Annotated in this window: 52 protein-coding genes; 33 read left to right on the top strand and 19 right to left on the bottom strand. The window is 70.9% G+C overall.

Features of this window, described 5'->3' with window-relative positions; all coding sequences use genetic code 11:
• Positions 1-1342 (bottom strand): ISL3 family transposase (locus QT381_RS13495; protein WP_502877534.1); only part of this gene is annotated, 1342 nt, incomplete at its 3' end.
• A 278-nt stretch (positions 1343-1620) separates the two neighbouring features.
• On the opposite strand from QT381_RS13495, the gene QT381_RS13490 reads away from it, so the two are divergent.
• A complete protein-coding gene (locus tag QT381_RS13490; protein ID WP_289249554.1) occupies positions 1621-2250 on the top strand; it encodes a hypothetical protein in 630 nt (209 codons plus the stop codon).
• Between the two features lie 1368 nt (positions 2251-3618).
• Entirely contained in the window at positions 3619-3816 is a 198-nt protein-coding gene (locus QT381_RS13485; protein ID WP_289249553.1) for a hypothetical protein, read from the top strand.
• Between the two features lie 2 nt (positions 3817-3818).
• Here the strand turns inward: QT381_RS13485 and QT381_RS13480 are convergent, their stop codons facing one another.
• Positions 3819-4739, bottom strand: a complete 921-nt coding sequence (locus QT381_RS13480) for a PAC2 family protein (RefSeq protein ID WP_289249552.1) — start codon at positions 4737-4739, stop codon at positions 3819-3821.
• Positions 4740-5188: 449 nt separating this feature from the next.
• Between QT381_RS13480 and QT381_RS13475 the strand changes: the two genes are divergently transcribed.
• The 10 genes from QT381_RS13475 to lnt all read left to right on the top strand — a co-directional run bounded on the left by QT381_RS13475 (position 5189) and on the right by lnt (position 15638).
• On the top strand, positions 5189-5641 hold the full coding sequence (locus tag QT381_RS13475; protein ID WP_289249551.1) for a hypothetical protein: 453 nt from the start codon (positions 5189-5191) through the stop codon (positions 5639-5641).
• A gap of 38 nt (positions 5642-5679) precedes the next feature.
• Entirely contained in the window at positions 5680-6366 is a 687-nt protein-coding gene (locus QT381_RS13470) for an HAD family hydrolase (RefSeq protein ID WP_289249550.1), read from the top strand.
• 8 nt (positions 6367-6374) lie between these two features.
• Positions 6375-7382, top strand: coding sequence for a tRNA (adenine-N1)-methyltransferase (locus tag QT381_RS13465; protein WP_289249559.1), 1008 nt, complete (start codon positions 6375-6377; stop codon positions 7380-7382).
• 56 nt (positions 7383-7438) lie between these two features.
• Positions 7439-8362, top strand: a complete 924-nt coding sequence (locus QT381_RS13460) for an FKBP-type peptidyl-prolyl cis-trans isomerase (protein ID WP_289249549.1) — start codon at positions 7439-7441, stop codon at positions 8360-8362.
• Positions 8363-8385: 23 nt separating this feature from the next.
• Positions 8386-9390 (top strand): helix-turn-helix transcriptional regulator, encoded by a 1005-nt coding sequence (locus QT381_RS13455; RefSeq protein ID WP_289249548.1) that lies wholly within the window; start codon positions 8386-8388, stop codon positions 9388-9390.
• Positions 9377-10381 carry a helix-turn-helix transcriptional regulator gene (locus QT381_RS13450; protein WP_289249547.1) on the top strand — a complete coding sequence of 335 codons (1005 nt, stop codon included), beginning with the start codon at positions 9377-9379 and terminating at the stop codon, positions 10379-10381. The genes QT381_RS13455 and QT381_RS13450 overlap by 14 nt, the downstream gene beginning before the upstream one ends.
• Before the next feature lie 38 nt (positions 10382-10419).
• The gene (tatA, locus tag QT381_RS13445) at positions 10420-10620 is read left to right on the top strand and encodes a twin-arginine translocase TatA/TatE family subunit (RefSeq protein ID WP_289249546.1); all 201 of its coding nucleotides are present in this window, start codon (positions 10420-10422) and stop codon (positions 10618-10620) included.
• A gap of 4 nt (positions 10621-10624) precedes the next feature.
• Complete coding sequence (gene tatC / locus QT381_RS13440; protein WP_289249545.1) at positions 10625-11440, top strand: twin-arginine translocase subunit TatC; 816 nt, start codon at positions 10625-10627, stop codon at positions 11438-11440.
• 53 nt (positions 11441-11493) lie between these two features.
• Positions 11494-13920: a DEAD/DEAH box helicase gene (locus QT381_RS13435; RefSeq protein WP_289249544.1), complete on the top strand. Its 2427-nt coding sequence runs from the start codon at positions 11494-11496 to the stop codon at positions 13918-13920.
• A 170-nt stretch (positions 13921-14090) separates the two neighbouring features.
• The gene (gene lnt / locus QT381_RS13430) at positions 14091-15638 is read left to right on the top strand and encodes an apolipoprotein N-acyltransferase (RefSeq protein WP_289249543.1); all 1548 of its coding nucleotides are present in this window, start codon (positions 14091-14093) and stop codon (positions 15636-15638) included.
• Between the two features lie 124 nt (positions 15639-15762).
• Here lnt and QT381_RS13425 read toward each other — a convergent pair whose 3' ends face one another.
• The 4 genes from QT381_RS13425 to QT381_RS13410 form a co-directional block, all read right to left on the bottom strand.
• Positions 15763-16128: an RNA polymerase-binding protein RbpA gene (locus QT381_RS13425; RefSeq protein ID WP_289249542.1), complete on the bottom strand. Its 366-nt coding sequence runs from the start codon at positions 16126-16128 to the stop codon at positions 15763-15765.
• 205 nt (positions 16129-16333) lie between these two features.
• A complete protein-coding gene (locus QT381_RS13420) occupies positions 16334-17059 on the bottom strand; it encodes a glycerophosphodiester phosphodiesterase family protein (protein WP_289249558.1) in 726 nt (241 codons plus the stop codon).
• 25 nt (positions 17060-17084) lie between these two features.
• On the bottom strand, positions 17085-18014 hold the full coding sequence (locus tag QT381_RS13415) for an SPFH domain-containing protein (protein WP_289249541.1): 930 nt from the start codon (positions 18012-18014) through the stop codon (positions 17085-17087).
• Positions 18011-18484, bottom strand: a complete 474-nt coding sequence (locus QT381_RS13410) for an NfeD family protein (RefSeq protein WP_289249540.1) — start codon at positions 18482-18484, stop codon at positions 18011-18013. The genes QT381_RS13415 and QT381_RS13410 overlap by 4 nt, the downstream gene beginning before the upstream one ends.
• A gap of 81 nt (positions 18485-18565) precedes the next feature.
• Between QT381_RS13410 and QT381_RS13405 the strand changes: the two genes are divergently transcribed.
• The 3 genes from QT381_RS13405 to QT381_RS13395 are packed head-to-tail and all read left to right on the top strand — an operon-like array spanning position 18566 to position 20272.
• Positions 18566-19330: an SDR family oxidoreductase gene (locus QT381_RS13405; protein WP_289249539.1), complete on the top strand. Its 765-nt coding sequence runs from the start codon at positions 18566-18568 to the stop codon at positions 19328-19330.
• Entirely contained in the window at positions 19311-19799 is a 489-nt protein-coding gene (locus QT381_RS13400; protein ID WP_289249538.1) for an NUDIX hydrolase, read from the top strand. Before QT381_RS13405 ends, QT381_RS13400 begins: the two co-directional genes overlap by 20 nt.
• On the top strand, positions 19796-20272 hold the full coding sequence (locus tag QT381_RS13395; RefSeq protein ID WP_289249537.1) for a heme-degrading domain-containing protein: 477 nt from the start codon (positions 19796-19798) through the stop codon (positions 20270-20272). The genes QT381_RS13400 and QT381_RS13395 overlap by 4 nt, the downstream gene beginning before the upstream one ends.
• A 33-nt stretch (positions 20273-20305) precedes the next feature.
• On the opposite strand, the gene QT381_RS13390 is transcribed toward QT381_RS13395, so the two are convergent.
• Positions 20306-20737: a GNAT family acetyltransferase gene (locus QT381_RS13390; protein ID WP_289249536.1), complete on the bottom strand. Its 432-nt coding sequence runs from the start codon at positions 20735-20737 to the stop codon at positions 20306-20308.
• A 183-nt stretch (positions 20738-20920) separates the two neighbouring features.
• On the opposite strand from QT381_RS13390, the gene QT381_RS13385 reads away from it, so the two are divergent.
• From QT381_RS13385 to QT381_RS13365, 5 genes are all read left to right on the top strand, one after another.
• Entirely contained in the window at positions 20921-21370 is a 450-nt protein-coding gene (locus tag QT381_RS13385) for a helix-turn-helix transcriptional regulator (protein WP_289249557.1), read from the top strand.
• Between the two features lie 5 nt (positions 21371-21375).
• Positions 21376-21786, top strand: coding sequence for a VOC family protein (locus tag QT381_RS13380; RefSeq protein ID WP_289249535.1), 411 nt, complete (start codon positions 21376-21378; stop codon positions 21784-21786).
• Positions 21787-21824: 38 nt separating this feature from the next.
• Positions 21825-24167: an ATP-binding cassette domain-containing protein gene (locus QT381_RS13375; RefSeq protein ID WP_289249556.1), complete on the top strand. Its 2343-nt coding sequence runs from the start codon at positions 21825-21827 to the stop codon at positions 24165-24167.
• A gap of 217 nt (positions 24168-24384) precedes the next feature.
• Positions 24385-24711, top strand: a complete 327-nt coding sequence (locus tag QT381_RS13370; protein WP_289249534.1) for an ArsR/SmtB family transcription factor — start codon at positions 24385-24387, stop codon at positions 24709-24711.
• Positions 24705-25373: a cation efflux transmembrane domain-containing protein gene (locus tag QT381_RS13365; protein WP_289249533.1), complete on the top strand. Its 669-nt coding sequence runs from the start codon at positions 24705-24707 to the stop codon at positions 25371-25373. The genes QT381_RS13370 and QT381_RS13365 overlap by 7 nt, the downstream gene beginning before the upstream one ends.
• 90 nt (positions 25374-25463) lie before the next feature.
• Here the strand turns inward: QT381_RS13365 and QT381_RS13360 are convergent, their stop codons facing one another.
• Positions 25464-26423 (bottom strand): quinone oxidoreductase family protein, encoded by a 960-nt coding sequence (locus tag QT381_RS13360; protein WP_289249532.1) that lies wholly within the window; start codon positions 26421-26423, stop codon positions 25464-25466.
• 77 nt (positions 26424-26500) lie between these two features.
• On the opposite strand from QT381_RS13360, the gene QT381_RS13355 reads away from it, so the two are divergent.
• The 6 genes from QT381_RS13355 to QT381_RS13330 all read left to right on the top strand — a co-directional run bounded on the left by QT381_RS13355 (position 26501) and on the right by QT381_RS13330 (position 32186).
• Positions 26501-27136 (top strand): TetR family transcriptional regulator, encoded by a 636-nt coding sequence (locus QT381_RS13355; RefSeq protein WP_289249531.1) that lies wholly within the window; start codon positions 26501-26503, stop codon positions 27134-27136.
• A gap of 100 nt (positions 27137-27236) precedes the next feature.
• Positions 27237-28067, top strand: a complete 831-nt coding sequence (locus QT381_RS13350) for an alpha/beta fold hydrolase (RefSeq protein WP_289249530.1) — start codon at positions 27237-27239, stop codon at positions 28065-28067.
• Between the two features lie 73 nt (positions 28068-28140).
• Positions 28141-29160: an NAD(P)-dependent oxidoreductase gene (locus tag QT381_RS13345; RefSeq protein ID WP_289249529.1), complete on the top strand. Its 1020-nt coding sequence runs from the start codon at positions 28141-28143 to the stop codon at positions 29158-29160.
• Positions 29153-30193: a D-alanine--D-alanine ligase family protein gene (locus QT381_RS13340; protein WP_289249528.1), complete on the top strand. Its 1041-nt coding sequence runs from the start codon at positions 29153-29155 to the stop codon at positions 30191-30193. Before QT381_RS13345 ends, QT381_RS13340 begins: the two co-directional genes overlap by 8 nt.
• Positions 30190-30846, top strand: coding sequence for a D-Ala-D-Ala dipeptidase VanX (gene vanX / locus QT381_RS13335; RefSeq protein ID WP_289249527.1), 657 nt, complete (start codon positions 30190-30192; stop codon positions 30844-30846). Before QT381_RS13340 ends, vanX begins: the two co-directional genes overlap by 4 nt.
• Positions 30843-32186 (top strand): UDP-N-acetylmuramoyl-tripeptide--D-alanyl-D-alanine ligase, encoded by a 1344-nt coding sequence (locus QT381_RS13330; protein ID WP_289249526.1) that lies wholly within the window; start codon positions 30843-30845, stop codon positions 32184-32186. Before vanX ends, QT381_RS13330 begins: the two co-directional genes overlap by 4 nt.
• Positions 32187-32247: 61 nt before the next feature.
• Here QT381_RS13330 and helR read toward each other — a convergent pair whose 3' ends face one another.
• Together helR and argG are read right to left on the bottom strand one after the other, a co-directional pair.
• Positions 32248-34389 (bottom strand): RNA polymerase recycling motor ATPase HelR, encoded by a 2142-nt coding sequence (gene helR, locus QT381_RS13325; protein ID WP_289249525.1) that lies wholly within the window; start codon positions 34387-34389, stop codon positions 32248-32250.
• Positions 34390-34604: 215 nt separating this feature from the next.
• Complete coding sequence (gene argG, locus QT381_RS13320) at positions 34605-36047, bottom strand: argininosuccinate synthase (protein ID WP_289249524.1); 1443 nt, start codon at positions 36045-36047, stop codon at positions 34605-34607.
• 62 nt (positions 36048-36109) lie between these two features.
• Here argG and treS point away from each other — a divergent pair, with 62 nt between their 5' ends.
• On the top strand, positions 36110-38368 hold the full coding sequence (treS, locus tag QT381_RS13315; RefSeq protein WP_289249523.1) for a maltose alpha-D-glucosyltransferase: 2259 nt from the start codon (positions 36110-36112) through the stop codon (positions 38366-38368).
• A 548-nt stretch (positions 38369-38916) separates the two neighbouring features.
• Here the strand turns inward: treS and trpD are convergent.
• Positions 38917-39972, bottom strand: coding sequence for an anthranilate phosphoribosyltransferase (gene trpD / locus QT381_RS13310; protein WP_289249522.1), 1056 nt, complete (start codon positions 39970-39972; stop codon positions 38917-38919).
• A gap of 75 nt (positions 39973-40047) precedes the next feature.
• Between trpD and ctaE the strand changes: the two genes are divergently transcribed.
• From ctaE to QT381_RS13285, 5 genes are all read left to right on the top strand, one after another.
• Positions 40048-40683, top strand: coding sequence for an aa3-type cytochrome oxidase subunit III (ctaE, locus tag QT381_RS13305; protein ID WP_289249521.1), 636 nt, complete (start codon positions 40048-40050; stop codon positions 40681-40683).
• Positions 40680-41516 (top strand): cytochrome bc1 complex diheme cytochrome c subunit, encoded by an 837-nt coding sequence (qcrC, locus tag QT381_RS13300; protein WP_289249520.1) that lies wholly within the window; start codon positions 40680-40682, stop codon positions 41514-41516. Before ctaE ends, qcrC begins: the two co-directional genes overlap by 4 nt.
• A gap of 68 nt (positions 41517-41584) precedes the next feature.
• Positions 41585-42658, top strand: a complete 1074-nt coding sequence (qcrA, locus tag QT381_RS13295) for a cytochrome bc1 complex Rieske iron-sulfur subunit (protein WP_289249519.1) — start codon at positions 41585-41587, stop codon at positions 42656-42658.
• Positions 42655-44289, top strand: coding sequence for a cytochrome bc1 complex cytochrome b subunit (gene qcrB, locus QT381_RS13290; protein WP_289249518.1), 1635 nt, complete (start codon positions 42655-42657; stop codon positions 44287-44289). The genes qcrA and qcrB overlap by 4 nt, the downstream gene beginning before the upstream one ends.
• Positions 44290-44388: 99 nt before the next feature.
• A complete protein-coding gene (locus QT381_RS13285) occupies positions 44389-45114 on the top strand; it encodes a methyltransferase domain-containing protein (RefSeq protein WP_289249517.1) in 726 nt (241 codons plus the stop codon).
• 41 nt (positions 45115-45155) lie between these two features.
• Here QT381_RS13285 and ctaF read toward each other — a convergent pair whose 3' ends face one another.
• From ctaF to QT381_RS13260, 5 genes are all read right to left on the bottom strand, one after another.
• Positions 45156-45620 carry an aa3-type cytochrome oxidase subunit IV gene (ctaF, locus tag QT381_RS13280; RefSeq protein WP_289249516.1) on the bottom strand — a complete coding sequence of 155 codons (465 nt, stop codon included), beginning with the start codon at positions 45618-45620 and terminating at the stop codon, positions 45156-45158.
• 1 nt (position 45621) lies between these two features.
• Positions 45622-47340 carry an aa3-type cytochrome oxidase subunit I gene (ctaD, locus tag QT381_RS13275; protein WP_289249515.1) on the bottom strand — a complete coding sequence of 573 codons (1719 nt, stop codon included), beginning with the start codon at positions 47338-47340 and terminating at the stop codon, positions 45622-45624.
• A gap of 6 nt (positions 47341-47346) precedes the next feature.
• Positions 47347-48240 carry an aa3-type cytochrome oxidase subunit II gene (gene ctaC / locus QT381_RS13270; protein WP_289249514.1) on the bottom strand — a complete coding sequence of 298 codons (894 nt, stop codon included), beginning with the start codon at positions 48238-48240 and terminating at the stop codon, positions 47347-47349.
• Positions 48241-48388: 148 nt separating this feature from the next.
• On the bottom strand, positions 48389-48745 hold the full coding sequence (locus QT381_RS13265; RefSeq protein ID WP_289249513.1) for a HesB/IscA family protein: 357 nt from the start codon (positions 48743-48745) through the stop codon (positions 48389-48391).
• A gap of 35 nt (positions 48746-48780) precedes the next feature.
• The gene (locus QT381_RS13260; RefSeq protein ID WP_289249512.1) at positions 48781-50184 is read right to left on the bottom strand and encodes a dipeptidase; all 1404 of its coding nucleotides are present in this window, start codon (positions 50182-50184) and stop codon (positions 48781-48783) included.
• Between the two features lie 38 nt (positions 50185-50222).
• Here QT381_RS13260 and QT381_RS13255 point away from each other — a divergent pair, with 38 nt between their 5' ends.
• The gene (locus QT381_RS13255; RefSeq protein ID WP_289249511.1) at positions 50223-50789 is read left to right on the top strand and encodes a DUF3043 domain-containing protein; all 567 of its coding nucleotides are present in this window, start codon (positions 50223-50225) and stop codon (positions 50787-50789) included.
• A gap of 216 nt (positions 50790-51005) precedes the next feature.
• On the opposite strand, the gene QT381_RS13250 is transcribed toward QT381_RS13255, so the two are convergent.
• From QT381_RS13250 to hisD, 3 genes are all read right to left on the bottom strand, one after another.
• The gene (locus tag QT381_RS13250; RefSeq protein ID WP_289249510.1) at positions 51006-52025 is read right to left on the bottom strand and encodes a quinone-dependent dihydroorotate dehydrogenase; all 1020 of its coding nucleotides are present in this window, start codon (positions 52023-52025) and stop codon (positions 51006-51008) included.
• 138 nt (positions 52026-52163) lie between these two features.
• Entirely contained in the window at positions 52164-52631 is a 468-nt protein-coding gene (nrdR, locus tag QT381_RS13245) for a transcriptional regulator NrdR (protein WP_289249509.1), read from the bottom strand.
• 242 nt (positions 52632-52873) lie between these two features.
• Entirely contained in the window at positions 52874-54181 is a 1308-nt protein-coding gene (gene hisD / locus QT381_RS13240) for a histidinol dehydrogenase (protein WP_289249508.1), read from the bottom strand.
• Positions 54182-54465 lie beyond the last annotated feature (284 nt).

Below are 54465 nucleotides of genomic sequence, written 5' to 3'. Positions count from 1 at the left end.
CGTAACGATCAACGCCCTCGGGCACGACCTCACGGCAGCCACGCCGCCGGGCCCCGCAGCCACCGAGATCCTCGACGCCCTCCGCCGGACGAGAATCACGCACTAAATCGGCACGGTTCAGGTTGGATGACCGGTCGGTGCTCCAGTAGGCGAGGAATGCTTCGCGCCACTGGGTGAGGGTGCGTCCGAGCCGTGCGATCTCCGGGATCGGGCACGACGGGAACGATGCGAGTACCTGTTCGGCGATCTTCCGCCCGTCGGTCAGGTCGGGTTGCCGGTAGGCGTCGCGGAGTTGCTGTGCGCACTGCCATGCGACGTCGACTTCGACGTGCTCTTCTCTGACCGTGAACGCTGCGTCGAGGCGCTGCTTCTGCCGGTCGGTGAGTCGTTCCCTGCCGGCGCGGAGGATGTTGCGGATTCCGTAGAGCGGGTCGCCTCGCCGGCCGCGGTGGCCGAGGGTGTCTTGTTGGACGCGGCGGCGGACCTCGTCCACGGCGGCGGTGCCGAGCTTGACGAGGTGGAAAGCGTCGAGCACAGCGACCGCGTCGTCGAGCTCGTCATCGAGGGCCTTCTTGTAGCCGGCGAACGGGTCCAGCGTCGCGATCTGCGCCTGGTCACGGAACTGCTCGCCACGCTCACGGAGCCGCTCCGCGTAGGCCTTCGCGGAGCGGCCGGGAACGAGGTCGAGCAGCCTGGCGCGCACGCGTCCGCTGGCGTCACGGGTCAGGTCGACCATCCCGGTGAGTTCTTTCGGGCCGCGTCCGCCGTCCTCGATCGGCTTCGTGGAGACGTGATGGCAGAGGTGCTCATCGACGCCGAGGGTTCTCACGCCCTGGAAGCGGGACTCGTCCGCTGCACGCTTCTGCAGGACCGGCTTGACGTGTCGCCAGACCGTCTTCCACGACACCCCGAGCTGCCGGGCGATGCCTTGTACCGAGGCGTTCTCTCGCCGCATCTGACCGACCGCCCACGAGATAGCTCGGGCCGTGAGTTGCGCCCGCGGGGCGGCGACGGCAGTGTTCTGCTCAGTGAATGACTTCACCGAACAGGCCTCGTCCACGCAGCGGGACCGGCGCTTGCGCCACCGCACCCGCACCGGCCCCGCGCCAGCCGGCGCGTCGATCAAGACGAGCGTCTTGCGACCCCTGGACTCGGCGACCTGCCCGCACCGCGGGCACCCCGCCGGTCCCGGCGGTGACTCGACATCGATGACGAGCATCCCATCGTCGCGGCGCTCGACAGCGACGACATGGAGCCCGCCGAGGCCGACGAGCACATCACAACGGTCACAGTAGACAGCAGAACACGGGCACGCCGCGGCGCACCCCGTAGCATCAGGCACGGGTCGAGGACTCCGAAGAACAGTTGGCTTGGTCGCTACCGATCCTCGGGGCCTCGACCCACCCCACACCGTCACGCCACGACCCAGCACATCACCGCAACCCCCACCCAAAGTCAGAAGAGCCCTATAAGCCCAAATTGGGGCGAACGCACGCGAATCTGACCCAGGGCCGCGGGCCCGGCCGATCGGGTTTCAATTTTCACATCGACATCACCGACTAAAGAGGAAAGCCGTTGGAGATTGATCGTTACTGGGTAGACCCCGACTCCGGTTACGGAGTGGCATCCGGGTCGTTAATGGTCCAGGGATCGATACAGTCGTTTACCATCAACTACTTCGACGAGCTTGCTGCGATGCCGCACCATGACCTGCAATTGCTCGGGGGCATAGCATTTGATGCGGGTGACGTCTGGAGCGTCGCTCGACTTGACCGTGAGCTTATCGACCGCGAGTTGGCCGACGATGAAGCGCCGAATTACTTGCTCCCGGCAGTGTGGGTAGACAATGCGGAGGAACTCACTCTTTGGGACTTTTACCGATCGTTGGATCCCGTGTCAACAGAACCGCGAATGGTGCCGCTTGAACTCGATGATATTACGCGCAAGGATCAGTTCACCTTCGAATCCGCGAAGTGGGACCGACTGGCCCCGGAGGGAACGTTTGAGATCAAAACGACCTTCTCCTCCGCCTCCGGCTTAGTGTATGAGTTTGTAGCGACCGCGCATTCGCATTTGGCAATTGAGAAGCTCCGGCGCCCGGGGGTTCCAATCTTCTTGGGTTCGAGCCCATACCTGATTGATCACGAATCACGACTCGTACACAAATTGTCCCACATGAGTCGGATTCGATCGCTGCCGCACGTGCTCCAACGCGTGCTTGGCACAGTCCGTAACGTCGGAGAAGTCTGATGAGCGTGCTACATCTATTTGTTATCTTCCACAGAATCCCAATAAAAGCCTGAATAAGGACAAATCTAAGCCTAAACCGAAGTAAAAATGCCTTTGGTGTCGCCGGAAAGCCAGCCTCCAAACTCATCGCACGGCGCGCAGGGGCGCGCTGGGTCGGTCGGGGCGCATCGAAGAAGGAATTGACGAATGGTCAGACTCTTTACATTGGCAAGAACGGGAATACCTTCCGCACGGCTGGTACGCGAATGCGTGCAAATGGTCAACTTTATACACGCTCAGTATTGGGGCAAAAGGGAAAGTCGAGCGGATACCATCTTTTTCACTGGGAAGCTAGAACCACAACGTTATGGGTATGTGGCCTGTTGGAGCTGACACGGTCTGTGACGAGTGGCCAAGATTTGGCCGCGTGGGACGCTACACGGACGCGGACTTGGGTGAGAGTGGTTTCATTCTCCTCTTTCAGCAGAGCGCGGAGGCGCAGGCATGGAGCATCACCACTCTTGCTGATGGCGAGCCGGATGCGTACGATTTTTTGCCATAGATGCGGACAACTGGGTCGTCAGCTATATCCAGGGGCTTCAACCTGTGTGGGCACCGTCGGAGCTCGATGATGTTATCGAGCGCGCAACAGTGGGATTTCGTTGGTCTGAAATTAATGCGCAGTACAAGACGGCGAACCGTCGCGGTCGGGACGCGATTAGAGGCCTGCTCGGCGGCCCGCCGGATCAAGAGACTATTGAGGCAGCTGCGATGTGGATTGAGAGCGCGCTTTCGTGAATAGTGATAGCGAAGCGCTACTTTTGCAAATTGCCGAGCATGTTAGAGAGCGCTGGGCGGATAGGGTTGCTACTTCGATCGTGCACCAGGGCCCCCTATTGTGGCTGAATCTCGCGCCGCGGAGACGAGTGGGCGCGGCAATCGTTGAGGGAGGGCACTACGGGCACCGACTCAACCCCACGAAAACACACCGATCATTATTCGTTTGACAATTGAGGCGAAGCGGTGCCAGTGAGCGAACAGAATCGCGCACGTGGACTCTTCGCATTAGGACCCGACGGTGAGGTCTACCGCAAAGTAGGGAGTGTCAGCCTTTTTACAGCGGGACAGCGCTTGAAGAAGGCAAAACGCTTTGGAAGGATTCGCGACTGGGGAGACCCAGAGGTTGAATGGATCACGATTCCGAGTTTTTCGGGATCGCACGCCTAAAGCTTCTTCGAGCTTGGCTTGCCGCAGAGTCCGAAGAATTCAGTGACTCATCAGAGTTCTCTGAATGGAAATCGCCTTCCAGTGGCCAGATCATTGTGCTCTTGGAGAATGTTCTCTGAGCCGGAGGCCAGAGCTGGACGCGGGAGTGCGACGCTGCGGACCGTGATCCGCGATGGCAGCACGGGCACGTACGGGTATGACGTGCTGGGTCGGGCGACGACGATTCCGGGCCTCGATGCCGCGTCGAGCGGCACACGGTCGATCGCGTACTTCGACAACGACCTGCCACGCACGGTGGTCGACACCTTCCTTCGCGGTTGTCACCCGGTAATGCCACGTCCGCCGCGAGAAGCGGCATAGCGCTACTCGCCCGAGGGCCGCCAGGGCTCGTCGCCGGCCGTGCCGCCGTCCTTGCCGTCGGTGTTGCGGCGCAGGTACTGCTCGAACTCCTGCGCGATCGCCTCACCGGAGGCCTCGGGGGAGTCGACGGTATCGCGCGCCTTCTCGAGCTGCTCGATGTAGTTCGCCATGTCCTCGTCGTCCTGAGCGAGGGCGTCGATGCCGCTCTCCCACGCGGTCGCCTCGTCCAGGAGCTCGCCGCGCGGGATGACGATGTCGACGAGCTCCTCGAGCTTGTCGATGAGCGCGAGGGTCGCCTTCGGGCTCGGCGCGTTGTGCACGTAGTGCGGCACGCTCGCCCACACCGACACCGTCGGGATGCCGAGCTTGTCCGCGGCATCCGACAGCACGCCGAGGATGCCGGTCGGCCCCTCGTAGCTCGACCGCTCGACGCCGAGCCGCTCGCGCACCTCCGCGGTCTCGCTCGTGACGAACGTCGTGATCGGCCGCGAGTGCGGCACGTCGGCGAGCAGGGCGCCGAGAAACACGATGCCGTCGATGCCCGCCGTCTCGACGGCATCCATGACCTCGAGCGCGAACGTCTTCCAGCCGCGCGAGGGCTCGCTGCCGAGCAGCAGGTAGATGGGCGCGGCCTCACCGGGCGCCTCGGGCGCGACGCCGAAGGCGCTGCGAGCGGATGCCGGTCCCCACAGCGTCACGGACGGCCAGACGATCTCGCGCCGCCCCGACTCGTCGATCTGCACCATCGGCCGCGTGAACTGGTAGTCGAAGTAGTCCTCGGGGTCGATCGCGAGCAGCGGCTCGAGCTCGAGCTGCGCCTTGAGCGCCGAGGCGGCCGCCGAAGCCGCCTCGCCCGCGTCGTTCCAACCCTCGAAAGCGACGACGAGCAGCCGCCCGGTGACGAACGCCGACTGTGATCCCACGATCTCCCTCACTCGCGCGGGCCGCGCCCGCGCGTCGTGCCTCCACCCTACGTCTGCGGTACATGTACTCGTGGCGCGCGGGGCCCCGGTAACCCGGCGCTCCGCTGGGCGGCGGACTTGGCGGCGCTACCCGAGGCGATCGCGGCGAGCCGCCCTGCGAGCCGCCGCCGACCGGCTGGTTCGACGTGCGCGACCAAGAACGTCGCTGACCGAGCGCGCGCTAGAAGGTCAGGCGTCCCGCTGGTCGGGCGTCCGGCGCCGTCAAGAAGTTGGGTTGTGCCTGCACAGCGCGGGCAGGCTTCGATCACGACCTCAGTTAGCGGCTGAGGCCGTCGTGGCCGCGTTCCTGCACCGAGCGTGTGCCCGGCATCGGTGCCACAGGCGCGCCGCCGACGGCCTCGCGCGGGTGATGGTGACGCGGCGTTCTCGCCGTCCGCGGGCACTCGCGCGTGGATTTCCTCCGCGGTGTCGCTGCCCTCGAAAGTCTGAGCGAAGCCTTCGCATCGCTCCGTCCCGTCGTCGGCGAGCTCAGCCTGATGGCGCACCGCGGCGTTCGCGGTCGTCGGCTCGGTGCCGGAGGCCGCTGCGCGATCCCTCTCATCGACGTCGACGAGCGCACCGGTGCTGAGGTCGACTGCTCCGGCTTCCCGCGCGCGTTCCGCTTCTGCATCCGCATCCGCGTCGAGTTCGTCGCGTTCCGCGATCGTCGGCCCGCTGCAGCGCGGCCGCGACGAGCGCGGATCGGTGTCCGCGGCCGTCACGTCGATGCCGCGCCGGTCGAGGATCTCGCGGCGAATGGCGTCGGGGACCCAGCGTCGTCGACTGTCTCATTCACACCATCAGCGTCGGTCATGGCGTCCCTCGCCATTCAGTCGCCCGCCCGTCGCGCTCGGGAGGCGTGACGGGACGCCCGCGCGGCCGCCCGTTAGACTCGCCCGTCGTGACCACACCGTTCCCCGCCGCCGTGCTCTGGGACATGGACGGCACGATCGTCGACACCGAGCCGTACTGGCTCGCGTCCGAGACCGAGCTCGTCGAGTCGTTCGGCGGCACCTGGTCGATCGAGCAGGGCCTGCAGCTCGTCGGAGCGCCGCTGCTCCGCTCGGCGCAGGTGCTGCGCGCGGCCGGCGTCGACCTGTCCGCGGAGTCGATCGTGAACGCCCTCACCGAGCGCGTGCTCGAGAAGATCGCGGACGCCGTGCCGTGGCAGCCCGGCGCGGTCGAGCTGCTCACCGCCCTCCGCGAGCGCGGCATCCCGAGCGCGCTCGTCACGATGTCGATCGGCCGGATGGCGCACCGCATCGCCGGAGCGCTGCCGTTCGCGCCGTTCCGCGTGATCGTCGCGGGCGACCAGGTGCAGCACGGCAAACCGCACCCGGAAGCGTACCTGCGCGCGACCGAGCTCCTCGGGGTCGAGCCGCGCGACTGCCTCGCGATCGAGGACTCCGACCCCGGGATGCGCTCGGCGGCATCCGCGGGCACGGTCGTGATCGGCGTGCCGGCCCACGTGCCGGTCGCCGCGGGGATCGACCACGTGCGCTGGGAGGGCGGACTCGCGGGCCGCACGATCGCCGACCTGCAGGCCGCGTTCGCCGCGGGCCGCGTCGCCGAGGGGCGCATCGCGTGACCGCCCGGATGAGCGGCCCGTTCCTCGTCGGCGACCGCGTGCAGCTCACCGACGCGAAGGGCCGGATGAACACCATCACGCTCGTCGAGGGCGGGGAGTTCCACACGCACCGGGGCTACGTGCGGCACGACCAGATCATCGGCCGGCCCGACGGGAGCGTCGTGACCGGCACGGTCGCGGCCGGCGTCCCGTCCGACGTGCAGTACCTCGCCCTGCGGCCGCTGCTCACCGACTTCGTGATGTCGATGCCGCGCGGCGCCGCGATCGTCTACCCGAAGGATGCCGCGCGCATCCTCGCATCCGCCGACATCTTCCCGGGCGCGCGGGTCGTCGAGGCGGGGGTCGGGTCCGGCGCGCTCTCGCTCTGGCTGCTGCGCGCCATCGGGCCGACCGGGCGGCTGTTCTCGTTCGAGCGCCGCGAGGAGTTCTCCGCGGTCGCGCGCGGCAACGTCGGGGCCTTCCTCGGCGAGGACCCCGCGAACTGGACCGTCACGATCGGCGATCTGGCGGATGCCCTGCCCGGCACGGTCGAGGACGGCACCGCCGACCGCGTCGTGCTCGACATGCTCGCGCCGTGGGAGTGCCTGCCCGCCGTCTCGGCGGCGCTCGCACCAGGCGGCGTGCTCGTCTGCTACGTCGCCACCGTCACGCAGCTGTCCCGCGTGGCCGAGGCGATCCGCGGCACCGGGCTGTTCACCGATCCGGTCTCGGAGGAGTCCATGGTGCGCGGCTGGCACGTCGACGGCCTCGCCGTGCGCCCCGACCACCGCATGGTCGGGCACACCGGCTTCCTCATCACGGCGCGACGCCTCGCGCCCGGCGCGGTGCCGTTCGAGAGGGCGCGGCGCGGGTCGAAGACGGAGTTCTCCGACGAGGACGTCGAGCTGTGGACCCCGGGCGCGCTCGGCGAGCGGTCCACGAGCGCCAAGCGCCTGCGCAAGACCGGCCGGCACGCCACCGCGGCGGCCGAGGCCGCCCAGCGGGCCGCGCAGGAGCGCGCCGCCGACGCCGACTAGAATCGTGACCCGGCGGACGAGTCCGCCACCGGCTCGCCCGTAACGAAAGAGGATCCGTGCGCTCAATCGCCGCACTCACCGCTGCCGCCGTCGTCGCGATCTCGCTCACGGCGTGCTCCTCGGCCGGGTCGGCCGGCGACTGCACCCCGACGGCGTCGGGCGCGGCGTCGTCGACGATCACCGCGACCGGCGACTTCGGCGGCACGTCGACGACGGCCGAGTACCCCACGCCGCTGCTGAGCAAGCGGGTGCAGGTCAGCGTGCTCGCGAAGGGCACGGGAGCGATCGTGGAGCCCGGCGACTACGCCGACTTCGTCGCCACCCAGTACGACTCGACGACGGGCGCGGTGACCTACCCGGCGCAGAAGGCGCGCTTCGGCGCGAGCGACGCGAGCGACCTCAACCGCATCTTCGAGTGCGTCACGGTCGGCTCCCGTCTCGCCGCGGTCGTGCCCACCGGCGAGACCGCGAAGGACCCGTCCACCGCGGTGCTCGTCATCGACGTGCTCGACCGCATCCCGGGCAGGGCGACCGGTCGCGACGAACTGCCGGTCAACGGCCTCCCCGCGGTCGTGACCGCCCCGAACGGCACGCCCGGCATCACGGTGCCGAGCGCTCCGGCCCCGACCACGGTCCGCTCGGCCGTGCTCAAGCAGGGCGACGGGGCGACCGTGAAGAGGGACGCCACGGTCGTGCTGCACTACTCGGAGTTCACGTGGGACCAGCCGGCCCACGAGGTCGGCTCGTCGTGGACCGCCGCCGCTCCCTCGAGCTACGCGGCGAAGGACTTCGACAGCAGCGACGGCTCCGGCCTGTGGCCGGGCACCGAGAAGGCGATCGTCGGCCAGCAGGTCGGCAGCCAGGTGATCGTGGTCGTGCCCCCGAAGGACAGCTACGCGAGCGACGCGCCCGACTCGGTGGCCGAGGGCAGCACGCGCATCTACGTCATCGATATCCTGGGCATCCAGCCGACGAACTGACGCGAGCATCCGAAGGAGCCTGTGTGGCGTCCGATGACCGCCCCGCCCAGCGCGTCCCCGTCGAGGAGCGTCTGTTCTCGCTCGTGCTCGCGCTGCTCGCCACCGAGACGGGGCTGACGAAGAGCGAGATCCTGTCGACCGTGCAGGGCTACCGCCAGAGCTTCCGCGCGGGCGGAGACAACGCGAACCTCGAGCGCAAGTTCGAGCGCGACAAGGACGACATCCGCGAGCTCGGCGTGCCGCTCGAGACCGTCGCCGACCCGGGCGATCCCGGCAACAACCAGGCGCTGCGCTACCGCATCCCGCGCGGCGCCTACGAGCTGCCCGACGACGTGACGTTCACGCCCGAGGAGATCACGCTGCTCGACCTCGCCGCGCGCGTCTGGCGCGAGGGCTCGCTCTCGTCGGAGTCGCGTCGCGCCCTGCTCAAGCTGCGCGCGCTCGGCGTCGCGACCGACGAGCCGGTGATCGGCTACGCGCCGCGCGTGCGCGTGCGGGATGCCGCCTTCGAACCGCTGAGCACCGCGCTCGAGCGCCGTCAGTGGGTGCGGTTCGACTACCTCAAGCCGGGGGAGAGCGCGGCGCGCGAGCGCCACGTCGCCCCGCTCGCGCTCGTGCAGTTCGAGGGCCGCTGGCATCTCTCGGCCGAGGAAGCGGGAACGGGCGCGATCAAGACCTACCTGCTGCGCCGCATCGTGAGCCGCGTCACGACGACGGGCAAGACCACGACGACGCCGCTCACCGGGCAGCAGGAGGCCGCCCTCGCGGGCCTCGAGGAGATCTGGCGCAACGGGGTGGCGCGCGTGCGCGTCGAGCCCGGAACGGATGCCGCCACGCGTCTCGCGCGCCGGCGCGGCGCCGCCGCGCAGCCCGACGGCACGCTCGAGCTGCACTTCGTCGACGCGGCGATCCTCGCCGACGAGCTCGCGGGCTTCGGGCCCGAGGTCGTGGTGCTCGAGCCCTCGGAGCTCGCGACCGCGGTGCGGGAGCGCCTGGAGAGGACGGTGGCCGACCATGCCGACGCCTAGGGGGCCGCGGCCCCGGTCCGTGCAGAAGCGCGCGCCGCTGCTCGCCGCGGACAAGCTCACGTTCCTGCTCGCGCTCGTGCCGTTCGTCGTCGATCGCGGCCGGGTCACCGTCGCCGAGGTCGCCGAGCACTTCGACGTGGAGCCCGCGCAGATCCGCGACGCCGTGGAGCTCATCGCCGTGTCGGGCGTGCCCGGCGAGACGAGCACCTACCAGTACGAGGACCTGTTCGACATCGACTGGGACGCGTTCGAGAACGACGACGAGATCGTCATCACGAACCTCGTGGCGATCGACGACTCGCCGCGCTTCTCGGCGCGGGAGGCCGCGGCGCTCATCGCGGGGCTGCAGTACCTCGCGGCGCTGCCCGAGAACACGGATGCCGCCGCCCTCGTCTCGCTCACCCGCAAGCTCGCCGCGGGCGCATCCGGGGAGCCGAGCCAGCTGGGCGTCGAGACCGCGGCCGGCGACGCGACGCTCGCCCTCATCCGCCGGGCCGTCGCGCGCGGCGTGCAGCTCGAGCTCGACTACGTGACGAGCGCGGGGGCGTCGGAGCGCCGCCGCGTCGACCCGCTGCGCGTCGAGTCGGTCGACGAGTCCTGGTACCTGCGCGGCTGGTGCCACCTGCGCGAGGCGGTGCGCACGTTCCGCCTCGACCGGATGTCGGACGTCGTCGTCACCGACGAGCCGATCGGCCACGACGCCGCCGACGTGCCACTGCCCGACGTGCTGTTCGAGGCGAGTGACGACGACCTCGTCGTGACGATCGATGTCGCGGCATCCGCGATGCCCCTCATCGCCGACTACGTGGCCGCGGGCGCGAGCCTCGAGGAGCGAGACGGCGTCGTGCGCACGACCGTGCGGATGTCGCACTACCACGGCCTCAAGCGGCTCGTCGCGAGCATGCCGGGTGCCGTCGCCGTCGTCGCACCCGAGGACGCCCGCCGGGCGGTCGCCGAGTGGGCCGCGGCGGGCGCCGCGCGCTACCGCTAGACTCGAGGCGTTCGAGCGAACGACGAAAGGCCCCGATCATGTTCAGTGGCGCATTCGGGTGGCCGCACCTCCTCGCCATCCTCGCGATCGTCATCCTGCTGTTCGGCGCGACCCGCCTGCCAGCGCTCGCGCGCAGCGTCGGCCAGTCGATGAAGATCTTCCGCGAGGAGGTCAAGACCGGCTCGAACGATTCCGCCGCCGAGTCCGAGCCGGACGAGGACTCGTCCGGCAAGAAGTAGGACGGTGTCTGCCCGCCCCACGGGGTCGAGGTCCGGTCGATCCCGGTCCCGCCGGCCGAAGAACGGCGAGGGCCGGATGTCGCTCCTCGAGCACCTGCTCGAGCTGCGCCGCCGGCTGACCTTCGCCGCCATCGCGATCGTGCTCGGAACGGTCGCGGGCTACCTGGTCTCCGATTTCATCTTCGCCCGCATCCAGGACGCGGTCGCGAACGTCGCGCCCGGCACCAAGCTCAACTACACGGTGCTCACGGAGGCGTTCGACATCCGGCTGCAGATCGCGTTCGTCGCGGGTCTCGTGCTCTCGAGCCCGGTCTGGCTCTACCAGCTGTGGGCGTTCATCATCCCGGCGCTCGTGCGCCGCGAGCGGATCTGGGCGCTGAGCTTCTTCTTCAGCGCCGTGCCGCTGTTCCTCATCGGCAGCGCGGTGGGCTGGCTCATCTTCCCGCACATGGCGCAGTTGCTCGGCACGTTCTCCGCCGACGGCACCGCGACCCTGCTGACGGCGCGCGACGTCATCGCGTTCGTGCTGCGGCTCGTCATCGCGGTCGGCGTCGGATTCACGTTCCCGGTGTTCCTCGTGCTCCTCAACGTCGTCGGCGTGCTGCCCGCGCGCTCCATCCTGCGGGGCTGGCGCGTCGCCGTTCTCGTCATCACGATCTTCGCCGCGTGCGTCACGCCATCCGTCGACATCTTCTCCATGTTCCTGCTCGCGATCCCCATGGTCGGGCTCTACCTCGCCGCCGCACTCGTCGCCTGGCTGCTCGACCGGCGCGCGGCGCGGCGCGCCGACGCCATCGACGCCGAGCTCGCCTCCTCGTGACGCGGCGCATCCGATGACACCGAGTCCGAGTCCGCTATGACACCGAGTCCGCTATGACACTGAGCCCCGCCGAGCGCTACGCCGCCGCGAAGCAGCGCCGCACGCATCCGTCCGTCGAGGACTTCGCCGCGCAGCTCCCGCACGACCTCGACCCGTTCCAGCGCGAGGCGTGCGCCGTGCTCGAGAACGGCTCGAGCGTGCTCGTCGCCGCGCCCACGGGCGCCGGCAAGACGACCGTCGCCGAGTTCGCGATCTTCCTCGCGATGCGCGAACCGCGGGCGAAGGTGTTCTACACGGCGCCGATGAAGGCGCTCTCGAACCAGAAGTTCCACGAGCTGGTGGGCGAGTACGGCCCCGACCAGGTCGGCCTGCTCACCGGGGACAGCAACATCAACTCGGGCGCGCGCATCGTCGTCATGACGACCGAGGTGCTGCGCAACATGCTCTACTCCGACTCCGGCCTGCTCACCGACCTCGCGTTCGTCGTGCTCGACGAGGTGCACTTCCTCGCCGACCGGTTCCGCGGCGCGGTGTGGGAGGAGGTCATCATCCACCTGCCCCCGCACGTGCGGATGGTGTCGCTCTCGGCCACCGTGTCGAACGCCGAGGAGTTCGGCGACTGGCTGCAGGCGGTGCGCGGCGACACCGAGGTGATCGTCTCCGAGGAGCGTCCCGTGCCGCTGCAGCAGCACGTGCTCGTGCGCAGCAAGCTGCTCGACCTGTTCACCTCGTCGGCGCTGTCGACGACGGATGCGGCGCGCGTCAACCCGGAGCTCGTGCAGTTCGCGGCCGGCGGCGGCCGCAACCAGGGCGGCCGGGCGCTGCGCGATCCGTCCCGGCGCTACCACCGCCGCCCGTACATCGACGACGCGCGCATGGATCGGGCCGACCTCGTCGACCTCCTCGCGAGCCGCACCCTGCTGCCGGCGATCTTCTTCGTCTTCTCGCGGGCCGGCTGCGACGCCGCCGTGCGCCAGGTGCTGCGGGGCGGCATCCGTCTCACCGAGAAGCACGAGCGCGACGAGATCCGGGCGATCGTCGAGGAGCGCACGCGCGGCATCCGCGACGAGGACCTCGGCGTGCTCGGCTACTTCGAGTGGCTCGAGGGCCTCGAGGGCGGCGTCGCGGCGCACCACGCGGGTCTCCTGCCCGCGTTCAAGGAGGTCGTCGAGGAGCTCTTCCAGCGCAAGCTGCTCAAGGTCGTGTTCGCGACCGAGACGCTCGCGCTCGGCATCAACATGCCGGCGCGCACGGTCGTGCTCGAGAAGCTCGAGAAGTTCAACGGCGAGGCGCGCGTGCCCATCACGCCGGGGGAGTACACGCAGCTCACGGGCCGGGCCGGGCGCCGCGGCATCGACGTCGAGGGGCACAGCGTCATCCAGTGGACGAACGGCCTCGACCCGCAGGCGGTCGCGAGCCTCGCGAGCCGCCGCACCTACCCGCTCAACTCGAGCTTCCGGCCGACCTACAACATGGCCGTCAACCTCATCGAGCAGTTCGGCCGCGACCGCACGCGCGAGATCCTCGAGTCGTCGTTCGCGCAGTTCCAGGCCGACCGCGCCGTCGTCGACCTCGCGCAGAAGGCCCGCCGCCAGCAGGAGTCGCTCGCCGGCTACGAGGAGGCGATGCGCTGCCACCTCGGCGACTTCCGCGAGTACTCGACCATCCGCCGCGAGCTGAGCGACCTCGAGAAGAAGGGCGCGAACCGCGCGGCCGTCGAGTCCGGGGCGGAGCGCGACCGGCGCCAGCGCCAGCTGCGCGCGCTGCGCACCCGGCTGAAGCAGCATCCGTGCCACGCGTGCGCAGAGCGCGAGGCGCACGCGCGCTGGGCGGAGCGCTGGTGGCGGCTCAAGCGCGACACGGATGCCCTGACCGCCTCGATCCGCGGACGCACCGGCGCCGTCGCGAAGATCTTCGACCGCGTGAGCGACGTGCTCGTGCAGCTCGGCTACCTCGAGGAGCACGACGGGGTGACCACGGTGGGCGCGCCGGGCCGCCTGCTGCGGCGCATCTACGGCGACCGCGACCTGCTCGTCGCCGAGTCGCTGCGCCTCGGGCTCTGGACCGCGCTCAGCCCGGCCGCGCTCGCCTCGATGGCCGCGGCGCTCGTCTACGAGCCGCGGCGCGACGACGGCCGCACGGGCGACCTGCCGCAGGGGGCGTTCCGCGACGCGCTGCTCGCCACGGAGACGCTGTGGTCGCGCCTCGACGACCTCGAGGAGGAGGCGCGTCTGCCGCGCACGCAGCCGCTGTCGACGGGGCTGAGCCTCGCGATGTACCGCTGGGCGAAGGGCGCGCGCCTCGACAGCGTGCTGCGGGATGCCGACCTCGCCGCGGGCGACTTCGTGCGCTGGACGAAACAGACCATCGACCTGCTCGACCAGCTCTCGATCGTCGCCGACCCGCCGGTCGGCGTCACCGCGCGCCAGGCGCTCGACGCCATCCGTCGCGGCATCGTCGACTACAGCTCGGTCGCGTGAACACGGCGCGCGCGGCGGAGCCGCCTCCGCTCACCCCCGCTCACCCTCGGCTCACCCCCGCTCACCCGAGCGTGTTACTCGAGATCGGCCGGACGTCCGGGCGATCTCGAGTAACACGCTCGGGTGAGCGGCCGGCGCTGCGGTCGGCGGAGCGGCCGGCGCTGCGGCCCGTGCTGCGGCCGGTGCTGCCCCTGTGGTGCGCGCTCGCGCTCGCGATCGGTGCGGGCCCGGTGCTCGACGCGGCGTTTCCCGAGATCGGGTTCTGGCCCGCGATCCTGCCCGGCATCGCGATGGTGCTCGTCGCGCTCGTCGGGCGCCGCGCGGGCGCCGCGTTCCTCGTCGGGCTCGTCGCGGGCACCTCGTTCTACCTCGTCGACATCCCGTGGATCCAGCAGTTCCTCGGCGACTCGTTCGGTGCCCTGAGTCTCGTGCCCCTGCTCGGGTTGAGCATCTTCGAGGGCCTGTTCTGGGGCGTCGGCGCGATCCTCGTCGCCCTCGCCTACCGCTGGGTGCCGCGGCTGGGCGTGCACCGCGCGCTGCTCCCGGTCGTCGTCGCAGGCCTCTGGACGCTGCGCGAGTGGGTCACGAGCACGTGGCCGTTCGGCGGCTTCTCCTGGGGCCGGGTCGGCTTCACCCAGGCGGAGGGACCGCTCGCACCGCTGCTGTCCTGGATCGGCACCGCGGGCGTGACGTTCCTGATCGTGCTCGCGGTCGCCGCGGCGATCGAGGCCGCGCGGGCGCGATCGCTCGGCGGCGGCGCGGTGCTCGCGGCATCCGTCATCGCTGCGCTGCTCGTGCCGAGCTTCCCGGTGACGATCGACGGCACGATGCGCGTCGCGGCCGTGCAGGGCGATGGCCGCGCGGGCTACTTCGACCGGGCCGCCTACGGCGAGCTGCTCGAGGCGCAGACCGAGGCCACCTACCCGGTGCTCGACGACCCGGGGCTCGACGTCGTGGTCTGGCCGGAGGGCGGAACGGATGTCGACCCCGAGACCCGCGCGGAGGCCGCCCGCATCTTCGACGCCATCTCGCGCCGCACCGGCGCGCCGCTCGTGTCGGGCGTCATCACGACCCGCGGCGACCTCACCTACAACACGTCGATCGTGTGGCAGGCGGGACGGGGCATCACCGACTACTACGACAAGCGTCACCCCGTGCCGTTCGGCGAGTACGTGCCGCTGCGCAGCCTCATCGAGCCGCTCGTGCCCGACCTCATCGGCCTCATCGGCCGCGACTACACCCCGGGGAGCACGGATCCCGTGGCGCGGATCGGGGACGTGGTCGTCGGTCTCAACATCTGCTTCGACATCGTCGACGACGCCCTGCTGCGCGAGACGGTCGACGACGGGGCGCAGATCGTGTTCGCCCAGTCGAACAACGCCGACTTCGGCCGCACCGACGAGAGCGTGCAGCAGCTCGCGATCGCCCGGGTGCGCGCGCTCGAGACCGGGCGCAGCATCGTCGTGGTGTCGACGGTCGGGCAGAGCGCGATCATCCGTCCCGATGGGACGACCATGGACTCGGTGCCGCGGTACACCCCGGCGGCGATGGTCGACGACGTGCCGCTGTCGACGACCCGCACTGCCGCCGTGGTGACGGGGGCCGGTGTCGAAGAGCTCGTGTCGTTGTTCGGGTTGGCCGTCGTGGTCGGGGCGGGCGTCATCGCTGGTTTCGAGACGCGGCGCTCGCTGCGCTCGCGGCGCTCCTCAACCAGCTGACCCGGCACCGCAAGGGGCTGGTTTCGAGACGCGGCGCTCGCTGCGCTCCCGGCGCTCCTCAACCAGCTGACCCGGCGCTCCTCAACCAGCTGACCCGGCGCTCCTCAACGAGCGGCGGGGGCGGTCAGGCGCCGATCTTCTCCTGGCCCCGGCGCTGCCGGAGGTAGGTGAGGCGCTCCTGCAGGAGCTCCTCGAGCTCCTCCTCGGTGCGCCGCTCGAGCAGCATGTCCCAGTGCGTGCGGGCGGCCTTCTCGGTGCCCGGCTCCTGCTCGACGGGAGCTCCGCCCTCGTCCAGCAGCACGCCGATCCGGCCCGACTTCGGCGACTCCCACTCGGCCGGCACTTCGGCCTCGGCCGCGAACACGACCTCGAACTCCTCGCCGTCGGACGTGCGGTAGGTGCTCCTCCTGCGGGGCGAGTACTCGACCCCCTCCTCGCTCTGCATGCTCGTGGTGCCGAGTCTCATGCCGCGCAGGCTGCGATCCGCCATCGTGTGGCCTCCCTCTCCTGGTGACGAGATGTGCTGGTGACGAGATGTGCTCGTGACGAGATGTCGCGTGACGGGGTGTCGTCGTCACGGACGCGTCGTCACGGATGCGTCGTCACGCCAGAGTGAACCGGATTGCTGGGAGCGGGCTTCCCGCATCCACAGCGCGCCCCTCACCTCACAGGCGACTGCCAGGGCGCGCGAGGCGTCAGGACCGGGACGCGAGCACCTCGACGGCGATGTCGGTGCGGTCGGTGATGATGCCGTCGACGCCCGCGTCGAGCAGCCGGTGCATGGCCGCCGCGTCGTTGACCGTCCAGACGTGCATCTCGACGCCGAGGTCGTGCAGCAGGCGCAGGAAGCGCGGGTTCGGCACGCTCATGCCGAGCGCGCGCTCGGGCACCTGCACGGCGACGACGCCCGCGAGCGCGCGGCGAACGACGGGCGTCAGCCGCCCGCGCGAGGCGAGCAGCGCGGTCGCGAACGAGCCGGCGGATGCGGACGTCGCGACCCCGGGCAGCGCGCGCACCGCGGCGCGCCGGCGCGCGTCGCTGAACGAGGTGACGAGCACGCGATCGGCCGCGCCGGCGTCCCGGATGGCGGCCACGGCCGGCGCGACGGCATCCGCGCTCTTCAGGTCGATGTTGAGCCGCGCCTCCGGGAGGGCGGCGAGCACGTCCGCGAGCGAGACGAACGCGCCGGCGCCGAGCGGGATGTCGCGCAGCTCGTCGTAGCTGAGCGAGGAGACGGTGGCGTCCGTTCCGGTCAGGCGCGCCAGCGAGGGGTCGTGGCTGATGATGGCGACGCCGTCGCGCGAGGCGTGCACGTCCGTCTCGAGGTAGCGCGCGCCGAGCGCGAGAGCGGCCTCGAATGCCGGCAGCGTGTTCTCGACGACCCCGCTGCCCGATGCGGCGAAACCGCGGTGCGCGAACAGGCGCGGGGGAGCGCCGTCGAGGAACCTACTCGGCGACAGGCGGCGTCCCCTTGCGCGCGGGGCTCGCTCCGCCGAAGAAGCCGGCGCTGATGCCCTTGAGCGCCTCGGTGAGCTCCGACGGGATGATCCACATCTTGTTCGAGTCGCCCTCGGCGATCCTCGGCAGCGTCTGCAGGTACTGGTAGGCGAGCAGACCGCTGTCGGGGTTGCCGGCGTGGATCGCGTTGAACACGGTCTCGATCGCCTCGGCCTCGCCCTGGGCCCGCAGCACGGCGGCCTTCGCGTCGCCCTCGGCGCTCAGGATCGCGGCCTGCCGCGCGCCCTCGGCCTGCAGGATCGCCGCCTGCTTGGTGCCCTCGGCGGTGAGGATCTGCGCGCGACGGTCCCGCTCGGCGCGCATCTGCTTCTCCATCGAGTCCTGGATGGATGCGGGCGGGTCGATGGCCTTGAGCTCGACGCGTCCGACGCGCACGCCCCACTTGCCCGTCGCCTCGTCGAGCACGGCGCGCAGCTGGTTGTTGATGTTGTCGCGGCTCGTCAGCGCCTCCTCGAGGTTGAGCGAGCCGACGACGTTGCGGAGCGTGGTCGTGGTGAGCTGCTCGACCGCGCCGAGGTAGTTGGCGATCTCGTAGGTCGCGGCGCGCGCATCCGTCACCTGGAAGTAGACGACGGTGTCGATCGAGACCACGAGGTTGTCCTCGGTGATCACCGGCTGGGGCGGGAACGACACCACCTGCTCGCGCATGTCGATGAGCGGGCGCAGCCGGTCGATGAACGGCACGAGCAGGTTGAGGCCCGGCTGCAGCGTCTTGTGGTAGCGGCCGAGTCGCTCGACGACGCCGTTCGCGGCCTGGGGCACGATGCGGATCGACCGGCCGATGACCGTCAGCACGAAGATGACGACGGCGATGAGCACGATGATCAGGAAGATCGTGCCCGGGTTGAAGTCGCTCACGGAAGGGACCCTTCGATCGGTTCGACGATGGCGGTGGCGCCCTCGATGGCGACGACGCGCACGCGGTCGCCGATCACGAGGGCGGAGTCGGATGCGGCGGGCACGAGGCGGGCGGTCCACGTCTCGCCGTTGGTGAGCTTGACCTGCCCGGCGCCGTCGACGAACGCCGTCGAGGTGCTGCCGACGAGGCCGAGCAGGGCGTCGACGTTGCTCGGCGTCGGATCGCCGCCCGAGCGCAGCGCGCGCAGCAGCGGCGGCCGCACGAAGAACAGCAGCGCGAGCGTGAGCACCGCCGCGACGATGACCTGCAGCCAGGCCGGGCCGCCGAACAGGCTCGTCAGCAGGCCGCCGACGCTGCCGACCGCGAGCATGAGGAACGTGAAGTCGAGCGTGAAGATCTCGACCACGCCGAAGATCAGGATGAGCGCGATCCAGACGATCCAGAGGTAATCGAGCAGAACCGGGTCCATCGTCGGCGCCTTCCGTGTCGCGTCGTCATTCGACGCTAGCACCCGCGTCGCCCCGATCGCTCGACCGATAGGGTCGGAGCCGTGAGCAACCCCCTCGAGCCCGGCAGTCTCGCCGGCACGCGTGCCCTCGTCACCGGATCATCGCGCGGCATCGGCGCCGACACCGCGACCTATCTCGCCGCCGCCGGCGCGAGGGTCGTCATCAACTACCGTTCCAAGGCGCCGCGGGCCGAGAAGGTCGTCGCCGCGATCACGGATGCCGGCGGCGATGCGCTCGCGATCGGCGCGGATCTGACCGACCCGGCATCCGTCGCCGCGATGTTCGAGGCCGTCGACGGGGCCTGGGGCGGGCTCGACCTGCTCGTGCTGAACGCCTCCGGCGGCATGGAGTCGGGCGCGGGCGAGGACTACGCGCTCAAGCTCAACCGCGACGCGCAGCTGAGCGTGCTGGAGGCGGCGCTGCCGCGGCTCGCCGAGGGCGGGCGCGTCGTGTTCGTCACGAGTCACCAGGCGCACTTCATCGACACGGTGCCGACGATGCCCGAGTACGAGCCCGTCGCGCGCTCGAAGCGGGCCGGCGAGGTCGCGCTGCGCGAGCGCATCCCGGAGCTCGACGCCCGCGGCATCGGCTTCGTCGTCGTCTCGGGCGACATGATCGAGGGCACCATCACGGCGACCCTGCTCAACCGGCTCAACCCGGGCGCGATCGAGGCGCGCAAGGAGGCCGCGGGCCGCCTGTACAACGTCGCGGAGTTCGCCGCCGAGGTCGCGCTCGCGGCGGTCGAGCCGATTCCCGCGGACCACGAGCGGCTCGTCGGTGACGTGAGTGACTTCGTCGCTTCCTGAGCCCGTCGACGGACGTCGTCTGCGGCTCACCTCGCGCATCCTGCTGTTCGACCGCTCGGGCCGCATCCTGCTGATGTACACGCTCGGCGACAACGGCCTGGCGCGCTGGCTCACGCCCGGCGGGGGAGTGGACCCCGGCGAGACGCACCTCGACGCCGCCGTGCGGGAGCTCGAGGAGGAGACCGGGCTGACGGATGTGACGCTCGGCGACGTCGTGTACCGGCTCGACTTCGCGGCCACGTTCGGCGCCCTCGACCACGACCTCGGCCACGCCGAGTACTACCGCGCTGTCGTCGACCGGTTCGTGCCGTCGGCCGCGCACTGGACCGCGGACGAGCAGCACGACGTGCTCGGCCACCGCTGGTTCACCGCAGAGGAGCTCGAGGCGACCGGCGACGCGTTCGAGCCGCCGGATCTGGTCGCGCTCGTGCGCGAGCACGCGCCGCGTTCCGACGAGGACCGCGCATGACCGACGACATCGCCGCCCTCATCGCCCGGCTCGAGGCGGAGCGCGACACCCTGCTGCTCGACCGGTTCACGAACGCCGACGCGTGGGCACTGGGCTCGTGGCTCGTGCGGGCGGGGACCGAGCGTTCACTCGGCATCGCGGTCGACATCCGCCGCGGCGACCAGCAGCTGTTCCACGCGGCGCTCGCGGGCACGACGGCGGACAACGACGACTGGATCGAGCGCAAGGTGCGCACCGTGCGCCGCTTCGCCGAGGCGTCGTACCTCGTCGGGCGCCGGTTCGCGGCGCGCGGGCTCGACTTCAACGAGAAGACCGGCCTGCCGTTCACGCAGTACGTCGCGCACGGCGGATGCGTGCCCATCGTGATCCGCGACGTCGGCCCGGTCGGCACGGTCACGGTCTCCGGTCTCGCGCAGCACGACGACCACGCGCTCGCGGTCGAGGCTCTGCGGGTGCTGCAGGAGTCGCGGTAGCCGCTGGACGCCCGGGGCGCTCCATCGATCCGGTCACGCGTCGGCGATGAGGCGCTTGCCGTAGGAGACCGCGCGGTCGGGCGCGTAGCCGAGGGACTCGTAGAACGCGGCGACGGCCTCGTTGCCCGCGCGGATCAGCAGGTTGAGCTTCGGGCAGCCGCGCTCCTCGAGTTCGCGTTCGACGTGCTCCACGAGGGCGCGGGCGTGGCCGTGCCGCTGGTGCGTCGGAGAGACCGCGAGGTAGTTGATCCAGCCGCGATGGCCGTCGTAGCCCGCCATGACGGCCGCGACGACGCCCTCGTCGACGCCCTCGTCGCCGACGCCGACGAGGAAGAGCTCGGGTTGCACGGTGAGCTTGCGCTCGATGTCGCGGTGCGGGTCGTTCCACGGGCGCACGAGGCCGCACGCGCGCCACAGCGCGATCACCGGCTCGGTGTCGGCGCGCTCGAACGCTCGGATCCGCATCCGTCGATGCTATTCGCGGGGTGCGTTGTCGGCGGCGTCTGCGACGATCGAAGCGCGCGTTGTCGGCGGCGTCTGCGACGATCGAAGCGCGCGTTGTCGGCGGCGTCTGCGACGATCGAAGCGCGCGTTGTCGGCGGCGTCTGCGACGATGGGGGCGTGATCGACGACGCGCTGCGGCAGCGGATGAGCGACCTCGCGCGCTTGCGCCGCATCCGCGATCGCATCGACCGGGAGTACGCCCGGCCGCTCGACCTCGAGGCGCTCGCGCGCGGCGAGCACCTGTCGTCGGGGCACCTGATCCGTGAGTTCCGCGCCGCGTACGGCGAGACGCCCTACTCCTACCTCATGACGCGACGCATCGAGCGGGCGATGGCGTTGCTGCGCCGCGGCGACCTGGGCGTCACCGAGGTGTGCTTCGCGGTCGGCTGCTCGTCGCTCGGCACGTTCAGCACCCGGTTCACCGAGCTCGTCGGCGTGCCGCCGAGCGTGTACCGCGCCCGCGGCGGAGACGACACGAGCGGCATCCCCGCGTGCGTCGCGACCCAGGTGACTCGGCCGATGCGCGCTAGGCCGGGCGCGCCGGCATCCGTCGGGAATCGAGAAGCGGCCCGCCCGGACCCGTCGCTAGCGTGACCGCCATGACACTCACCGTTCACACCAGCTTCCTGCCCCACCTCGACCCGGATGCGACCCTCGCGTTCTACCGCGACACGCTCGGGTTCGAGGTGCGGAACGACGTGCGCTACGCCGGCATGGCCTGGATCACGGTCGGCGCGCCCGAGCAGCCCGACACGTGCATCGTGCTGCAACCGCCGTTCGCCGACCCGACCGGAATCACCGACGACGAGCAGCGCACGATCGCCGAGATGATGGCGAAGGGCACCTTCGGCCGCATCATCCTCGCGACGACCGAGCTCGACGCCGTGTTCGAGCGCGTCGCGGCGAGCGGCGCCGAGGTGATCCAGGAGCCCACCGACCAGCCCTACGGGGTGCGGGACTGCGCGTTCCGCGATCCGGCGGGCAACCACATCCGTTTCAACGCCGTGTAACAGCACGGTCCGCCCGCCGACGAGGAGAACCATTGAGCATCGCCGACAGCCACGACCGAATCCGCGTGCGGGGCGCGCGCGAGAACAACCTGAAGAACGTCGACGTCGAGCTCCCGAAGCGGCGGCTAACGGTGTTCACCGGGGTGTCCGGGTCGGGCAAGAGCTCGCTCGTGTTCGGCACGATCGCCGCCGAGTCGCAGCGCATGATCAACGAGACCTACAGCTCGTTCGTGCAGGGCTTCATGCCGACGCTCGCCCGCCCCGACGTCGACGTGCTCGAGGGACTCACGACCGCGATCATCGTCGACCAGGAGCGGATGGGCGCCAACGTGCGCTCGACCGTCGGCACCGCGACCGATGCGAACGCCCTGCTGCGCGTGCTGTTCAGCCGCGTCGGCTCGCCGCACATCGGCGGACCTCAGGCGTTCTCGTTCAACGTCGCATCCGTCTCAGGGGCGGGTGCCGTGACGATCGAGAGGGGCGGCCAGAAGCTCAAGGAGCGGCGCGAGTTCTCCATCACGGGCGGCCAGTGCCCGCGCTGCGAGGGCATGGGCGCGGTGAGCGACATCGCGCTCGATCAGCTCTTCGACGAGTCGAGGTCGCTCGCCGAGGGCGCCCTCACCATCCCCGGATACACCGCCGACGGCTGGTACGTGCGCATCTTCGGGGCGGTCGTGCCGATGGACCGGCCCATCGCATCCTTCACGGCGAAGCAGCGCCAGGACTTCCTCTACGCGACGCCGCGCAAGGTCAAGATCGAGAACATCAACATGACCTACGAGGGACTCGTCCCGAAGATCCAGAAGTCCTTCCTGTCGAAGGACGTCGAGGCGATGCAGCCGCACATCCGTGCCTTCGTGGAGCGCGCGGTGACGTTCCAGACCTGTCCCGAGTGCGGCGGCTCGCGCCTGTCGGAGGCGGCGCGGTCGTCGAAGGTCGGCGGCATCAGCATCGCGGATGCCTGTGCCATGCAGATCAGCGACCTCGCCGAGTGGGCGCGCGGCCTCGACGAGCCGTCGGTCGAGCCGCTGCTCGGCGCCCTGCGCGCACTGTTCGACTCGTTCGTCGAGATCGGCCTCGGCTACCTCTCGCTCGATCGCGCCTCGGGCTCGCTGAGCGGGGGAGAGGCGCAGCGCACGAAGATGATCCGTCACCTCGGCTCGTCGCTCACGGATGTCACGTACGTGTTCGATGAGCCGACCGTCGGCCTGCACCCGCACGACATCCAGCGGATGAACGCGCTGCTGCTGCGCCTGCGCGACAAGGGCAACACGGTGCTCGTCGTCGAGCACAAGCCCGAGACGATCGCGATCGCCGACCACGTCGTCGACATGGGACCGCTCGCCGGCACGGCCGGGGGAGAGGTCGTCTACCAGGGCTCGCTCGACGGCCTGCGCGCGAGCACGACGCTCACCGGGCGCCACCTCGACGACCGGGTCTCGGTGAAGTCGGCGGTGCGCTCACCGACGGGCGCGCTCGAGGTGCGCGGGGCGGCGACCAACAACCTGCGGGGCGTCGACGTCGACGTGCCGCTCGGCGTGCTCGTCGTCGTCACGGGCGTCGCGGGGTCGGGCAAGAGCTCGCTCATCCACGGCTCGGTCGCCGGTCGCGACGGCGTCGTCGCGATCGACCAGAGCGCGATCAAGGGGTCACGGCGCAGCAACCCGGCGACCTACACCGGGATGCTCGACTCGATCCGCACGGCGTTCGCCAAGGCGAACGGCGTCAAACCCGCACTGTTCAGCGCGAACTCCGAGGGCGCGTGCCCGAACTGCAACGGGGCGGGCGTGATCTACACCGATCTCGGTCCGATGGCGAGCGTCGCGACGACGTGCGAGGTGTGCGAGGGCAAGCGGTTCGACGCGTCCGTGCTCGAGTACGTGCTCGGCGGCAAGGACATCAGCGAGGTGCTCGCGATGCCCGCGGCCGAGGCGGCCGAGTTCTTCGCCGCGGGGGAGTCGAGGGTGCCGGCCGCCCACGCCATCCTGCGGCGACTCGTCGACGTCGGACTCGGCTACGTGACGATCGGTCAGCCGCTCACGACGCTCTCGGGCGGGGAGCGCCAGCGCCTCAAGCTCGCCGTGAGCATGGGACAGGCGGGCGACGTCTACGTGCTCGACGAACCGACCACCGGTCTGCACCTCGCCGACGTCGAGAACCTGCTCGGGCTGCTCGACCGGCTCGTCGACTCGGGCAAATCGGTCATCGTCATCGAGCACCACCAGGCGGTGATGGCGCACGCGGACTGGATCATCGACGTCGGCCCGGGCGCGGGCCACGACGGCGGCACGATCGTGTTCGAGGGCACGCCGGCCGAGCTCGTCGCGGCGCGCTCGACGCTCACGGGCGAGCACCTCGCCGCCTACGTCGGCAGCGATTGAGTCTGTCTTCTTCCCGGCGCGGTGGATTTCTTCCTCATCGACTTCCCCGCGCATGGCTCTGAACATCAAGCCGCATTGACGTCCCGGGCGACCAGCTCAGCCGCATCCGCGAATACCCCACCCTGCCTCGTGCGATATCGATATCCGATAATGTCCGTTATGTCAGTTTGGCAGTACACCCTGGTCTGAACTCAGGCATTCATGTACCGTCGACCGGGTGACCGCCACCCTGACCCATACCGCGGCTCTCGCTCGCCTCGGGCACGCCCTGGCCGACTCGACCCGCGCGGGCGTCTTGCTCGCGCTGCGTGAAGCGCCGGCATATCCGTCGGATCTGGCGGACGCCCTCGGCGTCTCCCGGCAGGTCATGTCGAACCAGCTCGCGTGCCTCCGCGGGTGCGGACTCGTCGAGGCGGTGCCGGACGGCCGGCGTACCTGGTACCGCCTGGCGGACTCGCACCTCTCCCCCGCTCTCGACGAGCTCCTGCGCGTCGTGCTCTACGTCGAGCCCGACTGCTGCGACGGCGAGGGTTGCACATGCTGACCGGCGCGGCCCTCACGCCGGTACGACGCGACGTGCTGCGCCGGCGCATCCGACTCATCGTGGCCGGCACGATCACTTACAACGTCGTCGAGGCGCTCGTTGCGATCACCGCCGGAGCCCTAGCATCCTCGACGGCCCTCATCGCCTTCGGGCTCGACTCCATCGTCGAAGTGCTGTCAGCCGCGGTCGTCGCCTGGCAGTTCTCCGCCCGCGATCCCGAGGCCCGCGAACGGATCGCGCTGCGACTGATCGGCGTCTCGTTCTTCGCCCTCGCCGCCTACGTCTTCATCGACACCGGGGTCTCGCTCGCGTTCACCCGCGAGGCCGAGCCGAGCACCGTCGGAATCGTGCTCGCCGCGGTGAGCTTGCTCTTCATGCCGACGCTGAGCTGGCTCGAGCGGCGCGCCGGCCGTGAACTCGGCTCGGCCTCCGCGATCGCGGACTCCAAGCAGACCCTGCTCTGCGCGTACCTCTCGGCCGCTCTCCTGGCCGGCCTCCTGCTCAACTCGCTCCTGGGGTTGTGGTGGGCGGACTCGCTCGCCGCCCTCGCGATCGCCGGATGGGCCATCAAGGAAGGCATCGACGCATGGCGCGGCGACGCCTGCGCCGTTCCAGTCTCCGCCCTCACCGGGGAGCGCGACCACGACCACGACCACGACTGATGGTGAAGATTCGGGCGACGTGCTCGGCCGACACCCCGGGCCGACAGCCCTGCAGGACACGGCTGCAGATCGCCGGCCTCCCCGCCCGCGTCAGTCGGGCACGATGACCAGGCGGGTGCCCCGGAGGTCGGTGCGCGCCCACGCCTCCTCGATCCGGCTGAGGGGCATGGTCGTGACGTCGATGGCGAGTTCGCCGCTCCGCACCCAGTCGACGACCTGCTGGTAAGCCTCGGCCATACCGGTCGCCAGGTTGCGAGCGGCGCCGTAGATCTCCAGACCCGAGGTGCGCAGCGCGTCGCCCGTGAGGTGGATCGCCGGACCGGCGGATTCACCGATCTGGACCAGGCGCGTCGCCTTGGACAGGGCGAAGCTGTCGGGGGTGAGCGCGCGGGTGAGCTGTTCGGTGGGACGGCCCCAGAGGTAGTCGACCACCACGTCGTACCCGTCACCAGCCTGGTCTCGGAAGGCCCGCACCAGGTCGTCGTCGTCGACGGCCGTGTTGATCACCGCATCCACGCCGAGTGCCTTCAGCCCCTCGAGTGCGCCGGCATCGCGTCCCGTGGCGACGATGCGTCCGGCACCGAGCAGCCGCGCGACCTTGACCGCGAGCCGCCCGGCGACGCCCGTGGCACCCTGCACCAGCACCGTCTCGCCGGCGCTGAGGCCGGCCGCCGTGCGCATGCACATCGCGCTGATCGCCGACGAGAGCGCGGCCGCGCTCGGCGGCTCGATGCCCTCCGGGATCGGCGCGGTGTGCGCGGCGGGCACCACCGCGTACTGCGCGAGCGCTCCGTACGGCGGGACGACACCGCCGAAGCCGACGCGCGTCCCGTCGGGCAGCCGGCCGATGCCGTCGAAGCACGGGATCGCCGGGAGCGCCGCCTGGAACGCGTCCGCCGTGTAGTGGGTGCCGGCGACGATCGCCCGGTCGACGTTCTCCACCGCGACCGCCTCGACGGTCACGAGCACCTGCCCCTCTCCCGCCTCCGGATCCGGAAACTCCCGATAGCGCGGCGTCCCACCCGCACGATCCACGACTGCTGCCTTCACGACGCCTCCCTCTCTTACACCGTTAGAGCGCTACGCTCTGTCTAACACCGTAAGAGTGAGTCCGCAAGGAAGGCCGCATGGCACTGGATCGACAGCAGGTCATCGACGAGGCCCTGCGGATGGTCGACGCGGAGGGCCTCGATGCGCTCAACCTCCGCGCTCTCGCCGGACGACTCGGCGTGCGTGCCCCCACCCTGTACTGGCACATCGGCAGCAAGGCCGAGCTGCTCGACGCGCTCGCCGACGCCATCATGGACGAAGCGATCCGGGCGATTCCGCGCTTCCGGCCCGGCGACGGCTGGGCTCACTGGCTGCTGGCCGCCCTCATCGAGCTTCGCGCCGCGATGCTCCGTCACCGCGACGGTGCCCGAGTCGTCTCGGGTGCCCGGCTGTCCCTGCGACGCGGCGACTTCTCCGAGTCCGCGATGTCCACCCTCGTCGACCACGGGGTCGAGCTTCAGCGGGCGCGACTTCTCGTCCTCGCCGGCGAGCGCCTCGCGATCGGCTACGTGCTCGAAGAGCAGACACCCGTGGATGAGACGCAGCCGGCTCCCGCCGTCGAGGACCTCGTGCGCCGGTTCCCGGTCATGACCCGGGCGATCGGCCAGTACTTCTCCGACGGTCGGACCGCGGACGACCTCTTCCGGGACATCGCGCACCTCATCCTCGGGCCGCCCGACCCCGCGGCGTCCGACGGCGCCGACGGTCGGTGACTCGACGACCGCCGGGATCGCGGCCGCCCGCCGAGCGCGCTGACAGCGCGCGGCAGCCCGCGACAACGGCGTGACAGCGCCCGCCGCCTAGCGTCGGGCCATGAGAAGCACCGAGGCCTCCCCTCCCACGACCCGCACCGTCACCTCCGCCGACGGCACCACGATCGCCTACCGCCGCACCGGGCACGGTCCCGCACTCGTCGTCGTGCCGGGCAACAACCGCATGGCGCACAACTACGACCGACTCGCGGCCGAGCTCGCCGACGCGCACACCGTGTGCATCATCGAGCGCCGGGGGCGCGGCGGGAGCGGCCCCCAGGGCGCGGCATACGGTCTCGACCGCGAGATCGACGACCTGCTCGCAGTCGCCCGGGCGGAGGATGCACGCCTCGTGTTCGGCCACAGCTACGGCGGGCTCGTCGCCCTCTCGTCAGCGCTCGCCCGGCATCCGTTCGACAGGCTCGCCGTCTACGAGCCCGCGATCTCGCTCAACGGATCGTTCGACCTCTCGTTCCGCGAGGAGTTCCGCCGGCTGCTCGCCCGGGGCAAGCACGTCCGGGCGCTCGCCCTGTTCTTCCACCGGACCCGTCTCATCCCGCTCCCCCGCACGCCGTACGCCGTCTGCTGGGCGCTGTCCTGGCTGATGGCGGGGCACCCGAGCGAGGTGCGCGACCTGATGCCCACCACCGCGCCGGAGCTGGATGTCGTGGCCGGCGCCGACAGCGACGGATCGCGATACGCGTCGGTCTCGGCCGAGACGCTCCTGATCGGCGGCACGCGCGCGCCGGCGTACCTGACCGGTGTGCTCGACCCGCTCGCCCGCATCGTGCCCGACGCGCGGCACGTGACCCTCGACGGCGCCGACCACAACGCACCCGACGAGAGCGCACCGGCCCGCGTCGCGGGGGCGCTGCGCGCGTTCCTCGCCTGACGCCGCCGTTCAGATCCGCACTCTCTCGGTATGCCGTGACCGTCTGCCGCGATCGGGGGTGTTGACTGGACCCATGGCCTCCGTCGACCCCGCCCTCACCCGGCCGCGTGTCGCGGATGTCACCCTCCGGGTCACCGCGTTCGGGTGCGATGCGGATGAGGCGGCACTGCTGCGCGCGCTCGCACCGGGACTCGGCGTCGACGCGGTCATCGCATCCGCCTCCCTCGACGCGGCGATGAACGAGCTCACCCCGGAGGACCGCTGCATCAGCGTCAGCCACCACGAGAGCATCACCGCGCACCACCTCGACGCGCTGAGCGCCGCGGGGGTGCGCTACATCTCCACGCGCAGCATCGGCACCGACCACATCGACGTGGTGCACGCGGAGCGGGTCGGCATCGAGGTCGGGAACGTCTCCTACTCCCCCGGCAGCGTCGCCGACTACACCCTCATGCTCATGCTCATGACGCTGCGGCACGCGCGGTCGATGATCCGCCGCACCCACGAGCACGACTACCGGCTGCACGAGGAGCGCGGACGCGAGCTCGGCGACCTCACGGTCGGCGTCGTCGGCACCGGCCGCATCGGCTCGGCCGTCATCGACCGCCTGCGCGGATTCGGCAGCCGCATCCTCACCCTCGACGCGCGTCGCACCGGCGCCCCGGGCGAGGTGCCGCTCGACGAGCTGCTCAGGGTCAGCGACGTGATCACGCTGCACGCGCCCCTCACCGCCGAGACACGTCACCTGCTCGACGCCGCCAGCATCGCGCGGATGAAGGCGGATGCGATCATCGTCAACACCGCCCGCGGCGCGCTCATCGACACGGTCGCCCTGATCGAGGCCCTCGAGGAGGGACGGCTCGGCGGCGCCGCCCTGGACGTGCTCGAGGAGGAGACCGGCCTGTTCTACGCCGACCACTCCGGCGACCACACCTCGGCGCCGATCGAGACCACCCTCGCGGGCCGCCTGCGCGACCTGCCGAACGTCGTGCTGAGCCCCCACTCCGCCTACTTCACCGACCACGCGCTGCGCGACATGGTCGGCAACTCTCTGAACAACTGCCTGGAATTCGACGGGAGACAGCGTGGCTAAGGTCAGGATCGGCATCATCTTCGGCGGACGGTCGGAGGAGCATCCGATCTCGGTGAAGTCGGTGCGACAGGTGGCCGAGAGCCTCGATCGCGAGGCCTACGAGCCGTATTTCATCGGCATCACGCGCGATGGCGCCTGGCGGCTGTGCGAGGACACGGCCGACGGATGGGAGACCGAGCGCTCGCGCCCCGCGGTGCTCTCCCCCGACCCCGGCGTGCACGGGCTGCTCGTGCTCGACGAGGGGAGCTTCGAGACGATCGAGCTCGACGTCGTGCTGCCCGTGCTGCACGGCCGGTTCGGCGAGGACGGCGCGATCCAGGGGCTCTTCGAGCTCTCCGGCATCCCCTACGTGGGCTGCGACGTCGCGGCATCCGCGATCTGCATGGACAAGTCGCTCGCGTACGTCGTCGTGCGCGAAGCCGGCATCGCGACCCCGGACTTCTGGATCGTGCGCGGCGATGGCGACGTCGACCCCGCGTCGCTCCCCTACCCCGTGTTCGTGAAGCCCGCGCGCTCGGGCTCCTCGTTCGGCGTGAGCAAGGTCACCGGGCCCGACGAGCTGCAGGCGGCGATCGAGGTCGCGCGCGCGTACGACCCCAAGGTGCTGATCGAGAGCGCCGTCGTCGGCGAGGAGATCGGATGCTCCGTGCTCGGCGATCCCGCCGACCCCACCCTCGGCGAGCTCGACCGCGTCGCCGTCACGTCCGGCTTCTTCCGCATCCACCAGGAGGCGACCCCGGAGCAGGGCTCGCAGAACTCCTCGTTCATCGTGCCGGCCGACATCTCCGATGAGGCCCGCGCGCTCGTTCGGGAGACGGCCGAGGCGATCTACCGCGCGCTCGGATGCTCGGGCATCGCGCGGGTCGACACGTTCCTGACCCCCGACGGTCGCGTCGTGCTCAACGAGGTCAACACGCTCCCCGGCCTCACCTCGTACAGCCGGTACCCGCGGATGATGGCTGCCGCCGGCCTCCCGCTCACGGTGGTGATCGACCGCATCGTCACGTCCGCCCTGACGGATCGACGTCGGTGAACCCGGACTTCGCGTTCGTCGACGAGGTCGTGCCCGGCATCCGCTGGGATGCCAAGTACGCCACCTGGGACAACTTCACCGGCAAGCCCGTCGACGGCTACGTCGTGAACCGGATGGTCGCGAGTCGCGCGATGTGCGACGGGCTGCGAGCGGCGCGCGACGCGGCGGCATCCGCCGGCCTCGGCCTGCTGCTGTGGGACGCGTACCGTCCGCAGCGCGCGGTGGACGCGTTCCTGCGCTGGTCGCAGGAACCGGAGGACGCCGGCATCCGCGCCCGGTTCCACCCCCGCATCACCCGGGTCGACATGATCGAGCTCGGCTACGTCGCGACCCGCTCCGGTCACAGCCGCGGCGCGGCCGTCGACCTGACGGCGTACGCGCTCGACACCGGCGCGCTGCTCGCGATGGGCACCCGCCACGACCTCATGGACGTGCGCTCGCACCACGGCGCGGAGGGCGTCACCGCGGAGGAGACCCGCAACCGCGAGACGCTGCGCGGCCTGATGGAGGGTGCGGGATTCGTCGCCTTCGAGAACGAGTGGTGGCACTACTCGCTGCGCGACGAGCCGTTCCCCGACGAGTACTTCGACTTCCCCATCGACGAGCACCCCGCGGACGAGCACCCCGCCGACGAGCACGGAGCAGACGGATGATCCCCCTCACCCTCGCCGAGATCGCCACGGTCGTCGGCGGCAGCGTCGCGGGCGACCCGGCCGTGACGGTCACCGCGCCCGCCGTGCTCGACGGCCGGATCTCGGCGCCGGGCGGCCTGTTCGTCGCGTTCGCCGGAGAGCGCGTCGACGGCCACGACTTCGCGGCGCAGGCCGGCGCCGCCGGCGCCGTGGCCGTGCTCGGCTCGCGCCCGACGGCCCTGCCGACGGTCGTCGTGACGGATGCCGAGGCGGCGCTCCAGGCGCTCGCGCGGCACGTGGTCGGCATCCTGCGCGAGCGGCTCGCCGTCGTCGCCATCACGGGCTCGCAGGGCAAGACGAGCACGAAGGATCTGCTCACCGCGGTGCTCGCGAGCGCCGGGCCGACGGTCGCGAACCTCGGCAACCTCAACAACGAGCTCGGCGTGCCCGTCACGATGCTGCGCGCCGACGCGGGCACCCGCTACCTCGTGCTGGAGATGGGCGCGCGCCGCGTCGGCGACATCGCGCGGCTCACGGGCCTCGTGGCGCCGGACGTGTCGATCGTGCTCAACGTCGGCAAGGCGCACCTGGGCGAGTTCGGCTCGCAGGACGCCATCGCCCGCGCCAAGGGCGAGCTCGTGCAGGGCGTCGCCCGCGGCGGCACCGCGGTGCTCAACGCCGACGACCCGCGGGTCGCCGCGATGCGCTCGCTCACCGACGCCGCCGTGCTCAGCTACGGCCGCGAGGAGCCGGCCGACGTGCGCGTCGAGGACCTCGCTCTCGACGCCCTCGGACGCCCGTCGTTCACGCTGCGCACCGTTGATGCCGCCGCGCACGTCGACCTGCCCATCCTCGGCGCGCACCAGGCGCTCAATGCCGCGGGCGTCGCGGCCGCCGCCCTGGCGCTCGGCCTGTCGCTCGACGCCGTGGCGGCGGCGCTCGGCGGGGTCGCGCTCACCGCCAAGCGCCTGCAGGTGCGCCGCCTCGCCGGCGGGGCGACGCTGCTCGACGACACCTACAACGCGAGCCCCGGGTCGATGCGCTCGGCGCTCGACACGCTCGTCGCGGTGGACGGCACGCGCCGCATCGCCGTGCTCGGCGAGATCCTCGAGCTCGGCGACGCGAGCCCCGACGAGCACCGGCAGGTCGGCGCCTACGCCGTCGGCCGCGCCGACGTCGTCATCGCGATCGGCGAGCGGGTGCGTCCGCTCGCCGAGGGCGCCGGCGCGGTCGCCGTCGCGGTCGACGACAACGCCGCGGCCATCGAGTGGCTGCACGAGAACCTCGCGGCGGGCGACGTCGTGCTCGTGAAGGCGTCGCACGGATCGCGCCTCGACGAGGTGGCGAACGCGCTCGGCTAGCGTGCCGCAGGATCGGCGCGAGCCGTGCCGCGGGCCCCGCCGAGCCCGGCGCGCCCGCGGATCAGCCCAGCACGACGAGCTCGCGGGTCGCGCGCGTCATCGAGACGTAGCGGTCGACGGCTCCCTCGATGCCGCCGCCGAGCGCGTCGGGGTCGACGAGCACGACGAGGTCGAACTCGAGCCCCTTCGCCGTCTCCGGCGTGAGCGAGCTGACCCGGTCGGTCGGGGTGAACGTCGGATCGCCGATGACGCACGCGACTCCGTCCGCGTTCGCCGCGAGCCAGTCCGCGAGCACCGCGTCGCGCTCCGCGACCGTGCCGTAGCGCACCGGGACGCCCGTCGAACGCACCGACGTCGGCACGTTCGCGTCGGGCAGCGCGACACGGATGACGGGCTCGGCCGCCGCCATCACCTCGGCGGGCGTGCGGTAGTTGACCGTCAGCGTCTCGACGCTCGCCTCCGTGAGACCGACCCGGCGCAGCCGCTCCTGCCACGACTCGGCGAATCCGTGGCGCGCCTGGGCGCGGTCCCCGACCACGGTGAAGCTGCGCGACGGGCAGCGCCGCACGAGCATCCGCCACTGCGCGTCCGTGAGCTCCTGCGCCTCGTCGACGATGACGTGCGCGAACGGCCCGGCGAGCGGGTCGCCGGAGACGGATGCCGCATCGGCACCCGCGAACAGCAGCGAGTTCTGCGCGTCCTCGCGCCGCAGCATCGACATCACGAGCATCTCGCTGTCGTCGGCGGCGATGAGGTCGTCGATGACCCGCGCGTAGCGCTCGCGCTCGTCGGCGAGCTCGGCCTCCTCGCGGCGGCGGCGCCGGGCGGCGTCCGGATCGCCGACGCGCTGCCGCGCCGCGTCGAGAAGCGGCAGGTCGGCGTCCGCCCAGGCGCGCGGGTCCGGGCGCTGCAGGAGCGCGACGTCGTCGTCGTCGAGCCACGGCGCGCACCGGCGCAGGAAGTCCGGGTTCGACCAGAGCTCCGCGACGAGACCGACCGGGTCCAGCAGCGGCCAGGCGCGATCGATCGCCGCGCGCAGCTCGGCGTCGCCCTGCAGCGCGCGCGACGCGCCCGCGGCATCCGCGCCGAGCCGGTCGGCGACGATCGCGAGCACCTCCTCGCGCACCTGGTCGCGGGCCTCGTTGTGCGACAGGCCGGGGTCGACCGCGTCGAACGCGTCGGCCCAGTCGTCCGGCCGCAGCACCACGTCCGCCCAATCGGTCTCCACGACCACGGGGCGCGCGGGCGGCTCCTCACGCTCCCGAACGGCGCGTTCGATCGCCCGCTCCAGACCGCCGCCCGCCTTGAGCCGTGCGACCGCGGCATCCGTCTCGACGCGCGCGCTCGCGCCCTCCGGCACCAGGTCGCGGGGCGTGCAGGTGCGCACGCCGTCCTCGCCGAGGCTCGGCAGCACGTCGGCGACGTAGCCGAGGTAGGGCTCGTGCGGTCCGACGACGAGCACTCCCCCGCGGGCGACGCGCTCGTCGGCGTAGAGCAGGTAGGCGGCGCGGTGCAGGGCGACGACGGTCTTGCCGGTGCCCGGACCGCCGTCGACGACGAGCGCGCCGCGCGCCGAGGCCCGGATGATGGCGTCCTGGTCGGCCTGCAGGGTCGCGAGCACGTCCCGCATCCGTGCGGACCGGCTCGCGCCGAGGCTCGCGATGAACGCCGACTCCTCGTCGAGCGACGCGAGGTCCTGGCGCGCGGCCTCGGTGAGCGCCTCGTCCCAGTAGTCCACGATCCGTCCGTCGGCCCAGCGGTAGCGGCGGCGCGTGGCGAGGCCCATCGGATCCGCGAGCGTCGCGGCGAAGAACGGCGCGGCGGCCGGCGCCCGCCAGTCGACGAGCAGACGGCGGCCGTCGGGGGCGAGCAGCCCGATGCGGCCGATGTAGACGGGCTCGAGGTCGTCGGTCGCGACGAGCCGGCCGAGGCACACGTCCAGCCGGAACCGGCGCAGCGTGCGCAGCCGGGCCGTGATCCGGTGCACGTCGAGGTCCCGGTCGAGGGCCTCCTGACCGCCGCCGACGGCCGTGCGGCGGGCGGCGGCGAGGCGCTCCTCCTGCGCGGCGACGTCGGCGTCGATGGCCGCGGCGATCGCGGCGAGATGCCGCTCGTCGGCGACGGTGCGTGCGGGGTCGGCCTTCGCGGCGAGGCGCTCGGGCAGGTCGAAGATGCGGGACGGGGCGGTGCGGGCGGTAGTCACGGTCGTCGATTGTGCGCGCCGAGGGGGGTCTTGCGGCAAGCCCCCCGGTGCGCTATACGTTGAAAGTGGGGGGCATCGTCGTCGTGATCTCATCCGCGTGAGGACGATCTGCGCGTGTGAGGTCGACGCAAACCGTCCTCACACGCGCGATTCGTCCTCACACGGAACCAGGCGGGCCGGGCGGGCGGCCCGGCGCGCGGGCCGAGCCGGGCGACTCAGTCGGTGCCGGAGTCGAACGCCGAGCCCTCGTTCGCCTCGTCGAGCGCCTCCGCCGCCGCGGCATCCGCGCTCGTGCCCGGCTCGACCTCGCCGAGGATGCGCGAGGCCGCGCCCTCCTCGAGCGTGCCGACGAGCTCGGCCGTCGCGCCGCCGATGATCCCGGATGCCGCATACTGCTCGAGCCGCGAGCGCGAGTCGGCGATGTCCAGATTGCGCATCGTCAGCTGGCCGATCCGGTCGTCCGGCCCGAACGCGGCGTCGCCGACGCGCTCCATCGAGAGCTTCTCCGGGTGGTAGCTCAGGTGCGGGCCCGACGTGTCGAGGATCGTGTAGTCGTCACCACGGCGCAGGCGCAGGGTGACCTCGCCGGTCACGGCCGAGCCCACCCAGCGCTGGATCGACTCGCGCAGCATGAGCGACTGCGGGTCGAGCCAGCGGCCCTCGTACATGAGGCGGCCGAGGCGGCGGCCCTCCGCGTGGTAGTTCGCGATGGTGTCCTCGTTGTGGATCGCGTTCAGCAGGCGCTCGTAGGCGATGTGCAGCAGCGCCATGCCCGGCGCCTCGTAGATGCCCCGGCTCTTCGCCTCGATGATGCGGTTCTCGATCTGGTCGGAGGCGCCGAGCCCGTGGCGGCCGCCGACCGCGTTCGCCTCGTAGACGAGCGCGACCGCATCCGGGAACTCGCGACCGTTGATCGCGACCGGACGTCCCGCCTCGAAGCGCACGGTCACGGTCTCCGTCGCGACCTCCACGTCGTCGCGCCAGGCCGCGACGCCCATGATCGGGTCGACGATGTCGAGACCGCTCGAGAGCTCCTCGAGGTTCTTCGCCTCGTGCGTCGCGCCCCAGATGTTCGCGTCGGTCGAGTACGCCTTCTCGGTCGAGTCGCGGTACGGGAAGCCGTGCGCGACGAGCCACTCGCTCATCTCCTTGCGCCCGCCGAGCTCCGACACGAACTGCGTGTCGAGCCACGGCTTGTAGATGCGCAGCGCCGGGTTCGCCATCAGCCCGTAGCGGTAGAACCGCTCGATGTCGTTGCCCTTGTACGTGGACCCGTCGCCCCAGATGTCGACGCCGTCGGCCTTCATCGCACGCACGAGCATCGTGCCGGTCACCGCGCGGCCGAGCGGGGTCGTGTTGAAGTAGGTCTTGCCGCCCGAGCGGATGTGGAACGCTCCGCACTGCAGGGCGACGAGCCCCTCCTCGACGAGCGCGGCCTTCGCGTCGACGAGACGCGCGATCTCCGCGCCGTACTCCGCGGCGCGGGCGGGCACGGTGTCGATCTCGGGCTCGTCGTACTGGCCGATGTCGGCCGTGTACGTGCACGGGATCGCGCCCTTGTCGCGCATCCAGGCGACGGCGCACGAGGTGTCGAGACCTCCGGAGAATGCGATGCCGACGCGTTCGCCGACGGGGAGGGAGGAGAGCACCTTGGACATGGCTCCCAGGGTATCGGCGCAGCGCGGGTGCTCCGCGCCGCGCGCCCCCTACGCTGATCCCGATGAGCGACGACACCCTTCTCCCAGCGGATGACGCGGCCGAGCCGGTCGCGGAGGTCGCCCCCGAGATCAGCTACGACGAGCAGCGCTACCCGGCCCGCCCGCGGCGGCTGCGCCCGCGCGACCAGTTCCGCACCGGCACGCCGCGACGGTTCACGACCGACCCGCGCACGGCGAACGCGTCGAACCCGTCCTACGTGGAGTGGCTGGTGCGCCAGTCGATGCTCAAGGACGCCGACGTGCTCAGCCGCCAGCTCTCCGGCCAGCCGAGCATGTGGCGCAACCCCTACGCGCGCCCCGACGCCCGGCGCGCGATCGCGACGACCGACGTCTGGTTCACGGCGTATCCGATCTCGCTCATCACGCGCCCCGGCCAGTCGTTCCTGGACGCGCTCGGCGACGAGGAGCTCTGGCGCGCCTTCGCGCGCATCGGTATCACCGGCATCCACACCGGTCCGGTCAAGCGCGCGGGCGGCATCACGGGCTGGCAGGAGACGCCGAGCGTCGACGGCCACTTCGACCGCATCTCGACGCAGATCGACCCGGCGTTCGGCGACGCGGACGCCTTCCGCCGGCTCAGCGACGTCGCCGACGCCTACGGCGGCAGCGTCATCGACGACATCGTGCCCGGTCACACCGGCAAGGGCGCCGACTTCCGCCTCGCCGAGATGGCCTACAAGGACTACCCCGGCATCTACCACATGGTCGAGATCCCCGAGGAGGACTGGGCGCTGCTGCCCGACGTGCCCGAGGGCCGCGACGCGGTCAACCTCGACCCGGCATCCGAGCGCGAGCTGAGCGAGCGCGGCTACATCATCGGCGAGCTGCAGCGCGTGATCTTCTACATGCCGGGGGTCAAGGAGACCAACTGGAGCGCGACGGATGCCGTGGTCGGCACCGACGGCGTCATCCGTCGCTGGGTCTACCTGCACTACTTCAAGCAGGGCCAGCCCTCGATCAACTGGCTCGATCCGACTTTCGCGGGCATGCGCCTCGTGATCGGCGACGCGCTGCACTCCCTCGGCGACCTGGGCACGAGCGCACTGCGCCTCGACGCGAACGGCTTCCTCGGCGTCGAGAAGAGCACCGAGGGCCTGCCGGCCTGGAGCGAGGGGCATCCGCTCTCCCAGGCCGCGAACCACATCATCGCGGGCATGGTGCGCAAGGTGGGCGGCTTCACGTTCCAGGAGCTCAACCTCACGATCGAGGACATCCGCGACACGGCCGCGGTCGGCGCCGACCTGTCCTACGACTTCGTCAGCCGGCCCGGGTACCAGCACGCGCTCGCCACCGGGCAGACCGAGTTCCTGCGGCTCACGCTCACGACGAGCCTCGAGCTCGGCGTCGAGCCGGTCGGACTCGTGCACGGCATGCAGAACCACGACGAGCTCACCTACGAGCTCGTGCACTGGGCGACGACGCACCGCGACGACGTGTACTACTTCCGGCACCGGGAGATCACGGGCGCCGAGCTCGCCGAGGAGATCCGCGCCGACCTGACCCGGGTGCTGACGGGCGAGGCGGACTACAACCGCGTGTTCACCCAGAACGGCATCGCGTGCACGACCGCCTCGGTCATCGCCGCGTCGCAGGGCATCACCGACCTCGCGGATGTCGACGACGCGGCCGCCGCCCGCATCCGCGACGCGCACCTGCTGCTCGCGAAGTACAACGCCTGGCAGCCGGGCGTGTTCGCGCTCTCCGGCTGGGACCTCACAGGCATGCTCACGGTGCCCGCCGCCGAGGTCGCCGACCTGATCGCGACCGGCGACACGCGCTGGATCGAGCGCGGCGCGCACGACCTGCTCGACGCGGCGCCCGAGGCCACCCGATCCTCCTCGGGGATGCCTCGCGGCCGCGCGCTGTACGGCGCACTTCCCGCCCAGCTCGAGGATCCGGGCTCGTTCGCGTCCGGTCTCGGCGAGGTGCTGCGCATCCGTCGCGAGAACGGCATCGCCGCGGCGACGCAGGTCGACATCCCGCACGTGGCGGTGCCGAGCATGCTCGTGCTCGTGCACCGGCTCGACGAGGGCTCCCGCGCCGAGGACGCCCCGACCCAGGTGACGGTGCTCAACTTCTCGGGCGAGGCGATCGAGGGCACCGTGCACTCGGATGCTCTCCCCCACCGCCACGACGTCGTCGACGCCGCGACGGGCGAGACGATCGGCCGGGTCGACGACCTGAGCAGCTTCTCGGTCTCGCTCGAGCCGTACGGCGGACTGTTCCTCACGCTGCGCCCGGCGCCCGTCGAGGAGGGGTGAGCCGGCGCGCGCGTCGAGGAGGGGTGACCCGGCGCGCGTCGAGGAGGGGTGACCCGGGCGCCCGTCGAGGCGCCCGGGGCGCATAGCCTCGCGACCGGCGCTCACCCGAGCGTCTTTCCCGCTCACCCGACCGGGTTTCCCGAACCAACCCGGAATTCCGCTCGGCCCGGAGTAACACGCTCGGGTGACGAGGGCACGTCGAGGAGGGGTGACCCGGGCGCCCGAGCCCCCGAGCACCCAGGCGCGCGTCGAGGAGGGGTGACCCGGGCGCGGGTCGAGGCGCCCGGGGGGCATGCCTCGCGACCGGCGAGCACACTCACCCGAGCGTGTTTCCCGCTCACCCGACCGGGTTTCCCGAACCGACCCGGAATTCCGCTCGGCCCGGAGTAACACGCTCGGGTGACGAGGGCACGTCGAGCACCCCCAGCACCCCCAGCACCCGCACCCCCAGCACCCAGCACCCGGCACCCGGCACCCAGCACCCCCAGCACCCGCACATCCGAGCACACCCGGCACCCGGCACCCGGCACCCGGCACCCGAGCGTCGGTCAGCGCCGCGTCGCGGCCGCCCACTCCTCGAGCTTCGCTGCCGCGGCGCCGCTGTCGACGACGCTCGCCGCCACGGCGAGCTTGTCGCGCAGGCGCTCGACGATCGGCACCGTGACGAGCTCCGGGTCGTGGGCGAGCGCGAACGCGACGAGCCCGGCCGCGGCGTTCAGCAGCACGACGTCGCGCACGGCTCCGCCTTCGCCGCCGAGCACCGCGCGGATGACGGCGGCGTTCGCCTCGGGCGTCGTGCCGAGCAGGTCCTCGATGCGCGAGCGCGGGATGCCGAGGTCGCGCGGGTCGAGGTCGTGCTCGGTGACAGCGCCGCGGCTCACCTCCCAGATGTGGGAGTGCCCCGTCGTCGTGAGCTTGTCGATGCCGTCGTCGCCGCGGTAGACGAGGGCGGTCGCGCCGCGGGTCTGGAACACGCCGACCACGAGCGGCACCCGCTCGAGGTGCGCGACGCCGACCGCGCTCGCCTCGGGACGCGCCGGATTGCACAGCGGCCCGAGGATGTTGAACAGGGTCGAGATGCCGAGCTGCGCCCGGGTGGGGCCCGCGTGCCGGAATCCGGGGTGGAAGCGCGCGGCGAACGCGAACGTGATGCCCGTCTCGGCGAGCACCTGGGCGACGCGCGCCGGCTCGATCTGGATGTCCACGCCGAGCGCGGTCAGCACGTCGGACGCCCCCGACTTCGAGCTCGCGCCGCGGTTGCCGTGCTTGACCACCGGCACCCCCGCGGCGGCGCAGATGACGGATGCCACCGACGAGATGTTGAGCACCGCGCCGTACGGATCCCCACCGGTGCCGACGATGTCGAGCACATCCGGGTCGACGTCGAGCTTCTCGGCGTGCGCGAGCGCCGCATCCCGGAACCCGACGATCTCGTCGACAGTCTCGCCCTTGAACCGCAGCGCGGTCAGCAGGCCGCCGAGCTGCGCCTCGGTCGCCGCCCCCGACATCACCCGCTCCATGGCCCATTCGGCCTCCGCGATGGAGAGGTCGTGGCCGGTCACGAGCGACTCGAGAATGGCGGGCCAGGTGAGCGCGGCGGGCATGTCCCGAATCCTACCGAGCGACACGCGGCGTGCCGGAGTCGGGTCCGTGCGGGTCCGACGAGAGGCCATAATGGGATGGTGACTACGACACCGCTCTCGCGTCCCCTGTCGGCGCCGGTGGTCAACCGTCCGAACACCGTCGCTGTCGGCACGATCGTGTGGCTCGGCAGCGAAGTGATGTTCTTCGCCGGACTGTTCGCCATCTACTTCACCCTGCGCTCGACCTCGCCGGAGCTGTGGGCCTCGCAGACCGAGAAGCTCAACGTGTACTTCTCCGGGTTCAACACCGCGGTGCTCATCGCGTCGTCGTTCACGTGCCAGTTCGGCGTGTTCGCCGCCGAGCGTCTCCAGCACCGCCGCAAGAGCTGGAAGATCACCGAGTGGGGCATGGTCGAGTGGTTCTTCGTCACCTACGTGATGGGCGCGATGTTCATCATCGGCCAGATCTACGAGTACTCGAACCTCATGATGCACGAGGGCGTGCTCATCAACTCCGACCCCTACGGCTCCGCCTTCTACCTCACCACGGGCTTCCACGGCCTGCACGTGACGTGCGGCCTCATCGCGTTCCTGCTCGTGATCGGCCGCGCCTACGCGGTGAAGAATTTCGGTCACAAGGAGGCGACGAGCGCGATCGTCGTCTCCTACTACTGGCACTTCGTCGACGTCGTCTGGATCGCGCTGTTCTTCGTGATCTACATCCTCAAATGAGAGAAAGCAGCGGAGTGCCCAGCACCAAGTCGTCCTCCCGCGCCGCAGCGCGCGGCCGTCGTCCGGCCCGGCGTGGCCCGCTCGCGACCATCGCCCTGCTCGTGATCGGCCTCGCGGCCACCGGCGGCGTGTACTCGCTGTTCACGGCCACCGCATCCGCCGACTCCGCGACGACCGTCGCCGCCGACCAGGTCGGCGAGGGCCAGAAGCTCTACCAGGCCAACTGCGCGAGCTGCCACGGCCTGCAGCTCGAGGGCACGGATGACGCCCCCACGCTGGTCGGCGTCGGCGCGGCCGCCGTCGACTTCCAGGTCGGCACCGGCCGCATGCCCGCCGCCGCGAGCGGCCCGCAGGCGGAGAAGAAGCCCGTGCAGTTCACGGACGACCAGGTCAAGGCGCTCGCGGCCTACGTCGCGACGATCGGTGTCGGTCCGGCGATCCCGGCCGCGGAGTACACCGACGGCGAGGGCGACCCGGCGCACGGCGGGGAGCTGTTCCGCACCAACTGCGCGATGTGCCACAACGTCGCAGGGGCCGGCGGCGCGCTCACCGAGGGCAAGTTCGCCCCCGCGCTCACGGGCGTGACGGGCACGCACATCTACGAGGCGATGCTCACCGGCCCGCAGAACATGCCGGTGTTCAACGACCTCAACCTGTCGCCCACCGACAAGAAGGACATCATCGCCTACCTCAAGTACCTCGAGGCGAACCCCTCGCCCGGCGGTTTCGAGCTCGGCAACCTCGGTCCGGTGGCCGAGGGCCTGTTCATCTGGATCTTCGGCCTCGGCGCCGTCGTCGCGGTGACCGTGTGGCTCACCGCGAAATCCAACTGACCTCCCACAACAGCACAGCCAGCACAGCAGCATCCGGCGCCCCATCCGGCGCCGATCGAGAGGACAACATGGCAGACGTGAAGGACGCCGCACCCGGCTCCGCCGTCGAACCGGTCGCGCCGGCATCCGCCGGAACGGCCGTGGTGCCGAGCGAGGTGATCGAGAACCCGGGGTTCCCGCCGCACCGCCCGCGCATCACCGACGTCGACCCGGCGAAGGAGGCGCTCGCGCAGCGCCGCGTCACCGGCCTGTTCTTCATCTCGATCATCGGCTCGGTGCTCGCGGCCGCGTTCTACATCGCGTTCCCGATCGTGCCGGGCGACATCGCATCCGTGCGCGTCAACACGCTCACCGTGGGCCTCGCGATGGCGTTCAGCCTGCTCGGCATCGGCATCGGCACGGTGCACTGGGCGAAGGCGCTCATCTCCGACATCGAGATCCCCGAGGACCGCCACACCACGAAGGGCAAGCCGGAGACCGTCGCCCGCGTCTCGGAGATCTTCACGCAGGCCAACGAGGAGTCCGGATTCGGGCGTCGCACGCTCATCCGCAACAGCCTCATCGGCGCGCTGGTGTTCTTCCCGCTGCCCGGCATCGTGCTGTTCCGCGATCTCGCGCCGGCGAACGAGGAGCCGAACTCCCTGCTGCGGCACACGCTGTGGGACAAGAACGTGCGCCTCACCCGCGACCCGGACGGCACGCCCGTGCGCGCCGCGGATGTCGTGTACGGCTCGGCGTACCACATCATCCCCGAGGGCATCGAGGAGCACGAGGACTACCTCGAGCAGAAGGCCAAGGCGGCGGTGCTGCTCATGCGCATCCGTCCCGAGGATCTGCACGAGGAGGACTACAAGAAGAGCTGGTCGTACGACGGCATCGTCGCGTACTCGAAGATCTGCACGCACGTCGGCTGCCCGGTGGCGCTGTACGAGCAGCAGACGCACCACCTGCTCTGCCCCTGCCACCAGTCGGAGTTCGACGTCTCGGACGGCGCGAAGGTCATCTTCGGCCCGGCGAGCCGCCCGCTCCCCCAGCTGCCCATCACGGTGGATGCCGACGGCTACCTCGTCGCGCGCAGCGACTTCCACGAGCCCGTCGGCCCCAGCTTCTGGGAGCGTCTTGGAGAGGACGGCCGTAAGTGACCACGACCACCGAGCCCACCGCGACGCGCGGTCCGTTCGCCGACCCGACGAGCGGCACGGCGCGCTTCACGACGGCGGCCGCGAACTACATCGACGAGCGCACGAGCATCTCCGGATTCGTCAAGGAGCTCGGCCGCAAGATCTTCCCCGACCACTGGTCGTTCATGCTCGGCGAGGTCGCGCTCTACAGCTTCATCGTCATCCTGCTGTCGGGCACGTTCCTCACGTTCTTCTTCGAGCCGGCCATGACGCCGACGCACTACGAGGGCACGTTCGCCCCGATGAAGGGTCTCGAGGTCTCGGCCGCGTTCGACTCCGCGATGAACATCTCGTTCGACGTGCGCGGCGGCCTGCTCATGCGCCAGGTGCACCACTGGGCGGCGCTGCTGTTCATCTCGAGCATCGGCCTGCACATGCTGCGCATCTTCTTCACGGGCGCGTTCCGCAAGCCGCGTGAGCTCAACTGGGTGATCGGCTTCCTGCTCTTCGTGCTCGCCCTCGCCGAGGGCTTCACGGGCTACTCGCTGCCCGACGACCTGCTCTCGGGCAACGGCCTGCGCATCATCGACGGCATGGTCAAGGGCATCCCGGTGATCGGCACCTGGATCTCCTACCTGCTGTTCGGCGGCGAGTTCCCGGGCACCGACATCGTGCCCCGCCTGTTCGTGCTGCACATCCTGCTGCTGCCGGCGATCCTCGTCGCCGCGCTCGGCCTGCACCTCGTGCTACTCGTGGTCAACAAGCACACCCAGTTCGCCGGCCCCGGCCGCACCAACGAGAACGTCGTCGGCGTGCCGATCCTCCCGACCTTCGCCGCGAAGGCCGCCGGGTTCTTCTTCATCGTGTTCGGCATCATCGTGCTCATCGCCTCGCTGTTCACGATCAACCCGATCTGGAACTACGGGCCCTACGACCCCTCGCCGGTGTCCGCGGGAACGCAGCCGGACTGGTACATCGGCTTCGCCGACGGCGCGCTGCGGCTCGCCCCCACGCACCTCGAGGTGGTCTGGTTCGGCTACACCGTGTCGTGGAACATCCTGCTGCCGATCCTCGTGCTCGTCGTCTTCCTGGCCGCCGTCGCCGCGTACCCGTTCCTCGAGGCCTGGGTCACCGGCGACAAGCGCGAGCACCACATCGCCGACCGGCCGCGCAACGCCCCGACGCGCACGGCGATCGGCGCGGCGGGCGTGGTGTTCTACGCGGTGCTATGGGCCGCGGCGAGCTCCGACCTCATCGCGACGCACTTCAAGCTCACGATCGAGGGCGTCATCGTCAGCCTGCAGATCCTGCTCATCATCGGGCCGATCATCGCCTACCAGGTGACGAAGCGCGTCTGCATCGGCCTGCAGAAGAAGGACCGCGAGATCGCGCTGCACGGCTACGAGTCGGGCCGCATCGTGCGGATGCCGAGCGGCGAGTACATCGAGGTGCACCAGCCCCTCGACGAGTACGACCGCTGGCGTCTCACGAGCTACAACGAGTACAAGCCGCTCGTCGTGCGTCCGAACGCGCAGGGCAGGATCACGGCCGCGACGCGCGTGCGTGCCGGCTTCTCGCGCTGGTTCTTCGAGGACCGCATCGTGCCGGTGTCGAAGGGCGAGCTCGAGTCGGCGCACCACGACCACCACTGAACGGATGATCGGGGCGCGCTCCTGATCGAGATCGACGAGCTCGCACGCTGGCTTCGCTGCCCGGCGTGCGGGCTCGATCTCGTTGCGGAGGGCGCGCTCGTGCTGGGCTGCGCGAACGGCCACCGGCACGACGTGAACCGGCGCGGCTGGCTCACGGCGATCGACGCGCGCTCCGGCATCCGCGGCGATCCGCGCGAGCTGCTCGCAGCGCGCAGCGCCTTCCTCGCGGCCGGCCACTACTCCCCCGTCGTCGGCGCCCTGCGACGCGCCGTGCCGGCGGATGCCCGGATGCTCGACGCCGGCTGCGGCACGGGCTACTACAGCTCCGCTCTGCTGCGCGACCGCCCGGGCGCCATCGCGCTCGAGCTGGACGCGTCGACGGATGCCGTGCGCGTCGCCGTCGGCGCCACCGGGATGCCGGGACTCGTCGCCGACATCTGGCGCCCCTGGCCGGTGCGCGACGCGGCAGCGGATGCCGTGCTGTGCGTGTTCGCTCCGCGCAACCCGGCCGAGACCGCCCGTGTGCTCGCGGACGGCGGCCGGTTCGTGGTCGTGACGCCGACGCCGCGGCACCTCGCCGAGCTGCGCGTCGGCGGCGCGATGCTCGACGTGCCCGAGGACAAGCTCGAGCGGGTGGGCGAGTCGCTCGCGCCGCTGTTCGCGCCGGTGCACCACGAGGTCGTGGAGGCGACGCTCCGGCTCGACGCCGACGACGCGGCGCGCGCGGCGGACATGGGTCCGGCCGGGCACCATCCGGATCGCCCCGCTCCCCCGGCGGGACCGGTGACGCTGAGCGTCGACGTGTCCGTGTTCGCGCCGCGCTAGCGCAGCAGCGCTGCGCTAGCCGCAACTGGCGCGACGCGGGCTCAGTGCGCGAAGTTGCCGCGGTAGAACTCGTACTGCCAGCCGATGAGGCTCACGATGACGATCGCCGCGCCGATGAACGAGATCCAGATGCCGATCGCGACGCCGAGGAACACCAGGCCGATGCTGCCGGCGAGCAGCACGGGCCACCAGCTCCACGGGGCGAAGAAGCCCTGCTCGGCGTCGCCCTCCTCGATCGTCGCGTCGAGACGGTCCTCGGGCAGCTCCCCGCCCTGCGCCGCGTGCGCGCGGCCGATGAAGAAGGCGATGAGGGCGGCCAGCACGCCGGCGAGGCCGATGCCGACCACGCCGACCCAGTCGATCCCGGAGACGATGCCGCCGCCGCGGTGCGACGTGACGTTGCCGTGCACGTTGCCGTTGTCGAGCAGCTGCCAGAAGAAGTACAGGGCGTCGGCGAGGATGAAGAATCCGCCGAGGAACCAGAACAGGATCGCGTTGGCGCGCATGTCACTTCACCTTCTCGTCGGCGAGGTCGACGACGGGGGCGTCCGGCGCATCCTTCGTGGGACCGACGCCCACCGGGATGCCCGCCTCGGGGTGGTTGAGGTCGAACGCCGGCGACTCGGAACGGATGCGCGGGATCGACGTGAAGTTGTGCCGCGGGGGCGGGCAGCTCGTCGCCCACTCGAGCGAGCGCGAGAAGCCCCACGGGTCGTTCACGGTGACCTTCGGCGCGGTGCGCGCCGTGATCCACACGTTGAACAGGAACGGCAGCAGCGAGACGCCGAGGATGAACGACCCGATCGTCGAGAGCTGGTTCATCCAGGTGAACCCGTCATCGGGCAGGTAGGTCGCGTAGCGCCGGGGCATGCCGACGACGCCGAGCCAGTGCTGCACCAGGAACGTCGTGTGGAACCCGATGAACAGCAGCCAGAAGTGGATCTTGCCGAGGCGCTCGTTGAGCATGCGCCCGGTCCACTTCGGCCACCAGAAGTAGAAGCCCGCGAACATCGCGAACACGACCGTGCCGAAGACCACGTAGTGGAAGTGGGCGACGACGAAGTAGGTGTCCGAGACGTGGAAGTCGAGCGGCGGGCTCGCGAGGATGACGCCGGTCAGGCCGCCGAACGTGAACGTGATGAGGAAGCCGATCGACCACAGCATCGGCGTCTCGAACGTGAGCGAGCCGCGCCACATCGTGCCGATCCAGTTGAAGATCTTCACGCCCGTCGGCACCGCGATGAGCATCGTGAGCAGCGAGAAGAACGGCAGCAGCACGGAGCCCGTGACGTACATGTGGTGCGCCCACACCGTCACCGACAGCGCGGCGATCGCGATCGTCGCGAAGATCAGCGTGCGATAGCCGAAGATCGGCTTGCGGCTGAACACCGGGAAGATCTCCGACACGATGCCGAAGAACGGCAGCGCGATGATGTAGACCTCCGGATGGCCGAAGAACCAGAACAGGTGCTGCCAGAGGATGGCGCCGCCGTTGGCCGGGTCGTAGAAGTGCGCGTCGAACACGCGGTCCATGCCGAGCGCGAACATCGCCGCGGCGAGCACCGGGAACGCCATCAGCACGAGGATCGACGTGACGAGCGCGTTCCAGGTGAAGATCGGCATCCGGAACATCGTCATGCCCGGGGCGCGCATCGTGATGATCGTCGTGATGAAGTTCACGCCGCCGAGGATCGTGCCGAAGCCCGACAGGCCCAGGCCGAACACCCACAGGTTGCCGCCGAGGCCGGGCGTGAAGGTCGTGTCCGAGAGCGGCGCGTAGGCGAACCAGCCGAAGCTCGCAGCGCCCTGCGGGGTGAAGAAGCCCGAGACGGCGATGAACGAGCCGAAGAAGAACAGCCAGAACGAGAACGCGTTGAGCCGCGGGAACGCGACGTCGGGCGCGCCGATCTGCAGCGGCATGATCGCGTTCGCGAAGCCGAAGAACAGCGGCGTCGCGAACATCAGCAGCATGATCGTGCCGTGCATCGTGAACAGCTGGTTGTACTGCTCCGCGGTCTGCACGATGTCGAGCCCCGGCGTGAACAGCTCGGTGCGGATGACGAGGGCGAGCACGCCGCCGATGAGGAAGTACGCGAACGACGTGATCAGGTACATGTACCCGATCGTCTTGTGGTCGGTCGACGTGATCCAGTTGACGACGACGTTGCCGCGGCGGGCCACGCGCGGGGTGGACAGCCCCGAGGTCGCTTCGAAGGTGGCGGTCATCGCGAGTTACTCCCCTGAATCGGTCGACGCGGACTCGGGCTCGGGCGCGGGGCCCGTACCCGGATCGTTGGACAGCGTGTTGTAGTCGGAGCCCAGCAGGCCCTGCGTGTCGGGGCTGGCTGCGAGCGATGCGACGTAGGCGGCGTACTCGTCGGGCGAGACGACCTTGACGGTGAAGAGCATGAGCGAGTGGTACTGGCCGCAGAGCTCGGCGCACTTGCCCTTGTAGGTGCCCTCCTTGGTGGGCGTGAAGTACCAGTGGTTGGTCTTGCCCGGGATCATGTCCTTCTTGTAGAGGAAGTCGATGATCCAGAAGGAGTGGATGACGTCGCGCGACTCGATGTCGATCTGCACCTTCTCGCCCACGGGCAGGTACAGCACCGGCAGCTTCGACTCGTCGATCGAGCCGTCGTCGTTGAGGCGGTCCTGCGCCTGGATGCCGGCGGTGTGCACGTTCGAGTCGAGGTAGTTGAAGTCCCACGACCAGCGCTTGCCGAACACCTCGATCTTGACGTCGGGATTGCCCGGGTCCGCCTCGATCGAGGCCTGGTCGCGCGCCGTGAAGGCGAAGAAGCCGACGACCAGGATGAGCGGCACGATCGTGTAGAAGATCTCGACCGGGAGGTTGTAGCGCAGCTGCACCGGCAGGCCGGTCTGGCCCTTGCGACGGCGGTAGACGACCGCCGCCCAGATGATGAGGCTCCACGTCACGACGCCCACCGCGAGCAGCACGATCCACGACGTGACCCACAGGCCGATGGTGGTCGAGGTCTGGTTCGTCGTGTCCGGCGAGCCCGGCAGCCACCCCTGCAGCTGCTGCTGCGTGCACCCGGCCAGGATGCCCGCCACGCCCACGGCGATCGGAAGAACTGCCCATCGGCGGAGGCGATTGGAGCGCACCGGTTACCTCTCGGTTTGGTTGGGGTGGAACCTCGCCAGTCTATAACCACGCGAGGGGCCGCCCCTTGCCGGGACGGCCCCTCGCCGACGTGTGTCGCCCGCGTTCGCGGGACGGCATCCGCTCGTCAGTGCGTGCGGTTCGCGCGCGTCAGTGGAAGCTGTCGCCGCAGGCGCAGCTCCCCGTCGCGTTCGGGTTGTCGATCGTGAAACCCTGCTTCTGGATGGTGTCCTCGAAGTCGATCGTGGCCCCGTCGAGGTAGGGCACGCTCATCGGGTCGACGACGACCTCGACGCCGTCGCCGAACTCGCGGATCGCGTCGCCGTCGAGCTCGCGCTCGTCGAAGTAGAGCTGGTAGATGAGACCCGAGCAGCCGCCGGGCTGCACCGCGAGACGCAGGCGCAGGTCGTCACGACCCTCCTGCACGAGCAGGCTCCTGACCTTGGCGGCCGCGGTGTCGGTGAGGCCCACGCCGTGCGCGGCCGTGGTGAGAGTCGTGTCGGTCATGGGCTGATTGTAAGCACGCGGATGCTGCGCGCGCTCTATGCGCGCGCGTCGAGTTTGGCCAGGAGCAGCGCCTCGGCGTGGATGCCGCGGCGGAACGTCGGCAGGTGCAGCGACTCGTTCGGGCTGTGGGCGCGCGAGTCGGGGTCCTCGACGCCCGTGATGAGGATCTGCGCGTCGGGGAACACCGCCGTCAGATCCGCGACGAACGGGATGCTGCCGCCGGAGCCGACCTGCACGACCTCGCGTCCGTACGCGGTCGACATCGCGTCACCGGCGTCGGCGACCGCCCAGCCGCTCGTGTCGACGAGGAACGGGCTGCCCGCGTCGGGCTCGGAGAGCTCGACCGTGGCGCCGAACGGGGTGTGGCGGGCGATGTGGTCGCGGATCGCGGCGATGGCCGCATCCGTCGTCTGACCGGGGGCGATGCGCACGCTGACGCGCACGCTCACGCTCGGGATGAGCGTGTTTGACGCGTTCAGCACGGTCGGCGCGTCGATGCCGGTGACCGTGATCGACGGCTGGAACCAGAGCCGCTCGAGGATCTCGCCCGTGCCGATCGGCGAGACGCCCGGCAGCAGCGCCGCCTCCTCGCGCAGCTTCGCCTCGCCGTACTCCGGCGTCGGCGCCTCGTGGCTCGTGAGGCCCGCGACCGCGACCGCGCCGCGCTCGTCGTGGAACGACGCGAGCAGGCGGGTCATCGCGAGCATCGCATCCGGCACCGCTCCCCCGAACACGCCGGAGTGCGACGCGTGCTCGAGCGTCGTCACGGTGAGCCGGAACGTCACGTTGCCCCGCAGCGACACGGTGAGCGCGGGGGTGTCGAGGTCCCAGTTGCCGCCGTCCGCGACGACGATCACGTCGGCCGCGAGGTCGTCGCGGTTGTCGAGGAGGAAGTTCGAGAAGGAGCGCGAGGCGAACTCCTCCTCGCCCTCGATGTAGAGCGCGATGCCGACCTGGAGGTCGGGTCCGGTCGCCTCGACGAGGGCGCGGATCGCGGCGATGTGCGACATCACGCCCGCCTTGTCGTCGGCCGAGCCGCGTCCGTACAGCCGGTCGCCGCGCGCCGTCGGCTCGAACGGCTTCGACTCCCAGTCCTCGTCCTGCCCGGGCGGCTGCACGTCGTGGTGCGCGTAGAGCAGGATCGTGGGACGGCCGCCGCGCGCCGCGCGCCGCGCGATGACCGCGGGCTGGCCGAGCACATCCGTGTCCCCGATGCGCGACCGGCGGATGTCGACCGTGTCGAACACGCCCGTCGCGCGCGCGAGCTCGGCGACCGCCTCGGCGCTGCGGGCCACGTTCTCGGGGTCGAAGCCGTCCCACGACACGGACGGGATGCGCACGAGGCGGCCGAGGTCGGCGACCGCGGCCGGGAAGCCGGCGGCGACGGCCTCCGCGATGCGTTCGCTGTCGACGGACGGGGTCGGGGGGAGCAGGGTCATGCGGGTAATCTTAAGTGGACAGGAACGAGGACTTTCCCGTGGCGAAGCAGCACGAGACGAGCGACGTCGACGCCGAGGCGACGACCGAGGCCGCGAGCGGCAAGGGACGCGCGACGCCGTCGCGGCGCGAGCGCGAGGCGGCGAACCGGCGACCCCTCGTCGTCTCCGACCGCGCCGAGGCGCGACGTCAGTCCCGTGCCACATCGGCCGCCGAGCGCGAGCGCGCCCGGGTCGGCCTCGCCGCGGGCGAGGAGAAGTACCTCCCGGTGCGCGACCGCGGCCCGCAGAAGAAGTTCGTGCGCGACTGGGTCGACGCGCGCTGGAGCGTCGGCGAGCTGCTCATCCCGGTCATGGTCCTGGTCATCCTGCTGAGCTTCTTCGACTCCGCGATCCAGCTGTACTCGATCTACGTGCTCTACGCGTTCTTCGTGCTCGCGATCCTCGACTCCGTCGTGCTCGGCTTCTCGCTCACCCGCAAGCTGCGCGCGAAGTACGGGGACCGGGTCGAGCGCGTGCGCTGGTACGCCGCGATGCGCTCGTTCCAACTGCGCCCGATGCGCCTGCCGAAGGCGCAGGTCAAGCGCGGGGCGTACCCGAGCCTCTGATCGCGGGCGGCGCGGGCATCGGCGCGCCGCGCAGCCCCAACCCGGGGCGCTGAGCAGCACGCGTGCTCGGTCGCTGAGCAGCTCGCGAATGCGGGCGCTGAGCAGCTCGCGACGAAGCGTCGAGCGTCGCACTGGATCGTGCGTGGCACGGCTTCGATACGCCTGCTCGCTCCGCTCGCGGGCAGCTCAGCCGGCGAGTGTGCGCCCCATCGCGGGCTATCGGCCTGTCGCGAGGCCGCGGTTGATGCGGCGCGCCCAGCCCGGGCCCTCGTAGAGGAACGCCGTGTAGCCCTGCACGAGCGTCGCCCCCGCCGCGAGCCGCTCGGCGACGTCGGCGGCGGTCTGCACTCCCCCGGCGGAGATCAGGCAGTAGTCCGCGGGCACCCGCGCGCGCAGCAGCCGCAGCAGCTCGATCGAGCGCGCCGCGACCGGTGGCCCGGACAGGCCGCCCGCGCCGGCGGCCGCGACGACCGCGGCATCCGTGCGGAGCCCGTCCCGTCCGACCGTGGTGTTCGTCGCGATGATGCCGGCGAGCCCGCGGGCGACCGCGAGGTCGGCGATCCGGCCGGCCTCGTCATCCGTGAGATCGGGGGCGATCTTCACGAGCACGGGGGTCGTGCCGGCGGCGCCGACCACCGCGTCGAGCAGCGGGGCGAGCCGGTCGAGCTCCTGCAGACCGCGCAGCCCCGGCGTGTTCGGCGAGCTGACGTTGATGACGAGGTAGTCCGCGACCGGGGCGAGGGCGCGCGTCGAGAGCAGGTAGTCGCCGATCGCGTCGTCGACCTCGACCACGCGGCTCTTCCCGATGTTCGCGCCGATGATCGGCCGGTCCGCCCGACGGGTCGCGGCTGCGATGCGGGCGGCCGCGGCATCCGCTCCCCGGTTGTTGAACCCCATCCGGTTGATGAGCGCGCGGTCGGCCTTCAGGCGGAACAGCCGCGGCTTCGGGTTGCCCGGCTGCGGCACGGCGGTGACGGTGCCCGTCTCGACGTGGCCGAAGCCGAGCGCCCACAGGCCACGGATGCCGACCGCGTTCTTGTCGAAGCCCGCGGCGACGCCGAACGGCGACTCGAACCGCAGCCCGAGCGTCTCGACGGCGAGGTCGGCGCGCGCGCGGGTGACGGGGCGCACGAGTCCGGGGACGAGACCGAGCGCACGGATGACCAGCATCGCCGCGTGATGCGCGAGCTCCGGGTCGAGGCGCGACAGGACGAGGGCGAACAGCAGTCGATACATGGCTGCGTTCAGGGTATCGGGCGGGGGTGGCCCGCTCCGCCTCGGGCGGGGGGTGGCCGAGCTCGGGCGGGGGTGGCCGAGCTCAGGCGGGGTGGTGGAGCTCAGCCGGTGGCCGAGCTCGGGCGGGGGTGGCCGAGCTCAGGCGGGGGTGGCCGAGCCGGTGTCCTCGCTGCGGAGCGTGGCGATCGCCGACTCGAAGTCGTCGAGCGACTCGAACGCCTGGTACACGCTCGCGAAGCGCAGGTACGCCACCTCGTCGAGCTCGCGGAGCGGTGCGAGGATCGCCAGGCCGATGTCGTTCGCGTCGATCTGCGCGGCGCCCGTCGCGCGAATCGTCTCCTCGACGCGCTGCGCGAGCACGGCGAGATCGCTGTCGGTCACGGGACGTCCCTGGCAGGCCTTGCGCACGCCCGAGACGATCTTCTCCCGGCTGAATGGCTCGACGACCCCGTTGCGCTTGATGACGTTGAGGCTCGCGGTCTCGGTGGTCGAGAACCGGCGGCCGCACTCGGGGCACTGCCGGCGTCGACGGATGCTGAGGCCGTCATCGCTCGTGCGCGAGTCGATGACGCGGCTGTCCGGGTGACGGCAGAAGGGGCAGAACATGGCGCCTTGATGGTAGTCGCTCGACCCGTGCGGCGCGGGCACGCCGCACTCGGGCGCCCCGTCCACAACGGATCTCACGGACTTTGTGCGTCATCCGCCTCTACATCCCGCCTGTCGTGGTGCGGACCACCCGAACATCCGTGAAATCCGTTGCACCGGTGGGCGGCGGCAGCGGCAGCGGCAGGCGGAGGGCGGCGGCGGCAGCGGCAGGCGGAGGCAGCGGCGGGGCGGGGCGGGGGCGGTCAGCGCGCGAAGCGGGCGGTCACCGCGTCGCCGTGGGCCGGGAGGTCCTCGGCCTCGGCGAGCGTCACGATGCGCGACTCGATCTCGCCGAGCGCCTCGCGCGAGTAGTTCACGATCTGCTGCGGGCGCAGGAACGTGTACGCCCCGAGCCCGGGCGTGAAGCGCGCCTGTCCCCCCGTCGGGAGCACGTGGTTCGAGCCGGCGAGGTAGTCGCCGAGGCTCACCGGCGAGTACGGTCCGAGGAAGATCGCCCCCGCGCTCTCGATGAGGTCGAGCACGGCGCCCGGCTCGACGGTCTGGATCTCGAGGTGCTCCGGACCGTACGCGTTGCTGAACGCGGCCGCCGCGGGCAGGTCGTCGACGAGCACGATCGCCGACTGCCGGCCGTCGATCGCGGCCCGCACGCGCTCGACGTGGCGCGTGGCCGCCGCGAGCTCCCCCAGTGCGACGCGCACGGCATCCGCGAGCTCCGGACTGTCGGTGACGAGCACGGCCGCCGCGAGCTCGTCGTGCTCGGCCTGGCTGAGCAGGTCGGCCGCGACGAGGCGGGCGTCGGCGCCGGCATCCGCGATGACGAGGATCTCGGTGGGCCCGGCCTCCGCGTCGATGCCGGCGACGCCGCGCACGAGGCGCTTGGCCGCGGCGACGTAGACGTTGCCCGGACCGGTGATGACCTGCACGGGATCGAGGCTCAGGGCGGGCACGCCGTACGCGAACGCGCCGATCGCGCCGGCGCCGCCCATGGCGTAGACCTCGTCCACGCCGAGCAGCCCGGCGGCGCCGAGGATGGTCGGGTGCACGCTGCCGTCGAACGCACGCTGCGGCGGGCTCGCGAGGGCGACGGATGCGACTCCCGCGACCTGCGCGGGCACGACGTTCATCACGACGCTCGACGGATACACGGCCTTGCCGCCCGGCACGTAGAACCCGACGCGGCTCACCGGCTGCCAGCGCTGGATGATCTGCGCCCCGGGCGCCACGGTCGTGACGCGCGGCGCGGGCAGCTGCGCGCGGGTCGCCTCGGTGACGCGCGAGATGGCCTCCTCGAGCGCGTCGCGCACGGGCGCGGGCAGCTGGCGCACGGCCTGCGCGATCGTCGCGGAGTGCACGCGGATGCCCTCGGGACGCACCCCGTCGAGGCGTTCGGCCTGGTCGAACAGTGCCTCCTCGCCGCGCGCCCGGACGTCGGCGATGAGCTCGGCCGCGACGCCGGATGCCGCGGCGACGTCGACCGCGGCTCGCGGAACGAGGCGGCCGAGGTCGGCGCGAGTGGCGGGGGTACCGGTCAGGTCGATCGTCTGGATCATGGCCGGTCAAGGCTACCGGCACGCGCGCCGACGGCCGCCCTTCCCGGGGATCGTGGCGCGGGCTCGGGAACGGGCCCTCGCTCGCAGCCGATGAGCGAGGGCCCTTCCCCGGCGCGCGAGCGCGGGTCTATCTGGTCGCGGTGGTGCGGATGGTGGTGGTCGCGGTGGTGTAGCCGGCTCTGGCGGCTTTCACCCGCACCGAGAGCGTCTTGCCCCGATCCCTCACAACCACCCGATACGTGCGCCCCGTCGCACCCTTGATCACCACACCACCCCGCAACCAC

It is taken from the genome of Galbitalea sp. SE-J8 (genome assembly GCF_030345695.1).
In the GTDB taxonomy this organism is placed as follows: domain Bacteria; phylum Actinomycetota; class Actinomycetes; order Actinomycetales; family Microbacteriaceae; genus JAUASV01.
Note: the sequence above shows the minus strand (reverse complement) of the source record. Positions and strands in the feature narration are given on the sequence as shown.

Coding starts and splice junctions, on each gene's coding strand:
- QT381_RS13465 (WP_289249559.1), top strand. CDS start 6,375: ATGAGCGGCCCGTTCCTCGTCGGCGACCGCGTGCAGCTCACCGACGCG.
- QT381_RS13450 (WP_289249547.1), top strand. CDS start 9,377: ATGCCGACGCCTAGGGGGCCGCGGCCCCGGTCCGTGCAGAAGCGCGCG.
- tatA (WP_289249546.1), top strand. CDS start 10,420: ATGTTCAGTGGCGCATTCGGGTGGCCGCACCTCCTCGCCATCCTCGCG.
- QT381_RS13435 (WP_289249544.1), top strand. CDS start 11,494: ATGACACTGAGCCCCGCCGAGCGCTACGCCGCCGCGAAGCAGCGCCGC.
- QT381_RS13425 (WP_289249542.1), bottom strand. CDS start 16,128: ATGGCGGATCGCAGCCTGCGCGGCATGAGACTCGGCACCACGAGCATG.
- QT381_RS13410 (WP_289249540.1), bottom strand. CDS start 18,484: ATGGACCCGGTTCTGCTCGATTACCTCTGGATCGTCTGGATCGCGCTC.
- QT381_RS13395 (WP_289249537.1), top strand. CDS start 19,796: ATGACCGACGACATCGCCGCCCTCATCGCCCGGCTCGAGGCGGAGCGC.
- QT381_RS13390 (WP_289249536.1), bottom strand. CDS start 20,737: ATGCGGATCCGAGCGTTCGAGCGCGCCGACACCGAGCCGGTGATCGCG.
- QT381_RS13385 (WP_289249557.1), top strand. CDS start 20,921: ATGAGCGACCTCGCGCGCTTGCGCCGCATCCGCGATCGCATCGACCGG.
- QT381_RS13380 (WP_289249535.1), top strand. CDS start 21,376: ATGACACTCACCGTTCACACCAGCTTCCTGCCCCACCTCGACCCGGAT.
- QT381_RS13365 (WP_289249533.1), top strand. CDS start 24,705: ATGCTGACCGGCGCGGCCCTCACGCCGGTACGACGCGACGTGCTGCGC.
- QT381_RS13355 (WP_289249531.1), top strand. CDS start 26,501: ATGGCACTGGATCGACAGCAGGTCATCGACGAGGCCCTGCGGATGGTC.
- QT381_RS13350 (WP_289249530.1), top strand. CDS start 27,237: ATGAGAAGCACCGAGGCCTCCCCTCCCACGACCCGCACCGTCACCTCC.
- QT381_RS13345 (WP_289249529.1), top strand. CDS start 28,141: ATGGCCTCCGTCGACCCCGCCCTCACCCGGCCGCGTGTCGCGGATGTC.
- QT381_RS13330 (WP_289249526.1), top strand. CDS start 30,843: ATGATCCCCCTCACCCTCGCCGAGATCGCCACGGTCGTCGGCGGCAGC.
- argG (WP_289249524.1), bottom strand. CDS start 36,047: ATGTCCAAGGTGCTCTCCTCCCTCCCCGTCGGCGAACGCGTCGGCATC.
- treS (WP_289249523.1), top strand. CDS start 36,110: ATGAGCGACGACACCCTTCTCCCAGCGGATGACGCGGCCGAGCCGGTC.
- trpD (WP_289249522.1), bottom strand. CDS start 39,972: ATGCCCGCCGCGCTCACCTGGCCCGCCATTCTCGAGTCGCTCGTGACC.
- ctaE (WP_289249521.1), top strand. CDS start 40,048: ATGGTGACTACGACACCGCTCTCGCGTCCCCTGTCGGCGCCGGTGGTC.
- qcrC (WP_289249520.1), top strand. CDS start 40,680: ATGAGAGAAAGCAGCGGAGTGCCCAGCACCAAGTCGTCCTCCCGCGCC.
- qcrA (WP_289249519.1), top strand. CDS start 41,585: ATGGCAGACGTGAAGGACGCCGCACCCGGCTCCGCCGTCGAACCGGTC.
- ctaF (WP_289249516.1), bottom strand. CDS start 45,620: ATGCGCGCCAACGCGATCCTGTTCTGGTTCCTCGGCGGATTCTTCATC.
- ctaD (WP_289249515.1), bottom strand. CDS start 47,340: ATGACCGCCACCTTCGAAGCGACCTCGGGGCTGTCCACCCCGCGCGTG.
- QT381_RS13265 (WP_289249513.1), bottom strand. CDS start 48,745: ATGACCGACACGACTCTCACCACGGCCGCGCACGGCGTGGGCCTCACC.
- QT381_RS13260 (WP_289249512.1), bottom strand. CDS start 50,184: ATGACCCTGCTCCCCCCGACCCCGTCCGTCGACAGCGAACGCATCGCG.
- QT381_RS13250 (WP_289249510.1), bottom strand. CDS start 52,025: ATGTATCGACTGCTGTTCGCCCTCGTCCTGTCGCGCCTCGACCCGGAG.
- nrdR (WP_289249509.1), bottom strand. CDS start 52,631: ATGTTCTGCCCCTTCTGCCGTCACCCGGACAGCCGCGTCATCGACTCG.
- hisD (WP_289249508.1), bottom strand. CDS start 54,181: ATGATCCAGACGATCGACCTGACCGGTACCCCCGCCACTCGCGCCGAC.